The 48,592-nt window shown below is 45.5% G+C and carries 49 protein-coding genes and 1 pseudogene (1 of these 50 running past the window's edge); 26 read left to right on the top strand and 24 right to left on the bottom strand.

Annotated elements, in window-relative coordinates:
* Together DSM107010_RS13950 and DSM107010_RS42220 are read left to right on the top strand one after the other, a co-directional pair.
* The coding region (locus tag DSM107010_RS13950) for an aminotransferase class III-fold pyridoxal phosphate-dependent enzyme (protein WP_127023177.1) at nt 1-459 on the top strand (459 nt) is incomplete at its 5' end.
* A 199-nt stretch (nt 460-658) separates the two neighbouring features.
* Entirely contained in the window at nt 659-793 is a 135-nt protein-coding gene (locus tag DSM107010_RS42220) for a hypothetical protein (RefSeq protein WP_015156360.1), read from the top strand.
* Nucleotides 794-837: 44 nt separating this feature from the next.
* Here DSM107010_RS42220 and DSM107010_RS13945 read toward each other — a convergent pair whose 3' ends face one another.
* The 9 genes from DSM107010_RS13945 to DSM107010_RS13905 form a co-directional block, all read right to left on the bottom strand.
* Nucleotides 838-2,013: a HetZ-related protein 2 gene (locus tag DSM107010_RS13945; protein ID WP_106167461.1), complete on the bottom strand. Its 1,176-nt coding sequence runs from the start codon at nt 2,011-2,013 to the stop codon at nt 838-840.
* Nucleotides 2,014-2,225: 212 nt separating this feature from the next.
* Nucleotides 2,226-3,131: a coiled-coil domain-containing protein gene (locus DSM107010_RS13940; protein ID WP_106167462.1), complete on the bottom strand. Its 906-nt coding sequence runs from the start codon at nt 3,129-3,131 to the stop codon at nt 2,226-2,228.
* A 44-nt stretch (nt 3,132-3,175) separates the two neighbouring features.
* Entirely contained in the window at nt 3,176-4,114 is a 939-nt protein-coding gene (locus DSM107010_RS13935; RefSeq protein WP_106167463.1) for a coiled-coil domain-containing protein, read from the bottom strand.
* Nucleotides 4,115-4,163: 49 nt separating this feature from the next.
* A complete protein-coding gene (locus tag DSM107010_RS13930) occupies nt 4,164-5,159 on the bottom strand; it encodes a coiled-coil domain-containing protein (protein WP_106167464.1) in 996 nt (331 codons plus the stop codon).
* A 46-nt stretch (nt 5,160-5,205) separates the two neighbouring features.
* Nucleotides 5,206-6,099, bottom strand: coding sequence for a hypothetical protein (locus DSM107010_RS13925; protein ID WP_106167465.1), 894 nt, complete (start codon nt 6,097-6,099; stop codon nt 5,206-5,208).
* Nucleotides 6,083-6,346, bottom strand: coding sequence for a hypothetical protein (locus DSM107010_RS13920; protein WP_106167466.1), 264 nt, complete (start codon nt 6,344-6,346; stop codon nt 6,083-6,085). Before DSM107010_RS13920 ends, DSM107010_RS13925 begins: the two co-directional genes overlap by 17 nt.
* 348 nt (nt 6,347-6,694) lie before the next feature.
* Nucleotides 6,695-7,048 (bottom strand): DUF1257 domain-containing protein, encoded by a 354-nt coding sequence (locus tag DSM107010_RS13915; protein WP_015156354.1) that lies wholly within the window; start codon nt 7,046-7,048, stop codon nt 6,695-6,697.
* A 148-nt stretch (nt 7,049-7,196) separates the two neighbouring features.
* A complete protein-coding gene (ycf46, locus tag DSM107010_RS13910; protein WP_106167467.1) occupies nt 7,197-8,705 on the bottom strand; it encodes a stress-responsive protein Ycf46 in 1,509 nt (502 codons plus the stop codon).
* Between the two features lie 96 nt (nt 8,706-8,801).
* Nucleotides 8,802-9,137 (bottom strand): slr0373 family blue light stress response protein, encoded by a 336-nt coding sequence (locus tag DSM107010_RS13905; RefSeq protein ID WP_015156352.1) that lies wholly within the window; start codon nt 9,135-9,137, stop codon nt 8,802-8,804.
* A 264-nt stretch (nt 9,138-9,401) separates the two neighbouring features.
* Between DSM107010_RS13905 and DSM107010_RS13900 the strand changes: the two genes are divergently transcribed.
* The 3 genes from DSM107010_RS13900 to DSM107010_RS13890 all read left to right on the top strand — a co-directional run bounded on the left by DSM107010_RS13900 (nt 9,402) and on the right by DSM107010_RS13890 (nt 12,051).
* The gene (locus tag DSM107010_RS13900; RefSeq protein ID WP_015156351.1) at nt 9,402-10,553 is read left to right on the top strand and encodes a UDP-sulfoquinovose synthase; all 1,152 of its coding nucleotides are present in this window, start codon (nt 9,402-9,404) and stop codon (nt 10,551-10,553) included.
* Nucleotides 10,554-10,635: 82 nt separating this feature from the next.
* Nucleotides 10,636-10,827 (top strand): DUF4291 family protein, encoded by a 192-nt coding sequence (locus DSM107010_RS13895; protein ID WP_015156350.1) that lies wholly within the window; start codon nt 10,636-10,638, stop codon nt 10,825-10,827.
* 84 nt (nt 10,828-10,911) lie between these two features.
* A complete protein-coding gene (locus tag DSM107010_RS13890) occupies nt 10,912-12,051 on the top strand; it encodes a glycosyltransferase family 4 protein (protein WP_106167468.1) in 1,140 nt (379 codons plus the stop codon).
* Nucleotides 12,052-12,152: 101 nt separating this feature from the next.
* On the opposite strand, the gene DSM107010_RS13885 is transcribed toward DSM107010_RS13890, so the two are convergent.
* On the bottom strand, nt 12,153-12,416 hold the full coding sequence (locus DSM107010_RS13885) for a DUF7219 family protein (protein ID WP_015156348.1): 264 nt from the start codon (nt 12,414-12,416) through the stop codon (nt 12,153-12,155).
* A 146-nt stretch (nt 12,417-12,562) separates the two neighbouring features.
* Between DSM107010_RS13885 and DSM107010_RS38420 the strand changes: the two genes are divergently transcribed.
* On the top strand, nt 12,563-12,709 hold the full coding sequence (locus DSM107010_RS38420; RefSeq protein WP_158631783.1) for a hypothetical protein: 147 nt from the start codon (nt 12,563-12,565) through the stop codon (nt 12,707-12,709).
* Nucleotides 12,710-12,756: 47 nt separating this feature from the next.
* On the opposite strand, the gene radA is transcribed toward DSM107010_RS38420, so the two are convergent.
* A complete protein-coding gene (gene radA, locus DSM107010_RS13880; protein ID WP_015156347.1) occupies nt 12,757-14,277 on the bottom strand; it encodes a DNA repair protein RadA in 1,521 nt (506 codons plus the stop codon).
* Between the two features lie 186 nt (nt 14,278-14,463).
* Here radA and rpaB point away from each other — a divergent pair, with 186 nt between their 5' ends.
* From rpaB to DSM107010_RS13860, 4 genes are all read left to right on the top strand, one after another.
* Nucleotides 14,464-15,192, top strand: a complete 729-nt coding sequence (gene rpaB / locus DSM107010_RS13875) for a response regulator transcription factor RpaB (RefSeq protein WP_015156346.1) — start codon at nt 14,464-14,466, stop codon at nt 15,190-15,192.
* Between the two features lie 13 nt (nt 15,193-15,205).
* Complete coding sequence (locus DSM107010_RS39595; RefSeq protein ID WP_199755540.1) at nt 15,206-15,439, top strand: hypothetical protein; 234 nt, start codon at nt 15,206-15,208, stop codon at nt 15,437-15,439.
* Nucleotides 15,409-16,071 carry a cofactor assembly of complex C subunit B gene (locus DSM107010_RS13865; RefSeq protein ID WP_127023174.1) on the top strand — a complete coding sequence of 221 codons (663 nt, stop codon included), beginning with the start codon at nt 15,409-15,411 and terminating at the stop codon, nt 16,069-16,071. The genes DSM107010_RS39595 and DSM107010_RS13865 overlap by 31 nt, the downstream gene beginning before the upstream one ends.
* Before the next feature lie 87 nt (nt 16,072-16,158).
* Nucleotides 16,159-16,674 carry a DUF456 domain-containing protein gene (locus DSM107010_RS13860; protein ID WP_015156344.1) on the top strand — a complete coding sequence of 172 codons (516 nt, stop codon included), beginning with the start codon at nt 16,159-16,161 and terminating at the stop codon, nt 16,672-16,674.
* Between the two features lie 11 nt (nt 16,675-16,685).
* Here DSM107010_RS13860 and hypE read toward each other — a convergent pair whose 3' ends face one another.
* The 9 genes from hypE to DSM107010_RS13815 all read right to left on the bottom strand — a co-directional run bounded on the left by hypE (nt 16,686) and on the right by DSM107010_RS13815 (nt 29,097).
* Nucleotides 16,686-17,741: a hydrogenase expression/formation protein HypE gene (gene hypE, locus DSM107010_RS13855; protein WP_106168983.1), complete on the bottom strand. Its 1,056-nt coding sequence runs from the start codon at nt 17,739-17,741 to the stop codon at nt 16,686-16,688.
* Between the two features lie 34 nt (nt 17,742-17,775).
* Nucleotides 17,776-18,882, bottom strand: coding sequence for a hydrogenase formation protein HypD (gene hypD, locus DSM107010_RS13850; protein ID WP_106168982.1), 1,107 nt, complete (start codon nt 18,880-18,882; stop codon nt 17,776-17,778).
* 2 nt (nt 18,883-18,884) lie between these two features.
* The gene (locus DSM107010_RS13845) at nt 18,885-19,958 is read right to left on the bottom strand and encodes an ATP-dependent 6-phosphofructokinase (protein ID WP_106168981.1); all 1,074 of its coding nucleotides are present in this window, start codon (nt 19,956-19,958) and stop codon (nt 18,885-18,887) included.
* Between the two features lie 118 nt (nt 19,959-20,076).
* Nucleotides 20,077-21,108: a dihydroorotate dehydrogenase-like protein gene (locus tag DSM107010_RS13840; protein ID WP_015156340.1), complete on the bottom strand. Its 1,032-nt coding sequence runs from the start codon at nt 21,106-21,108 to the stop codon at nt 20,077-20,079.
* A 45-nt stretch (nt 21,109-21,153) separates the two neighbouring features.
* Nucleotides 21,154-24,897, bottom strand: coding sequence for a pyruvate:ferredoxin (flavodoxin) oxidoreductase (gene nifJ, locus DSM107010_RS13835; protein ID WP_127023171.1), 3,744 nt, complete (start codon nt 24,895-24,897; stop codon nt 21,154-21,156).
* A 118-nt stretch (nt 24,898-25,015) separates the two neighbouring features.
* On the bottom strand, nt 25,016-25,246 hold the full coding sequence (locus DSM107010_RS13830) for a HypC/HybG/HupF family hydrogenase formation chaperone (protein WP_106169433.1): 231 nt from the start codon (nt 25,244-25,246) through the stop codon (nt 25,016-25,018).
* Nucleotides 25,237-27,633 carry a carbamoyltransferase HypF gene (gene hypF / locus DSM107010_RS13825; RefSeq protein ID WP_127023168.1) on the bottom strand — a complete coding sequence of 799 codons (2,397 nt, stop codon included), beginning with the start codon at nt 27,631-27,633 and terminating at the stop codon, nt 25,237-25,239. The genes DSM107010_RS13830 and hypF overlap by 10 nt, the downstream gene beginning before the upstream one ends.
* 6 nt (nt 27,634-27,639) lie before the next feature.
* The gene (locus DSM107010_RS13820; RefSeq protein WP_127023166.1) at nt 27,640-28,671 is read right to left on the bottom strand and encodes an Acg family FMN-binding oxidoreductase; all 1,032 of its coding nucleotides are present in this window, start codon (nt 28,669-28,671) and stop codon (nt 27,640-27,642) included.
* 204 nt (nt 28,672-28,875) lie between these two features.
* A complete protein-coding gene (locus DSM107010_RS13815; RefSeq protein ID WP_015156335.1) occupies nt 28,876-29,097 on the bottom strand; it encodes a DUF4327 family protein in 222 nt (73 codons plus the stop codon).
* 328 nt (nt 29,098-29,425) lie between these two features.
* Here DSM107010_RS13815 and DSM107010_RS13810 point away from each other — a divergent pair, with 328 nt between their 5' ends.
* From DSM107010_RS13810 to DSM107010_RS13795, 4 genes are all read left to right on the top strand, one after another.
* Nucleotides 29,426-30,808 (top strand): GTP-binding protein, encoded by a 1,383-nt coding sequence (locus tag DSM107010_RS13810; RefSeq protein WP_127023163.1) that lies wholly within the window; start codon nt 29,426-29,428, stop codon nt 30,806-30,808.
* Nucleotides 30,809-31,000: 192 nt separating this feature from the next.
* A complete protein-coding gene (locus tag DSM107010_RS13805; RefSeq protein ID WP_106171551.1) occupies nt 31,001-31,573 on the top strand; it encodes a Uma2 family endonuclease in 573 nt (190 codons plus the stop codon).
* Between the two features lie 108 nt (nt 31,574-31,681).
* Nucleotides 31,682-33,238: a cysteine--tRNA ligase gene (gene cysS / locus DSM107010_RS13800; protein ID WP_127023160.1), complete on the top strand. Its 1,557-nt coding sequence runs from the start codon at nt 31,682-31,684 to the stop codon at nt 33,236-33,238.
* Nucleotides 33,223-34,296, top strand: a complete 1,074-nt coding sequence (locus DSM107010_RS13795; RefSeq protein WP_015156332.1) for an AI-2E family transporter — start codon at nt 33,223-33,225, stop codon at nt 34,294-34,296. Before cysS ends, DSM107010_RS13795 begins: the two co-directional genes overlap by 16 nt.
* Nucleotides 34,297-34,368: 72 nt before the next feature.
* Here DSM107010_RS13795 and DSM107010_RS13790 read toward each other — a convergent pair whose 3' ends face one another.
* On the bottom strand, nt 34,369-35,019 hold the full coding sequence (locus DSM107010_RS13790; RefSeq protein WP_127023157.1) for an ATP synthase subunit B family protein: 651 nt from the start codon (nt 35,017-35,019) through the stop codon (nt 34,369-34,371).
* A pseudogene (coaD, locus tag DSM107010_RS13785) lies at nt 34,992-35,479 on the bottom strand (pantetheine-phosphate adenylyltransferase). The gene DSM107010_RS13790 and the pseudogene coaD overlap by 28 nt, the downstream one beginning before the upstream one ends.
* On the opposite strand from coaD, the gene DSM107010_RS13780 reads away from it, so the two are divergent.
* From DSM107010_RS13780 to sir, 6 genes are all read left to right on the top strand, one after another.
* Entirely contained in the window at nt 35,469-35,663 is a 195-nt protein-coding gene (locus DSM107010_RS13780; protein WP_041462581.1) for a hypothetical protein, read from the top strand. The pseudogene coaD and the gene DSM107010_RS13780 overlap by 11 nt on opposite strands.
* Nucleotides 35,664-35,760: 97 nt before the next feature.
* Nucleotides 35,761-36,708 carry a helix-turn-helix domain-containing protein gene (locus DSM107010_RS13775; RefSeq protein ID WP_015156329.1) on the top strand — a complete coding sequence of 316 codons (948 nt, stop codon included), beginning with the start codon at nt 35,761-35,763 and terminating at the stop codon, nt 36,706-36,708.
* Between the two features lie 297 nt (nt 36,709-37,005).
* Nucleotides 37,006-37,716, top strand: coding sequence for an HhH-GPD family protein (locus tag DSM107010_RS13770; RefSeq protein WP_015156328.1), 711 nt, complete (start codon nt 37,006-37,008; stop codon nt 37,714-37,716).
* Nucleotides 37,709-38,029 carry a divalent-cation tolerance protein CutA gene (cutA, locus tag DSM107010_RS13765; RefSeq protein ID WP_015156327.1) on the top strand — a complete coding sequence of 107 codons (321 nt, stop codon included), beginning with the start codon at nt 37,709-37,711 and terminating at the stop codon, nt 38,027-38,029. Before DSM107010_RS13770 ends, cutA begins: the two co-directional genes overlap by 8 nt.
* A 454-nt stretch (nt 38,030-38,483) precedes the next feature.
* Nucleotides 38,484-39,032 (top strand): porin family protein, encoded by a 549-nt coding sequence (locus DSM107010_RS13760; RefSeq protein ID WP_106217323.1) that lies wholly within the window; start codon nt 38,484-38,486, stop codon nt 39,030-39,032.
* Between the two features lie 230 nt (nt 39,033-39,262).
* A complete protein-coding gene (sir, locus tag DSM107010_RS13755) occupies nt 39,263-41,242 on the top strand; it encodes a sulfite reductase, ferredoxin dependent (RefSeq protein WP_127023154.1) in 1,980 nt (659 codons plus the stop codon).
* A 50-nt stretch (nt 41,243-41,292) separates the two neighbouring features.
* Here sir and DSM107010_RS13750 read toward each other — a convergent pair whose 3' ends face one another.
* Together DSM107010_RS13750 and DSM107010_RS13745 are read right to left on the bottom strand one after the other, a co-directional pair.
* Complete coding sequence (locus DSM107010_RS13750; protein ID WP_041462580.1) at nt 41,293-41,730, bottom strand: DUF4079 domain-containing protein; 438 nt, start codon at nt 41,728-41,730, stop codon at nt 41,293-41,295.
* Nucleotides 41,731-41,914: 184 nt separating this feature from the next.
* Nucleotides 41,915-42,280 (bottom strand): DUF1830 domain-containing protein, encoded by a 366-nt coding sequence (locus DSM107010_RS13745; protein ID WP_051033365.1) that lies wholly within the window; start codon nt 42,278-42,280, stop codon nt 41,915-41,917.
* A gap of 585 nt (nt 42,281-42,865) precedes the next feature.
* Here DSM107010_RS13745 and DSM107010_RS13740 point away from each other — a divergent pair.
* The 6 genes from DSM107010_RS13740 to DSM107010_RS13720 form a co-directional block, all read left to right on the top strand.
* Nucleotides 42,866-44,437, top strand: a complete 1,572-nt coding sequence (locus tag DSM107010_RS13740) for a photosystem II high light acclimation radical SAM protein (RefSeq protein ID WP_015156322.1) — start codon at nt 42,866-42,868, stop codon at nt 44,435-44,437.
* Between the two features lie 96 nt (nt 44,438-44,533).
* On the top strand, nt 44,534-45,880 hold the full coding sequence (locus tag DSM107010_RS13735; protein ID WP_106166964.1) for a DICT sensory domain-containing protein: 1,347 nt from the start codon (nt 44,534-44,536) through the stop codon (nt 45,878-45,880).
* A gap of 93 nt (nt 45,881-45,973) precedes the next feature.
* Nucleotides 45,974-46,612, top strand: coding sequence for a pentapeptide repeat-containing protein (locus tag DSM107010_RS13730; RefSeq protein ID WP_127023151.1), 639 nt, complete (start codon nt 45,974-45,976; stop codon nt 46,610-46,612).
* Nucleotides 46,613-46,832: 220 nt separating this feature from the next.
* Entirely contained in the window at nt 46,833-46,955 is a 123-nt protein-coding gene (locus tag DSM107010_RS42215) for a hypothetical protein (protein WP_256498591.1), read from the top strand.
* 41 nt (nt 46,956-46,996) lie between these two features.
* Nucleotides 46,997-48,283: a DegT/DnrJ/EryC1/StrS family aminotransferase gene (locus DSM107010_RS13725; RefSeq protein WP_106168072.1), complete on the top strand. Its 1,287-nt coding sequence runs from the start codon at nt 46,997-46,999 to the stop codon at nt 48,281-48,283.
* Between the two features lie 45 nt (nt 48,284-48,328).
* Nucleotides 48,329-48,592 carry the beginning of a glycosyltransferase family 2 protein gene (locus tag DSM107010_RS13720; protein WP_106168071.1) on the top strand. The gene runs 774 nt beyond the window's last position, so only the first 264 of its 1,038 coding nucleotides appear in the window; it begins with the start codon at nt 48,329-48,331; its stop codon lies beyond the right edge, outside the window.

Here is a 48,592-nt window from a genome sequence, read left to right as displayed (position 1 = left end):
GCCAAGGGTTTAGGTGGTGGTATCCCCATCGGCGCGATGATGTGCAAGCAGCATTGCGATGTGTTTGCACCAGGAGATCACGCCAGTACGTTTGGGGGCAATCCATTTGCCTGTGCAGTCGCCTTGACGGTGTGCCAAACAATTGAACGGGAGAATTTGTTAGAAAACGTGCAAGCACGCGGCGAACAGCTCAGAACGGGCTTGCGGGCGCTGGCAGCCAAATATCCCGCCCTCATCACTGACGTGCGCGGTTGGGGTTTAATTCATGGGATGGAGTTAGCTGCCGACAGCGAAATTACCGCAGCGGATGTAGTTAAAGCGGCGATCGCCGAAGGTTTATTACTCGTGCCAGCCGGAGCAAAAGTGCTGCGCTTCGTACCACCCTTGATTGTGACAGCCGCAGAAGTGGACGCAGCCTTACAAATTGTCGAACGAGCGATCGCTACTGTAAACGTATAGCAGCGGTTGCCAGACAGCAAAAAAAAGCAAAATTTTTGCTTGACTACAACACAAAAGGGTGGTCTACTGTTTCGAGAGAGTAGGCGAAAAGAAGGCTAAGAAAGGAAAACAATTCGCACTGCGATGAATTTTGGATTTCTCCTGAAGCCCATCTGCTCCCTGCTCCCTGCTCCCTGCTCCCTCTCAGGAGACGATGACCATGACTGCCTTCATTCCTTTCGATAACACGGTTGAATTCCTCACTGCTATCTATTTTGGTTCTGTGTTTGCGATTATGGCTGTTTCTCAGTTTTGTTTAGCAGCGATTGAAACTGTTGAGGAATCGAGTAAGTAAAAAGTTATTGCCTCGAAAACTTGTTATCTAAAAAAATTAGTATTTTAGTTCATCCCACTTCGCACGACTTGGGCTACTAAGCAAAGTTTATTCCATTCGCTAGTAATTTGATTTAACTTGCGGTTGAGAGTGTAGGCGATCGCATCTAAATTTTTGCCAGACTTTCTTAACTCTACAACTTGGCGCTGCCTTGGGGTTAGTTGCTCCCAAAATTCCTGCCATTGCTTAGGTGTCAAGCCGAAACTGTGTTCTTCTAAACTCGTGCCCAGCCAATGACTCACTAGTTCTGGATGATGTTTTAATCCAAATACTTTCACGGCATGGTAGACAATTTTTTCTCGCAGTCGATAGACTTCTTTGACTGATAAATTTAACTGTTGGGCGATCGCTTCTTGAGACCTACCTTGTAAGTATAGTTCTAACCATTGCGCGGCAGTTTCTCCCAAATTGTTAGTTAAATAGTTGCTAAATTTCGATTGCACGAGATGTCTTGCTGCGTACTGGTCTGCTTGGGTTTGGCTGTCTTGATACACGCTGACCGATCGCACGTCGATCGCGCTCCAAGTGCGATCGCCATCATCAGAAAGGAATTCGTCAGACAATAGTTTGAGAATTCTGCGTTCTGGAACTTGTGTGACTCCTCCCATCTGCGTCCGGCGAAGAAAATTGACAAAGCGATGCACGATTAAAGGTCGATTGTGAATCGGGCGCAAACAATATTCTTCTACAGTAGTTAATAACAAGGCAGTTCGCAGCCTCATATCGTCAGTACACGCCGCAATCCAAGCTATTTGTTGTTGCAAATAGCGATCGCGTTGCAACAAATCTTGGATAATTTCTTGCAAAACGTCAACGACTGCCCGACGGCGATCGCCACCCAAAGCAACGAGGGCGTGAATTTTATTTCGCAGTAGTACTAAACTGCACAAACGTATTGTCAAGCGGTGATATGCCTGCTGAGGTGAAACCCCTAAATATCGCTGTTTGAGGATGCGAAAGCGGTATTCCATAGCTTGCTGTGCTATGGATAACTGAAGAGAATTGCACGTTTGATAGCGTTCTGTATCTTCGCCAATCAGCCAACGGACTATGCTTTCTCGGGCAGTATCGTTTTGCGCCGGACATTCTTGAGTGAGACGCAAACGCCATTCTTGGGAAATTTCCGTCGCTGTCGCTAGATGGCGATCGCGCTCCGCCACGTTTACTTGTATAGTTTGCATATCACCCTGCCGTGTGTTGAACTATCTTCTTAAATAGCGAGCGATTGGAAAATTTATGCAGGGGTTGGAGTCGTATACATGCGAACAAAACGTATTTTGCGAAATACTATCCTTGGCTTATCCAAAAGCGGCGTTTCTACTGCTCGTTTATTAGACAAAGAAAAATCTCACCTTAGCAGGGTTGACATTGCCCCCCTACACTTGGATTTTTTCTAAGGAATAAACTTCTTTAAGATCTCATAAGTATCTTCAATTATTCCCAGAGCTGCATTTAAACCTACATTAGTAGCTTCTACGCCCTCAGTCATGGTATCTTTAGCAGTCTCAGCTGTATCACCACTTTTATCAGCAAAGCCGCTCAGTTTATCCATCATTTTTTCGAGATCTTTTGCCGTATCCATCAGCCGATCGAAGACTTCTTCTTGAGTTTCTTTATATTTAGAGATGGCATCTTCAGTTGTATCTGATGTCGATTCTTGCAAATCTTTGGTTTTCTCAGTTAGTTGCTCTATTACATCCTCAACCTGAGTTGCAAATTCGCTAACTAATTCGGCAATTGCTGGAGCAGATTCATCTTTAATGTGCGATTCAAACTCTGAAGCTCGTTCTTCTAAATCGGATTGGTGACTCTCTAGCCGATCGGATACATCATTTTGGAGAAAATCTTCCTGCTCTGAAAACTGTTCCTCTAACTCTGTGGCAACTTCCTCTAGTTTTTCTTGAAGAGATTTAAAAACTTCTTCTACTGCCTCTAAAGTCGATTCTAGCTCGGATTTAGTCGAGTCTAAGTCTTCACCAAACGAACTGATTTCTGTTTTGGTAGCTTCGTTTTCTTCGTTAGTTTCATTCTGCCAAGTTTCTACATTTTCCTTGAGCTGAGTGACTTCTTGACTGAGCGATTCAGCTTCTTCACTCAAATCTTCCTTAGCGCTATTAATTCGTTCTAACAAAGATTGAGCGCGATCGCTTAATGTCTGCCAGTGACTATCCATTTGCTCGGAAACCTGAGCAATTTGTTCTCGCAAGCCTGTTAATTCTGACTGTGCTTGCTCGGCTTCACCTAATAATTCTGTCAGTTTAGTTACTGTTTCTGTTGCAGTTGTTTCAAAATCAGCCACGATTTACCTCGATTATAGTTCTAATATAGTTTCACTTAATTGCTTTAGCCAAAATCTATTCCCACGCTTTCGGCTACATCTTTCACAGCTTCAACTCCATCTTTAAGCGGATCGATAAATTCATCAAGCTGGTCGAATAATGGCTCTAATGCTTTACGAGCAATAGAAGCATCTTCGCTAGAACCCGAAATTTTCTGACTCATCTCTTCTACGGAATCTGTCACGTTTTTAACGGCTTCTGTAATTAATTCTTTCAGTTCTGCTTGAATTTTTTCTTGAGCTTGATTTAACAGCTCGTCCGTTCCGCCTTTGACGGTTTGCGTACTTAATTTATTTAAATTGGTAGTAAATTCTTGATGTAAGTCAAGAAAAGTATCTGCCATAGCTTGAATCTTTTCACCAATTTCTCCTTGTGACTTCTCCATATCTTCAGTAAATTGCTCGATCTGTTCGCTAAGAGCAGATTTTAATTCTTCTAGCTTTTCTTGGAAAGCTTCTACTTCTTTACTGGTTGCTTCTACAGCAGAAGTTAGTTTGTCTTGACCGGATTGAATTTTTTCTTGAGCTTGTGTTAGCGTATTTTGAGTTTCTTCACCCGTCCTTTCAGTTGTAGAACTACTTTCATCCAAATGTTCTTTGAGTTCTGAAATTTTGCCTTGAGTCGTTTCAATTTCGCTGCTGAGTTGTCCTTGAGCCTCAGAGATAAATTCTGTTAAAGATTCAACTCCACTTTCAAGTTCGGCAATTTCGCTTTCAAGTTGAGATTGATGCTCTGTAGCTTCCTCTTTTAATTCGGTTAGTGCAGTTTGAATTTGTTCGAGAATTTCCGCAATCTGCTCTTGCTTTTCTTCAATATTGCTAACCAGGCGATCGGCTTCTGCTTGAACTTCCGATGATAGTTGTACTAAACCATCTAGTTTTTCAGGAAATACACTCGCCATTTGGGATAAAGATGCCAGGGTTTGTCCTAATTGTTCGTTCATATTTTAGACTTTCAATAGTTGAGACGCGATCGATGAGTTGAAAACAGCGTTAGAATATATCGACACAATCCAAAACTGCTTTGATCGCTCCGGTAGCAACCTTGGCAGCAGCTAACGCTGGTAAAATAGGACTCAACGCACCTGTTACAGACGAACCTGTTGTCATCATCATGATGTTTTCCGCTACTTCTTCAATCATTCCTTCTACAACTTCCTGAATCGCATTCTCAAAGGATTCTTGTAGCTCGTTCTTGAGGTTATCTTCTACGTGTTCGCCAGTATTTTCTAGAATTTCGGTCAATCGTTCTTTGAGTTCGTCAGCAAATTCAGTAACTTGTTCGTTAAAATCTCCAAAAGATTCGCTAAAATTATTTTCTAATTGCTCAAAACCAGAGTTGATTGTGTCTAGCTGCTCTCCGGTAAGTTTATCGCTGTATTCGCTAAAAGCTTTTTCAAGATTAGCAGTTTGAGTATCGCTTATCTCATTTGCTACTTCTTCAAATTTTGATTCCAACTCACTTTGGAATGCTTCAATTTGTTCCTGAAGTTCTTCGATCGCCTCAGTTAAACTATCAATGTTTTCTTTAGCTTCTGTTTGACCTTCGCCCACAGAATCTTCAGTATTAGAAATTGTATCTTCTAAATTCTTAAACGCTTCTTTTAATTCTTCTAGACTTGATTCTAACTCTGATTTATTCTCGTTAATTTCTGATTCAAAATTAGCCTGAGCTTCTTCTACAGAGCGAGCAACTTCATCTAGTTTTCCTTCAATATCTGTCATTGCTTGTTGCAAAGCATCGAGTTCGGCTTTCGTTTCTTCTTCAGAATTACTAAAATCTTCTAAAGCTGTCTGCAAAGATTCTGCTAAAGTTTCAATATTTGTACTAACACTCTCGGCAGATTCATCTAAAGTTTCAGTTTCAGATTCTAGATCGGCACACACTTCTTCCATCTGCGTACAAGCAGTTTCGAGAATACCTAATAGTTCGTTCAGCTTCTCAGTAGCTTCATCAACATCACGCCCAAAATCTAGAACTTGTGCCATGCTGTATTATCCTTGTTTTGAATTTAGCAAAATTAAAAGTTATCGATTAGCCTAAGATTTTATCAACCATATCTAGAACTGGTTCGATTTTTTCCACAATGTCAGTAACTTCACCAACCTTGTCCAAAATCTCACCTATCTTGCCGTCTAATGCATCGTTTACCTCATCTCCTGCATGTTGCAAATGCGATGTGGCTTCGGTAATTTTTTCGGCTGAACTCGTTAGTTCACCCATAACTTCTTCGACAAACTTTTGCGTCAGTGCTGATAATACGTCCTGAGAAGTTGAATCTAAGCTACTCTCAACTGCACTGATTTTGTCTTTTTTCTCGTTAGCTACGTCGGAGAAGTCACTTGTTAGTGATTCGAGCTGATTTTGTAGTTCTTCTGTTAAAGTTGCAAAGTCTTCTAAAACAGAGGATTTGCGATCGCCAAAACGACTTTCTGCGTCCTCAACTTTGCCGTGAAACTGCTCGATCTGCTCTTTTGCTGTTTCTAAATGCTTCTCTGCTTCTTGCTCGACTTCCTCCACGAGCTTCGATAGCTCCTCAAAACCCGATTTGGTTGTTTCGGTTTCCTGCTCCACTTCCGAAAGCATTTCTTCTTTCCGATTCTTTAACTCTTCTAGTTGTTCGCCAATCTGCTCGATCTTTATTTCTGTTTGAGATTGCAGTTCGCCTACCTTTTGCTGTAAATCGCTGAACCCCTGCTTCGCAGCTTCCATTTCGCTCTCTAAGTTTTGTTCGGCAGCTTCTAGTTCGTCACTGAGAGCATCAAACTTAGTAAATGCTTCCTCAGCGATGGAAGCGAGATTAGCCCTTAAATTGGTGGCAAATTCTAAAATTTGAGTGACTTGCTCGTTAGCTTGTTCTGCCGATTGAGTCAGCACTTGCGATCTTTGCTCGCACCGATCTAGTAAGTCGTTAATGTTGTCTGCCATTTTTGCTCAAGCCTTGAGTTGACGTAAATTTTTGATAGAGCGATTTGTTTATGTAATTTTCAACACTAAAATTTAACAGCGATCGCGATCGCTGTTTGCCAGTAGCAAATGTTGATAGGTGTGTCAGTAATAACGCTTTATAGCGATCCACTTCTGTTACAGCAGATTCCGTAATTAAGCAAAAAAACTCGTTGAGAGTTGCTGCACCTTGAGTGAAATCCAGATACCCATACAAAAACTGTCGCATGAGTCTAAAAATTTTCTCTCAATGCGATCGCTCATTGCCTTACTGATTTATTCGGTTGTATCGGTTGTATTTGATTGTATTCAGTTATGATGTATACGATTTTCCTAACATTTATAAAACTCAGTAGATATACTGAAATTTAAGCTTCAAAACACTATTAAAATACGAAAATATTATAGTTAGTACAGCTAGCAACAATAATTTAAGATTTGATGTCAGCCTAGCTCTAGCATCGATTACCCGTGTAGAGACGTTACATGTAACATCTCTACACGGAAATTGACAAAAAAAAGGGGTTAACCCCTTCTAAATCTGGTTAACCCGCAAGCTTGGGAACGCGCAGAGAACTTATTTTTGCACGACCAATTTGACATTGGCATTTTGCAGACCGCGCTGCTTGACTTCTGCCAAGGTCTTATTTACTGCATACTTTTGGTTGATGGAGTTGATTAACTCGGTTTGGTTGTGCTTCTTAGCAACACCCCACAGGTCAGCGATTAGATCGAAAGAACCATCGCTGTTGCGAGACCAACCCAGATCGTATTCGCCTTCTAGAACTGCTACGATGTCAGAGCGAACGCGCTGACCGTTGTAACCACGGACATCAGCTTCGGTCTTAACATTAATTCCTAAGTCGCGCAGAGAAGTCTTGAGGATTTCTGCATCGGTGATTTTTGTACGCAGAGTGCTAAAGTGAGACATTTGGGATTCCTCCTAAAGGATAGTAACGATAAACGACAACGGTTTAGCTTAGTTAATGTCGCCGCAGTCTTGGGATGGGATATGCGGCTTAGGTAATCTGCTAGCTGGGCGGCTAGCCTTTCCCCCTGTGAACGTAGGAGAAAGCTTTTTAAAACTCCATGCGCTGATACTCAGCTACGGAGGATGCTGCGGGTCTAGCACGCTGTCTTGCCCAATCTCTCAGAGCCGTTACTTGCTCGGTCATTGTCCGAGAGAGTGGTAGCGTTGCTTTAATTGCAGCAATAATATCTAGTTGAGTAAACTCTCGATCTTGAGCAAAAGCATCGTACATCGCAGCGATTAACGCTTGCTCGATCTCTGCACCAGAGAAACCGTCAGCAATTTTTGCTAGCTGATCGAGGTCGAAACGGGATAGATCCCGTTTGCGCTTGAGCAGGTGAATGCTAAATATATCTTTGCGCTCCTCTGGATTTGGCAGATCGACAAAGAATATTTCGTCAAATCTTCCCTTACGTAAGAACTCTCCAGGCAACCTTTCTACACGGTTGGCTGTTGCCATCACGAATACGGGAGAAGTTTTCTCTTGCATCCAGGTCAGGAAAGATCCGAAGATGCGGCTAGATGTACCACCATCAGAATCGGCTGAACCTGCTGTACCTGCAAAGGCTTTATCTAACTCATCAATAAATAAAATTGTGGGCGAAATTGATTCGGCGGTTTTGAGGGCGTTGCGTAGGTTAGCCTCAGAACGACCTACCATCGAGCCGTCATAAACTCGCCCCATATCTAATCTCAACAGGGGCAGACCCCACAAGCGAGATGTCGTTTTAGCGATCAAAGATTTACCACACCCAGGAACCCCTAAAATTAGCATTCCCTTCGGCTGAGGCAGACCGTATTCTCTCGCTCTTTCAGTAAAAGCATTAGAACGTTGTTTGAGCCAGCGTTTCAGCTCTTCTAAACCACCAACGGCATCGATTGTGGCATCCTCTTCAATGTATTCTAAGATGCCGTTGCGCCGGATTAATTGCTTTTTCTCGGATAAGACGACTTCTACTTCATTTTCTGATAGCTGTCCCGCTGTTACCTGAGCCTTGCGGTAGACTTTTTCTGACTCATCTCGCGTTAAGCCCAAAGCTGCTTTTAATAATTTCTCTCTAGCATCTGTTGTCAGCCGTCGTCCGCGATTTTGCTCTAACTGCCGCTCTAATACTTGGTTCAATTCTGCCAAATCGGGTAGCGGGAAGTCTAGTACGACAACTTCTTTCTCTAACTCGATTGGAACCTGCTGCATCGGAGACATCAGAACAATCGTTTTCTGCGTGCCTTTAAAGCTGGCGATCGCATCTCGCAGCCATCTCGTCGTTACTGGTGCGTCAATAAAGGGGTGTAAATCCTTAAATATGAATATGCTCGGCTCTCGTTGGCGGATCACCCACTCGATCGCTGCTTCTGGAGATACGGTATTATGCTGCGTGACGTGGCGTGGCTGACCGTGTTCTACGATTCCGTGCGTCACCGTCCAGATGAATATTCGGCGCTGCGGTCTTAACTGGGCGATCGTTGCTATTGCTTGTTCAGCCCGCTCTTCCTCAGAGGTCACAAGGTATATCAGCGGGTATTGAGCTTGTATGAGAATATTTAGCTCTTCTTTCATTGCCTTTGACCTTACTTTTGACCCTAAAGATAGTACGGACAGCGCTTCGGATTCAGCTTTGATGAATCAGCTTCAATGAAATTAGTTTCAATGAAATTAGTGGCTGGCGAGGGCTAGTTGCCCTTCTTGTATTGCTGCTTCAGCCGCAACTCTTGCCGGCTTGGACTGCTCTATTACCCCCGGCTGATCCTTGAGGGATACTAGTTCGCCTTCGTTCAATGCCACCGTTGTTGCACATTCAGGACATGCATAAACTCTGTGCGTGTTGCCGTATGACTCTGCTTCGTCTATTAACTCTTGGTGAGATAAATAAAAAGCGAGCGCGCGGGCAGCGAGTTCTGACATTGGTTCCGAGTCGATCGCGGCTCTGATTTTGAGCCGCCGATGCAGTTCAGGCGTTAAATACAGCGTAACTTTTTGCTTAGCTTGCATATTTTTTTCAATCGTCTTACCCGGGTATGTATATCACGTTATCGGCTTACTCGCATAGTGTCAAGACAGCGTAGCGTTTTGACGGCATAAATGTAACATTTTTTAACAAAAATCCGAAAATTCAAATAGGAGGTAAGAGGCAAGAGGCAAGAGGCTTTGATTGGTTAGGCAATTGTACAGAAAATATACTCCTAATTTAGGACGCAAAAGGGGGACATAAACCTGGTAGATTTAGCGAATATCAGCGAGTAACACGCACAGACGATGAAAGTATTGGTTATTGGTGGCGATGGCTATTGCGGTTGGGCAACCGCGCTCTACTTATCCAATCGAGGTTACGAGGTTGGGATTCTAGACAGCATGGTACGGAGGCACTGGGATCTCGAACTTGGAGTAGATACCCTGACACCGATCGCAACGATTCAGCATCGGATTCAAAGGTGGCAAGACCTCACAGGCAAAAAGATCGATTTGTTTGTCGGCGATATTACCAACTACGAGTTTTTGAGCAAAACGCTGCACCAATTTGAACCGGAAGCGATCGTCCACTTTGGCGAACAGCGTTCCGCACCTTTTTCCATGATCGATCGCGAACACGCCGTACTGACGCAGGTGAATAATGTCGTTGGAACGCTGAATATTCTCTATGCCATGCGCGATAGTTTCCCCGACTGTCACTTGGTCAAGCTGGGGACAATGGGCGAATACGGCACGCCTAATATTGATATTGAAGAAGGGTACATTACAATCGAACACAACGGGCGCAAGGATACCTTACCCTATCCAAAGCAGCCAGGTAGTATGTACCACCTGAGCAAAGTCCACGACAGCCACAACATTCACTTTGCTTGTAAGATTTGGGGCTTACGCGCTACAGATTTGAACCAGGGTGTGGTTTATGGAGTCCTAACAGAAGAGACGGGCATGGACGAGATGTTGATCAATCGCCTCGACTACGATGGGGTGTTTGGTACGGCGCTGAACCGTTTCTGTATTCAAGCAGCGATCGGACATCCGCTGACAGTATATGGTAAGGGCGGGCAGACCCGCGGCTTTTTAGATATTCGGGATACGGTGCGCTGTGTCGAACTAGCGATCGCAAATCCTGCTAATCCTGGTGAATTCCGCGTCTTTAACCAATTTACCGAACTATTTAGCGTCGGCGACTTGGCTGTCATGGTGCAAAAAGCTGGCAACGCGCTGGGACTGAAAGTCGAAGTCAACAATCTCGATAATCCCAGAATTGAGCGGGAAGAACACTATTTCAATGCCAAAAATACGAGTTTACTGAGTCTCGGATTGCAACCGCATTTCCTCTCAGAAGCATTGCTTGATTCTCTGCTTAATTTTGCAGTCAAGTACCAAGATCGCGTCGATAAAAAACACATTCTACCCAAAGTGACTTGGAGAAGATAGTTACTGGTAGTTGGTAGTTGGTAGTTGGTTGGAGAATCCGCTTGTCCCTCATAATACGTAGTTGAGGGAGAGGGTCGTTGTAATGTCACTGGTGACGAAACTTTACCGATTGCAGATCGACCGATTGCCTAAGTCGGGAAATCATATTGTGGCGCAATATGATGACCGCTCCATTATGGTATACCAAGCTTATCGCTCAGCGATCGGTCGTTTTGCTGCCGAAGATGGCTATTTTGGCGGAGAATTTAAATTCGAGCAACTGTCTATCCCGTGAGAGATCCCAATATTGCGAAGAAGTTGGGATTATCGGAAAATACTTGCTGGTAACTTTCCCCAGCCTCAGCGCCCCTCAATAAGTATGAAAATTGCCTTATTTACAGAAACCTTCCTACCCAAGGTTGACGGTATTGTCACGCGGTTGCGTCACACGGTCGAACATTTACAACGTAACGGCGATCGCGTTTTAGTTGTTGCACCCGAAGGGGGGATTACAGAGTATCAAGGGGCGAAAGTTTACGGTGTTTCGGGTTTCCCTTTACCAATGTATCCAGAGTTAAAAATGGCATTACCACGCCCCGCGATCGGTCACGAACTGGAGAGATTCCAACCCGATATCGTCCATGTAGTCAACCCCGCAGTGTTAGGACTATCGGGGTTATTTTATGCGAAAGTGTTAAAAATTCCCTTAGTTGCCTCGTATCACACTCACTTACCGCAGTATTTACAGCATTACGGACTAGGAATGTTGGAAGGCTTGCTGTGGGAATTGCTCAAAACTGCTCACAATCAAGCAGAATTAAATTTGTGTACTTCAACGGCAATGGTAGAAGAGCTATCTAGCCACGGAATCCAACGAGTAGACTTGTGGCAGCGGGGAGTTGATACGGAGTTGTTTCATCCCGATTTAACTTGCGAACAAATGCGATCGCGGCTATCTCAAGGTCATTCCGATAGTCCCTTGTTACTCTACGTCGGTCGTCTGTCAGCGGAAAAAGAAATCGAACGGATTAAACCCGTATTAGAGGCAATTCCAGAGGCGCGCTTAGCTTTGGTAGGAGATGGACCTCATCGTTTAGCTTTAGAGAAACATTTTGCGGGAACGAATACTCACTTTGTCGGCTATCTCACGGGTAGAGACCTTGGTGCAGCGTTTGCTTCTGCTGATGCGTTTCTGTTTCCTTCGCGGACTGAGACGCTGGGACTAGTTTTACTTGAGGCAATGGCGGCTGGCTGTCCTGTAGTTGCAGCAAATTCAGGCGGAATTGTCGATATTGTCACATCTGGAGTCAATGGTTATTTATTCGATCCTAAAGACGAACAAGGAGCGATCGCTGCAACTTTACATCTGTTAGAGCAAAAACAGGAGCGAGAAACCATTCGTCAAAATGCCCGTTTGGAGGCAGAACGCTGGGGATGGGCGGCGGCTACTCGTCAGTTACAGGGATATTATCAGATGGTAGAGTCAAAGCGTTTGGCAGAGAATGTTTTGGTAGGTTAATAAAAAATGTAGAGACAAAATGTAGAGACGTTACATGTAACGTCTCTACAAAAGAGAAATTTTTAACGCAGATGTAAACATCGTGCTATGACAATAGAACGTTAGCTATCTTTTTGCTCGTCGTCATTCTGAAATGGGTTTTCACCGATTCCCAACTCTTTTTTCGAGCGTTTGAGTTGTTTCCACAAGTCGCGAATTTTTTTGTATGCTTCATCTGGAGAAATTTTTCCGGCAGTTTCTAAGTTACAGATGTAACTGACATGCTGGGCGAATTCTTGGAGATTGGCGTTAAAGACTAAATTTTCAGGCTGTACTTTGCCATAGTAACGACTGCGAGGATGCAGAAAGTCAGAACTATTTACCATAATGACAAGAACTCTCCATAGAAATTTACATAACTCATTCTGTGTATCACGAAAACCGAGCGTCAACTACAGCAATATTACGGAAACTTGGTTTGCGGTTCTATTAATCTCTGGAGTTTTGACCGAATTAAGTTAAGGATTTAGTTGTGTGGCGATCGCTCGATCGAGCGCTGATTTATATTTTTTCACATTCAACCCGACTTTGCGATCTACCACAAGTTCAACGTTGGATCGCGATCGGCAATACTAGCGGGAGTGAAGCATTTGAAGTTTCAGATTTCGATCCCCCCTAACCCCCCTTAAAAAGAGGGGAACGAATGCCCTACTGCTAACCCAAATACTATTCCTCTTCTAAATCTAAATCTGGGAACGATTGTGGGGGGATTGCAGCGATAATCGCATCGAGTACTTTGGCGACAGGAATAATTTCCAAATCTACGTCAGGATAGGGTTGCCCTTTGGGTACAATTGCCCGCTTAAATCCTAGTTTAGCAGCTTCTTTCAGACGCAGTTCCATTTGAGAGACGGGGCGTACTTGTCCGCCTAACCCGACTTCTCCAATTAAAACAGTGCGCTGATCGACAATGCGATCGCGGAAAGAAGCGACTACGGCGATCGCGACTCCCAGATCTACAGCTGGTTCTTCCACGCTTAAGCCACCAGCAGAGGCGACATAGGCATCCAGTTTAGACAAAGGAATGCCAACTCGTTTTTCTAACACTGCCAAAATTTGCAGTAAACGGCTGTAGTCTATCCCCGTGGTAGAACGACGGGGTGAAGCATAGCTGGTGGGACTAACCAAGGCTTGTAACTCTACCACAATCGGGCGCGTGCCTTCGCAAGCAACCACTATCGCCGTTCCTGGTGAAGGATCGTCGCGGCTACCGAGAAATAATTCTGAAGGGTTGGCGACTTCCCGCAACCCGCGATCGATCATTTCAAAGATGCCAATTTCATGAGTAGCGCCAAAGCGATTCTTGACTGTGCGTAACAACCGATGGGAGGCGAAGCGATCGCCTTCAAAATAAAGTACTGTATCTACCAAATGTTCTAAAACTTTGGGACCCGCAATCGCACCTTCTTTGGTAACGTGTCCCACAATTAACATCGTAATATCTTCCCGTTTTGCGACTTGCATCAGGGCTGAGGTACATTCTCGCACCTGTGCTACCGAACCAGGGGCGGAAGTTAAGGCGGGAAAATAGACGGTTTGGATACTATCGATGACAGCTACATTGGGTTTGAGCGAATCGACTTCCCTCAGTATTTCTTCGAGATCTGTTTCTGGCAAAACGTATAAATCGGCTCTTGCACTACCATTGTTAACTAAATGACCGTTAGGCGATTGGTTTTGAAGCTGGGGATCTGATTCCTCTATAGGGTTTTGAAATTTAGATACACCCAAACGAGAAGCGCGTAACTTCACTTGCTGTCCCGACTCTTCACCGCAAACGTAGAGAATGCGATAGTTTTGGGCGAGTTGGTTAGAAACCTGTAGTAACAAAGTCGATTTGCCAATCCCCGGATCGCCGCCGATCAAAACCATAGAACCTGGTACAATACCACCACCGAGTACCCGGTCGAGTTCGTCATAGCCAGAACACCAGCGGCTCACTTGGCGATCGCTAATTTGGTCGAAGGTTAGAGAAGCGCGGGGTTTTGCGGCTTTAGCGATCGACTTACCATTGCTTTGCGGCGTTTGCTGCCAGCTAACCCCACGAGTTGGTAGCGTCCCGAGAGTTGTACTCGTAATTTGTTCTTCTAAGGAATTGTAAGTCCCGCAGGCAGGACACTTACCAAACCACTGAGGCGACTCTGCGCCACATTCATTGCAAACGAAATAGGTACGGGGTTTGGGCATTCGTTTAGTGCTTTTGTTGCGTTAAGTTAAATTTTGTTGGTAAAACCGCAAATATTAAAAAACCTTGAAAGTAAGTGAGTGCGAGAATTTCGGCTAATTTACATGGATTGAATGGGATAAGATCTTCATGTAATAGTACTAAAAATTAAAATTCAAAAATGTTGGTTTTAAGGAGCGTTGGTCAATTTGGAAAGTCATAAAGAAAAAATCCTAGTCGTGGACGACGAAGCCAGCATTCGGCGGATCTTAGAAACGCGGCTGTCGATGATTGGTTACGATGTCGTGACAGCAGCAGACGGCGAGGAAGCTTTGGATACATTTCGCAAAGCCGATCCAGATTTGGTTGTCTTGGACGTGATGATGCCGAAGTTAGATGGCTACGGCGTGTGTCAAGAGCTACGCAAGGAATCAGATGTACCAATTATTATGCTAACAGCCCTGGGCGATGTCGCCGATCGGATCACCGGACTGGAATTAGGTGCGGATGATTACGTAGTCAAGCCATTTTCCCCGAAAGAACTGGAAGCACGCATTCGCTCTGTATTGCGACGGGTAGATAAAACAGGTGCTTCGGGAATTCCTAGCTCTGGCGTGATCCAAGTAGGAAGTATCAAAATTGACACGAATAAGCGACAGGTTTACAAAGGAGACGAGCGGATTCGATTAACTGGAATGGAATTTAGCTTGCTAGAGCTGTTAGTCAGCCGTTCGGGGGAAGCCTTTTCGCGATCGGAAATCTTGCAGGAAGTTTGGGGCTATACGCCCGAACGACATGTAGACACTCGCGTAGTAGACGTGCATATCTCGCGACTGCGGGCGAAGTTAGAAGACGACCCTAGTAACCCAGAATTAATCCTTACCGCTAGAGGCACGGGTTATCTATTCCAACGGATTATCGAACCGGGAGAGGAGTGAATACTGGTGGATAGTGGCTAATTTGGGAAAAGAGACGGACAAGGGGGACAAGGGGGACAAGGGGGAACTCGGGGACCCCACGACCGAAGGGAGTGGGGACAAGGGGGACAAGGGGGACAAGGGGGACAAGGGAGAGATCGAAATTTCGCTACACCCTACACTCTACATCCTTCTTTGTTCACTACTCACTGCTCGTTACTCACTACTCACTCCAACATGGCTAAACCAGATCCAAATCGAGTTGTAAGGCTAATACCTCTAGTGGTAGGGGGGGTAGCTGCTGTGTTGCTGTTGGTCAATCGGTTGCTGACACCGGAACTGACAGTGACTCAGGCACGGTCGGATGTTTTGGGGGCAATTGTCAGTGCGGTGCTAATTTTGACTGGCTTGCTTTGGCAGCAAGTCGCACCGCGCCTGCCGGATGCAGTAGAACTCGTGGGCGAGCAAAGGTTCGAGTTGGCTCCAGACTTGCCCGAAACAGTTAGGACAGAACTAGCATGGGCATCTTATTTGTTGTTGACAAATACCGTCACGCGATCGCTGATCGTGTTTTATCAGGGAAAAGTTTTGCTGCGGCGCGGCATCTTACCAGAGAAAACCGAAGTGACTCCAGGGGCGATCGTCCAACGGGTGCTGGAAAAACATAAACCAGTTTACTTAGTGGCTTTGAGCGTTTACCCAGGACGATTTGAATTTGACTACTTGCCAGAAAACACCCAAGGAGTTATTTGTCAGCCCATCGGTCAGCAAGGCGTAATGATTTTGGGTGCAAATGCTCCCCGCAGCTATACCAAGCAAGACGAAACCTGGATCGCTGGTATTGCTGACAAGTTAGACGTTACCCTTTTTAGGGAGCAGGGAGCAGGGAGCAGGGAGTAGGGAAAAAGTCAAAAGTCAAAAGTTAAAAGTCAAAATTAACGATTCACTAATGACAAATGACGAACGACAAATGACAAATGAAAAATTATGCTAACTCTCTATTGGTTATTAGTTGCCCTCATGGTTGTCGGTGTGATTGGGGCAGTGGTTCCAGGGATTCCTGGGACGAGTTTGATTTTAGTCGCGATCGCAATTTGGGGTGTGGTGCAAGGTTCTTTTGGTAGCATTGCCGTACCTCTAATTGTGACGGTGGTGGTGTTGGCGCTTAGCGTCGGCATCGATCTGCTGGCTACCTTCTGGGGAGCGAAACGCGCTGGAGCCAGTAAATGGGGACAGATTGGTGCGGTTGTTGGTTTGCTATTGGGTATTTTTGGTTTATTGCCTGCTTTGCCGTTTGGTGGTCCCTTGTTAGGAATTTTGCTCGGACCTTTGTTAGGCGCAATTATCGGCGAGTATATTTATCAACGCGATCTTAAACGAGCCTTGAAAGCTGGAATCGGAATTGTAGTCGGTTCTCTGGTGGGAAATTTGATTCAGGGGTTATTGGCAATCGTGGCAGTCGGCTTTTTTCTCTATGCCACGCTACCACAAGTGATGGGATGAGCAAATTCGGATTAGCAGATTCGCGGTAGTTGTTCTCCGCTTAACATATCGACAATGCGTTGAGCGCCAATTTTACTCTTCATCGTGACAAAACCAGATGTTTTGCGTTCGGTGACACTGCCAATAATTTGAGCAGATTTTCCTAAATTATGCGATCGCATAATTTTTATTGCTGTTTGGGCAAATTCTGGTGGCACAAAAGCGACGAATCTGCCTTCATTAGCGACATAAAGCGGATCGAAACCGAGGATTTCACACGCTCCTTGCACTTCTTCACTTATGGGGATGGCACTTTCATCAATTTCAATTTTGACGCAGGCAGCTTGGGCAATTTCATTTAGAGCGCTCGATAAACCGCCACGAGTCAAATCGCGCAAACAGTGAATTTCAATTTCAGCCGTAAGCAGTTCTAGAATCAGACTCGCTAACGGTGCAGCGTCGCTCTCTATGGTAGTTTCAAAGGCTAAACCCTCCCTCTCGGTCATAATAGCAATGCCGTGACGACCGAGATCGCCATTGAGGAGCAACACATCCCCAGGCTGAATTGATTGGGGGGCGATCGCCTGGTCATGCTCGATAATTCCAACACCAGCAGTATTGATAAAAATGCCGTCTCCCTTCCCTTTATCCACAACCTTTGTATCGCCAGTCACGATCTGCACGTTGGCTGTTTGAGCTGCTTGTTGCATCGATCGCACCACCCGCCAGAGCGTTTCCATCGGTAGCCCTTCTTCCAAAATAAACCCAGCACTTAAATACAGCGGACGCGCTCCGCTCATCGCCAGATCGTTGACAGTGCCGTTAACTGCCAGTATTCCGATATCGCCGCCTGGAAAAAACAGGGGTTGAACTACATAAGAATCAGTGGTAAAAGCAATTCTGCCGCTTTTGAGGTGAATTTCGGCAGCGTCATGTGGCGCGCGATCGCTATGGCTAAATGTCGCCAAAAACATTTGTGAAATCAACTGATGCATTAACCTTCCACCACCCCCATGCGCCAGTAGAACGCGGGGATACTTGTCAATTGGGATGGGACAAGACAGGATAAAGTCTTCGGGTTCGCTCACTGACAACTCCTCTGCTCCTCTGCCTCTTGCCTTCTTACACCCGATGCCGATAACGATAATATGCCGCACAAGCCCCTTCTGAGGAAACCATCGGCGCACCCAGGGGATGTTCTGGCGTACAGCGATCGCCAAAGACAGGACATTCGTGAGGTTTTTTGATGCCTTGTAAGATCTGTCCGCTCAGACATTCGGTAGATTCTGCAATTGCGTAGTTAAAAATATCAAAGCGCTTTTGAGCATCAAATTCAGCATATCGATCGCGTAAGCCCAACCCACTTTGAGGAATACGACCAATTCCGCGCCATTGCCTCGGTACGACCTCAAATACTTCACGCATTAATCGTTGAGCGGTTTCATTTCCACTGCGCCGCACCGAACGAGCGTATTGATTTTCTAGTTGCGATCGCCCCGATTCCAATTGCTGAATGCACATATACACCCCTTGGAGGATGTCTAGCGGTTCAAACCCCGTGACGACAATCGGAATGCGATATTTCTGTACGAGCGGTTCGTACTGGGTGTATCCCATTACCGTGCAGACATGACCGGCTGCTAAAAATCCCTGAACTCGATTATGAGGTGAGGCAAGAATCGCCTCCATTGCTGGCGGAACTAATACGTGAGAAACCAGTAAGGAGAAATTTTTAACTTCCTGTCGCGCAGCTTGGTAAACCGCCATCGCTGTAGCGGGTGCAGTCGTTTCAAACCCCACAGCAAAGAAAACAACTTGTTTGTGAGGATGAGCTTGAGCGATTTTGAGCGCATCAAGCGGAGAATAGACAATGCGAATATCTCCCCCCATTGCCTTAACCGCCAGCAAATCTTTCTCCCTCTCCTCTACTCCCCTGCTCCCTGGAACACGCAACATATCTCCAAACGAACAGAAAATAACTTCGGGTTGCGTTGCGATCGCGATCGCCCGATCGATTAATTCCACAGGCGTGACGCAGACGGGACAACCAGGTCCGTGAATTAAGGTAATTTCTGGGGGTAAAAGTTCATCTATGCCAAATTTGACAATAGAATGGGTCTGACCGCCGCAGATTTCCATAATTGTCCAAGCTTGGGTAGTAATGGCAGCGATCGCCCGCGCGTATTGTCCAGCAGCATCAGCATCTCGGTATTCGTCAACGAACTTCATTGTTATCCATCCCCCACGTAAATCCCCATACAGCGAGCGGTTTGGACGAGATAGTTATCAGGTGCTACAGGCAAAGGACTTCGAGCGACAACATCGACGATCGGCACATCTACAACTCGTCCATTTTGCCAAGCCACCATTTGACCGTATTGTTCCCGCGCGATTAAATCTACTGCTGCCTTACCAAAAGCTGTTGCACTCAAGCGGTCTAAAGCCGATGGTATACCACCGCGCTGAATATGCCCTAAGATCGAAACCCGAACGTCAAGGCGATCGGTAAGGATGTTGTGGGATTTGATTTGATTGGCAATGTACTGTCCCATGCCGCACTCTAGAGAGGCAAAATTTTGTGTTTCGGCAATAGAACTATCGTTAGCAGTTTTAGCACCTTCAGCAACAACAACGATCGCAAATTTTCGTCCCCAGCGATCGCGCAGTTCGCTAATTTGATGGCAAACTCCGTCAATCGAGTAAGGAATTTCAGGAATGAGAATACAATCTGCTCCGCCTGCAATTCCAGCATGGAGTGCTAGATGCCCTGCTGTGCGTCCCATAACTTCCACAACCATGACGCGATCGTGACTGGCAGCTGTAAAAGTCAGACGATTCAAAGCATCAACAATCGTATTGACAGCCGTATCAAACCCAATTGCTCGTTCCGTAAGTGCTACATCGTTATCGATTGTCTTGGGAATCGCGATGAGATTCCAGTTTCCTTGACAAGCTAGTTGGTGGAGAATGGCAAGACTACCATCGCCACCGATCGCAATTAAGGCATCTAACGCCAACGCCCGATAACTAGCAATAATTTCACTCGCATGAGCTAGCGTGTCTCCTTTATTAATCGATCCTAAAATCGTGCCACCCATACTGAGTAAAGGATCGATACCGCGTAAATCTAAGCCATGCAAATTGAGTAACGTCGTCTTGCGCTCTAATAACCCTTGGGTAGCGTAAGGAATCCCTAGCACTTCCCAATCGTGTTGTAGCTTGGCATGGCTAACAACAGCCCGAATCGCACAATTCAACCCGGGGCAGTCACCGCCACTGGTCAAAATACCAATTCGTTTTTGCATAGGGTTTTGGTAGTTGGTAATTGGTAGTTGGTAATTGGTAGTTGGTCGTCATTTGTCATTTGTCATTTGTAGTAATTGATGGATAGTTGTTATTAGTTTTGACTTTTGACTTTTGACTTTATCCAAAATAATGAGATGTATCGAAAACTCGCTCCCATTCTGGTTTGTAGGTTTGGAGCGATCGCATGTATTGGGCGCGTTCAAAGGCACTCTTGTCGGGGCAATTTTTCTGACTCATGCTTCCTTGTAGTTGCCGCACGGATTCATACTCGTGTTCTACCATCCATTCACGCATTTCCTGCTCGATCGCGCGGATCTGGTCGATACCGTGCCGTAGCAACACCGAACAAAGCATCGTGATGTTAGCCCCTGCCATCAACAACTTGATGGCATCCTGCCCTTTGTGGATGCCGCTCGTTGCAGCCAAACTAGCATTGATGCGATCGTAGAGAATTGCAATCCAACGCATCGGTAAACGCATGGACTGCGGAGTACTTAAAAGCACGTTTGGTTCAACCTCTAGGGTTTTGAGGTTGATGTCTGGCTGGTAGAAGCGATTGAACAAAACGAGAGCATTTGCCCCTGCGTTGTCCAAACGTCGAGCCATATTTGCCATGTTGGTAAAATAGGGGCTGAGTTTGATCGCTACAGGAATTGTCACGGCGGCTTTGACCGATTGCAAAATCTCAATATAGGTTTGCTCGATCTGTTCGCCTGTCAAGTCCATGTCTGTAGGGACGTAGTATACATTCAATTCCAGCCCATCTGCGCCTGCTTGTTGGAGTTGTCTGGCATAGTTAGTCCAACCGCCAACAGATGAACCGTTAAGGCTAGCAATGAGAGGAATATTGATTTTCTCCTTTGCCCTTTGGATGTGATTTAGATATTCTTCCGCTCCGACTCGAAAGCTGTGCGGTTCTGGAAAATAGGTCAGGGCTTCGGGATAGCTTTCCGTTCCGTGCGTCAGGTGATGGTGCAGTTCGTAGCGCTCTTGGCGTAATTGTTCTTCAAATAGGGAATGCATCACAACAGCCGCTGCCCCCGCATCTTCCATTCGCTTGATATTATCGATGTCTTCGGAAAGGGGTGAGGCTGAAGGTACTAGGGGCGATCGCAATTGTAACCCCATGTAAGTTGTAGTTAAGTCCATTTGTCTCCCTCCTAAAACCTTGAAGTTAGGAAAAGAACTTGAGATCTAATGAATAGTTTCAGGCGATCGCGCAGCTAGATATTCATACAAGCGCCAACGAGCCTTGACATCTTGCTGTGCCTCTGCTAATAACTGCTTAGCTGCTTCTGGCTTGCTCTTGGTCAACATCTTGAAGCGGTTTTCCAGATACATATATTGCTCTACTGGGAGTTTCGGAGCGTGGGAATCAAGTTGGAGCGGGTTTTCTCCCTGCTGAATCCGGTCAGGGTTAAAACGATACAACAGCCAGCGCCCTGAATCTACCGCAGCCTTTTGATTTTGCATCGCTGTTGCCATATTGATGCCGTGGGCGATGCAATGGCTGTAGGCAATAATCAACGATGGACCTTCGTAAGCTTCAGCTTCTAAAAAGGCTCTAAGTGTATGCTCGTCTCTTGCGCCCATTGCTACACTTGCCACGTAGACATTTCCGTAAGTCATGGCAATTAAACCCAAGTCTTTTTTGGGTGCGGGTTTACCACCAGCAGCAAATTTAGCTACTGCTCCCTTGGGGGTAGCTTTAGACATTTGCCCGCCAGTGTTGGAATAAACCTCTGTATCGAGAACGAGGATATTCACATTACGTCCGCTTGCCAGGACGTGATCGAGTCCACCAAAGCCAATATCATAAGCCCAACCATCACCGCCAATAATCCAGACGCTCTTTTTCACTAAGTAGTCAGCCAGTGATTTTAGATTTTGGATTTTAGATTGGTAATTAGTAGTTGGTAATTGGTAATTGGTATTTTCTCCCCCATCCTCCTCAGTTCCCTGGGCTCCCTGGGCTCCCTGACTATTTGATAATTCGTCCAATTTTTGTTTGAGTAATTCAACTCTTTGGTGCTGTTCGTAGATATCTGCTTCATCCTGTTGTTCGGCAGTGAGGATGCTTGTTGCTAGTTCTTCACCTACTGCTGGTGCTAGCAGGCGCAGTAATTCGCTAGCAATTTCTGTGTGGTTGTCGATCGCAACGCGAAAACCCAAGCCAAATTCGGCATTATCCTCAAATAAGGAATTAGACCAAGCAGGACCCCGCCCCTCTGCGTTGTGCGTCCAAGGTGTAGTGGGTAAGTTACCACCGTAGATCGAAGAACAACCAGTGGCGTTGGCAATGACGGCGCGATCGCCAAATAATTGACTAACTAGTTTTAGATAGGGTGTTTCTCCACAACCCGCACAAGCACCAGAAAATTCAAATAACGGCTCTTGCATTTGCTGCTGATTAATCTTATGCAGTTTCAATTGAGTGCGATCGGGACTGGGAAGATTTAAAAAGAAATTCCAGTTTTCCCTTTCCTTTTCCCGCAATGGCTGCTGCGGCTGCATATTAATTGCTTTCAGTTTTGGTTGTGACTTGTTTTTGGCTGGGCAAACATCGACGCAGATGCCACAGCCCGTACAGTCTTCCGGTGCAACTTGGATGGTAAATTTCAAACCTTGCCAATCATGCTCTCTAGCATTGCTACTCTTAAAAGTGGCTGGAGCAGTTTCTAGTTGCTGCGGTTCGTAAACTTTACTGCGAATCACGCTGTGGGGACACACCATGACGCACTTACCACACTGGACGCATACATCTGAATCCCAAACTGGGATTTCCTGGGCAATATTGCGTTTTTCCCACTTCGATGTTCCACTGGGATAAGTTCCGTCTGCGGGCATGGCACTCACTGGTAGCTCATCACCCTCCCGCGCCATCATTTTTCCTAAAACATCTCGGACAAAAGCTGGGGCTGAATTGGGAATTGGTAGTTGGTAGTTGGTAGTTGGCAGTTGGTTTTCTTGACTGCTTCTTACCATCGCTCCATAATCAACTTCATAGAGATGTGCTAGGGTTTCATCCACTGCATGGATATTCATCTGGACAATTTCATCACCTTTCTTGCCGTAGGTTTTGCGGATGGATTGCTTAATTTGGGCGATCGCTTCATCTTTTGGTAGCACGCCAGAAAGAGCAAAGAAGCAAACTTGCATAACGGTGTTAATTCTGCCACCCATCCCTGCGTTGCGGGCAACTTGGTAGCCATTAATGACATAAAATTTCAGATGTTTTTGAATAATTTGAGCTTGGAGCGATCGCGGTAAATAATTCCAAACTTCATCTGCGGAGTAGGGACTGTTGAGCAAGAAAGTACCACCAGGGACGATCTCTTTGAGTAATGGAAATTTCTCGATAAACTCCCACTGATGACAGGCAACAAAGTTAGCCCGATTGACTAAATACGTGGAGCGAATCGGCTGCGGTCCAAATCGTAAATGAGAAACTGTCACAGAACCCGATTTTTTGGAATCGTAGACAAAATAGCCTTGAGCGTAGTTTTCTGTCTGTTCGCCAATAATTTTGATGGAATTCTTATTGGCTCCTACAGTTCCATCCGCACCCAATCCATAAAAGATGGCTCGCACTACATGCTCTGACTCAATCGAAAACTCAGGATCGTATGGCAAACTAGTGTGAGTCACATCATCGTTGATGCCCACGGTAAAGTGATTTTTAGGTCGATCTAGCGCGAGGTTATCGAAAACTGCTTTAACCATCGCTGGGGTAAATTCTTTGGATGATAAGCCGTAGCGTCCACCGATAATCTGGGGAGTCGGGGAAGTGGCTAGTGGCTGGTGACTAGTGGCTAGAATTGCTTCCTTGTCTCCCTTGTCTCCCTTGTCTCCCTTGTCTGCTCCTAGTCTCCTTTGCTCTGCATATTCGCACACAGCGGTAACAACATCCTGATACAACGGCTCACCTGCTGCGCCTGGTTCTTTGGTGCGATCTAAAACTGCGATCGCTTTGACTGTTGCAGGTAACGCTTCTACAAATCTTTTGGCATCAAAGGGGCGATAGAGTCGGACTTTGACGACTCCTACTTTTTCGTCACTAGCATTGAGGTAATCTACAGTTTCGTGGACGGCTTCGCAACCTGAACCCATTAAGACAATGACTCTCTCTGCTGCTGGATCGCCGTGGTATTCAAATAATTGATATTGTCTGCCCGTCATTTGAGCAAACTCGTCCATCACCTTTTGGGTAATGTCTGGGCAAGCTAGATAGTAAGGATTGACAGTTTCCCTAGCTTGAAAGTAAACGTCGGGATTTTGGGCTGTACCCCGAATCACTGGGCGATCGGGAGTTAAAGCGCGATCGCGATGGGCAAAGACTAGCTCGTCGGGGATGAGCGATCGCATGTTATCTTCTGGCAACAGTTCCACTTTGGCAATTTCGTGGGAGGTGCGGAAGCCATCGAAGAAATGCAAGAAAGGAATTCGCGATTCTAATGTTGCTCTTGTGGCGATAAGGGCAAAATCGTGAGCTTCTTGGACTGATGCGGCACATAACATCGCAAAACCTGTTGTCCGTGCTGCCATCACATCACTATGATCGCCGAAGATGGAGAGGGCTTGAGCAGCAAGCGATCGCGCTGCTACGTGAAAGACTGTCGGTGTCAGTTCTCCGGCAATTTTGTACATATTTGGCAGCATCAACAATAATCCCTGCGATGCTGTGAAAGTCGTCGTCAGCGAACCTGTCTGTAAAGCACCGTGAAGCGCCCCTGCAACGCCTCCTTCACTCTGCATTTGGACTACGGCAGGAACGTTACCCCAAATATTTGCCCTGCTTTCTGCTGTCCAAGCATCAGCCCATTCAGCCATTGGCGAGGAGGGAGTGATAGGGTAAATGGCAATGACTTCATTCAAGCGATAGGCAACTTGAGCAACTGCCTCATTACCATCTAGGGTTGCAAATGTTTTTGTTTTCATTTTTTCAACCTTTGCAAGCTTCTAAAGTATTACCATGTGACTGTTTTGGCTCTACCTTGAAGTTAGAAGGAAAATTTGAGGAACCTGTGAGGAGAATAGAAGGGGAACCAACGATCGCTCAATTTTGCATTTCTTGTAAATAATTCAACGTACTTTCTGCTTCCTGCGAATCGAGAATGCTCAGAGCAAAACCTACATGAACGATTACATAGTCATCTACTTTTGCGTCAGGAACATAGGCAAGACTGACTTCTTTAATTACTCCACCAAAGCTAACTTTTCCAGTTTGCATCAATGGTTCTTGTTCGTTATTAATACTGATAATTTTTCCTGGAACTGCTAAACACATGGCTGGTGCTTCCTGTTGCTTAAGTGAAAAGTTGCTGCCACAATTTGTCCTAGCGCGATTCCCCCATCATTAGGTGGAATGCGTTGATGCCAGTAAGGGTAAAAATTTTCTGCTTGCAATCTTTTAATAGCTCTTTCAGTTAAATACTTATTTTGAAAACAACCGCCTGTAAGTATAATTTTCCCTTCACCCACAGATTTTGCTACGGCAACTACGATCTCAACGAGCGTATTGTGAAACTTAGCTGATATTTTTCCAAGTGGTAAACCACATTTTATATCTACTAAAATTCCTCGCACCATCGGTAGCCAGTCAACGATCGCAGGCGATGACGTTGCCAAAATCTCAAAGCTATAGCACTCGTCAAGATCAAATCCGGCGATCGCAAACTCTAGTTCCATTGCTGCTTGTCCTTCAAACTGGTTTTGTTGACGCAATCCTACAATTGAGGCGATCGCATCAAATAGCCGTCCCATACTAGAAGTTACTGGCGTATTGAAATTTCTTTGCAGCATTGTCTGCAAAATTCCCAACTCGCGATCGCAAAAAGCTTGTACTGGTACTAGGTGCTTCATCTCAAACACCTCGTCTCCAAAAATCTCATAGAGCAAACCAATTGCGACTCGTCTCGGCTCTTTAATCGCCTTTTCTCCCCCAGGCAGCCGAAAAGTGTGCAGATGGGCGACTCGCTCAAATGATGTTTTTGTAACGAGCAAAAATTCTCCGCCCCAAATTGTACCGTCTAGTCCATAACCAGAGCCATCCCAAGCAACACCTAAGACAGGTTGAGAGTCATGCATTCCAATTAAATCGTTTTCAGCCATGCATGAGAGAACGTGAGCGTAGTGGTGTTGTACTGGAATCGCAGGCATCCCAGAATTACGCGCAAATTGAGTAGAGAGGTAATCGGGATGAAGATCGCAGGCGATCGCCACTGGTTGTGTCTGATAAAGTAGTTGAAAATCCGCGCTCGCCCGTTCAAAAGCATTCACTGCTGGTACTGTTTCTAAATCTCCGATATGCTGACTGACAAAAACTTGCTCTTTGACACAAAGCGCGATCGTATTTTTGAGATGCGCCCCTACTGCGAGAAGGGAGTCGCTAGGGGCGCACTGCTGTGCGCCCGTAAGGAGTTGGGAGTCGGGTGTGGTAGTTGGTAGTTGCTCCTCTGCTCCCAGCTCCCAGCTCCCAGTTCCCTGAATCGACAAAGGTGCATAGCCACGGGCGCGACGTAAAACCATTTCTCTTCCCATCATCACGCGCACGACAGAATCATCTACAGGACGGGCGATCGGTCGGTTATGGACGAGGAAAACTTCAGCAATGCTACTCAGGCGTTGCAGTGCTTCTTTTTCATCAATACAAATAGGTTCATCTGTTAAATTGCCACTGGTAGCAACTATCGGAAAACCCAACTCAGCCATGAGTAGGTGATGTAGAGGAGTGTAAGGCAACATCACGCCCAAGTAGGGATTGCCAGGAGCAACTGAGGGGGCGATCGCATGAGATGCTAGCTTCCGTTGCAGCAGGACAATTGGAGCTTGAGGCGATCGCAATAGGCTTGCTTCCAATTCTGAAACTTGACAGTGTACTTGAATCGATTCCAGCGATGGATACATCAGGGCTAGGGGTTTTGCCTCTCGCTGCTTGCAACGGCGCAGTTTTTGCACGGCTGCTTCGTTACGTGCGTCTACTACCAGATGAAACCCGCCCAAACCCTTGATAGCAACGATCTTTCCTTGACAAATCGATGCAGCAGCTTGAATCAATGCTTGATGATGTAATGCTAGAACATTGCCATCTCGCTCCCATAACTCCAGCTGGGGTCCGCATTCAGGACAGGCGTTAGGTTGGGCGTGAAAGCGACGATCTAATGGATTTTCATACTCAGACTGACAATGAATGCACATCTGAAACTGTTTCATTGTCGTATTGGCGCGATCGTAGGGCAAAGCCTCAATAATGCTAAAGCGGGGACCGCAGTTAGTACAGTTGGTGAAAGGATAACCGTAACGGCGATCGCTTTTGTTGAAAATTTCGCGCAGACAATCCGAGCAAGTGGCAAGGTCGGGTAATATTGTTGCTGATTTCTCACCACCCGTACTGGTGCGAATCTCAAACTGCTGGTAGCCTATGGGAGCGAGAAATTTCGATTCTAAGCTTTGAATTATCGAACGAGGTGGCTTTTGTTGCTCGATGCGTAGTAATAAAAAATTCTGCAATTGCGCTTGAGTGCCTTCTACGTCAACCAAAACCCCTTGGGCAGAATTATTCACCCATCCTACAAGTCCTAATTCCGTTGCCAGTCGGTAGATAAACGGACGAAAGCCTACCCCCTGTACAGCACCGCGAATAGTTACGTGTAAACGTTGTTTTAGGATTGACATTTTGTCTTATAGCAAAACTTCATCAACTCTTCGCCTTGCTGTTGGTTTTACCTCAGAACCAAAACCCAGACGCAACAGAATTTGTGGATAGCCCGATGCGTAGATTAATTTGCTCAGTTGCGATCGCAAAGTTGGCACTTCAATCGGCTGATTTAAAAAGGATGCTGATAATCCTACTGCTTGACTTCGCAGCAATACCCGCTCTAGTGCTTGCCCCGCTGCCAGCCAATCTCTCGGAGTATCTTGCTCTGTACCCAGCACTAAAATTGCCGGAGACTGGATTGTGAGTTGGCGGTTATGATGAGCCATTGCATCTCCGAGATCGAGGGTACGCATTGCCCAAGCAAAAATAGGTGTAGCAAAATCTAAGTACTGATTCACTCCATATGCATATCCAGGTATACCATCATGGCTGGAGCTGCTACCTGGATGAATCCAAGCTGCTAATTCGCGGCGAAAGTTAGGATCTGCCATTTGCCAGCGATCGCCTCGTACCACTAATTCGGCGATCGCCTGACGGGTTAGATCTCCCTTCACAACGTGCAACCACGCACCTTCGCTAGCGGCATCTACTTGTAACCATGTCAGCATCGATTTGGGGACATCCCGGTTTTCATAATCTCTTCGATTCGTGTGTCTTTGGGGAATTGCCTCAAACAGCATTTGCTCGTCAGCGCTAGCCTGTGTGGGTTTGCCTAACTGAATCGTCGCTAACAAGTCTGGGTGACTGGGTTCTGGAAAAGTTGAGATTTTGCCCGTATAACCTAAGTGACGTAGAGCAATCCGAAGATTAAATAATGCCGTACCGCAGCTGATAATTAATTCCCGGTCTTGAGGATCGACAACAGGCAAAGCGCGAGTCCGGTCAGCATAGAGCGCGATCGCTTCATCTTGAATTTTAAAATTCCAAGGTTGAGTATTATGCCCAGAAGGAGCTAGCAATGCATAGTTTAAAAGAAACTTGAGCTGCTCTGTAGGTGTACCAGTTTGGGGAAATTCAGCTGCTTCAATGTTCCAGAAATTGGATATTGTAGACATGGCGATCGCCTCGCAGCATTCATGATTTTGCTCGGTAATCTTAACTATTTTTTAGCAATATAAATTATTGCGGTTTACAACGTCGATTTTATATTCGACTCGTCTCTAAACTATCTCAAAAAACTATTCAAACTCTTTTCAAACTAATACTAAAAGTATTAATCGAACCGAGTTTTAACTTTTAACTTTTGACTTTTGACTTTTCTAGTCTTCTTGCCAATCTTCACGACCTAATAAATCGATGATTCGATCCCTAAGCAAAAAATCATTTTCCTCTAGCTCAATTTCTACGCAAACCCACTCACGACCTGGAATATATTTGCACAAAGCATAAATTGGCTGGTGACGGTCAACAAGTCCTTTATCAACGAGTTGACGCGCTTCGTCTTTGATAGCATTGATGTCGTACTTAACTGAGGTTTTCATACAAATTACCTTCTACCTAGTAGGAGTTAACGGTTAATGATTAACAGTTAACACTCAGCAATCAACAGTCAACAGCTAACACCCAAGATGTAAGAACCCTTGGGAATTGCTATAGCATCAGGTTGGTTTAAACCATATCTTGTTTGGTTATAGGTTTAACTTAGCAAGCAAATTTGAGGAAATTGTGAGTAACTCAACGTTCTCCCAGACCGTTTGAGGATTCATGCAGAACCAAACAGAGAAAATCCGCCTTGTGTAACCGTTCGATTTGCCATTCCAACTGCGATCGCACTAGAGTAAATCTGTACCCTGCCGCAGTCTCTCAACCTTGACTCAATCTCAAGCCAAGCGAATCGATCTCCAAGAATCTCACCTCAACCGCGCTCGTGCAAGTATCCGCCAAGCGCTATCTTGGTACGGACATCTGCGTAAACCCAATCCACAGCCTGCAAAGCTTGAATTAGCGGGGTTGGTTAAACCAGACTTGGAAGTCCTAACTTCCACGCTGAATAAATTAGAAACGAATGTCATTTGTATCGCTGCTTTTGGATTGGTGAGTCGAGGTAAATCAGCGGTTCTCAATGCCTTAGTCGGGCAGAAAATTTTACCCACGGGTCCCCTACACGGTGTGACTCAATATCCCCGTTCCGTGCGATGGAATCCAGGCGGAAAAGTACAGATTGAATTAATCGATACACCAGGATTGGATGAAATTGAAGGTCAAGCTAGGGCGCAAATGGCAAAGGATGTAGCGCGACAAGCTGACTTAATTTTATTTGTCGTCGCTGGCGATATTACCCGTACTGAATATCAAGCACTTTGCGAACTACGGCAAGCACAAAAACCGCTAATTTTAGTCTTCAATAAAATTGATTTATATCCTGAAACAGACAGGGAAGCAATCTATAAAAATCTCCAACAATTAGGGGCTGGTAGTCCGACAGCAAGACGCTTACAGCAACTTTTGTCTAGCGATGAAATTGTCATGGTGGCGGCGGAACCAGCAGCCGAAGAAGTGCGGGTAGAATACCCTGACGGACAAGTTGTTTACGAGTGGGAAACACCACCACCTCAAATTGCAGAGTTACAGCAAAAGATTTTACACGTACTCAATCGCGAAGGGCGATCGCTACTGGCTTTAAATGCTTTACTACAAGTCAAAGATGCAGAAGCTGCGATCGCAGGTAAAACTCTAGATCGTCTTCATGAAGCGGCGGAAGATTTAATTTGGCAATATACCAAATACAAAGCTTTAGCTGTCGGACTCAACCCCATCGCTGTACTTGACGTTTTAGGCGGATTTGTTGCCGATCTCGCCCTAATTCGTGCTTTGGCTAAGTTATATAATTTGCCAATGACAGGGTTTGAAGCTACGAAATTGTTGAGGACAATTTTGTTTAGTTCCGGTGGTTTATTGTTGAGCGAATTAGGTAGCGGAATGCTGATGGGATTGGGTAAAAGTGCGACTGCGATCGCCTCTGGGGATAATCCGTTCAATATTACCGCATTTGCGGGGACTGCGATCGCTCAAGGGGGAATTGCTGGTTATGGTACGTATGCTGTGGGAAAAGCTGCCCAAGTGTATTTAGAAAAAGGCTGTAGTTGGGGACAATTTGGTGCAAGTACCGTAATTCAAGAAATCTTATCTCAAGTCGAGCCAAATACAATTTTGTATCGTTTGCGGTTAGAGTTGGGGCAGCATTTGAGTTAAACAAGTCAAAAGTTAAAAGTCAAAAATGTATAACAGTTTAATACATGCAGATGAACGCAGATAAATGTATCGTAGGGGTGGGTTTTATCTGAAATCTTTGTCGGAGTCAAAAACGATTAACAAACCCGCCCCCAGATCTATGCGATCGCAATTTAGAATTTTGCAATAGATTATTGTTTCGAGATTGTGTATATGAATACCATCGCCCTAGACTTACATTCAGTAATCGACTTGACCGACGAGCAATTTTTTCAGCTTTGTCAACAAAACCGAGATCTCAAGTTTGAACGCACTGCAACAGGAAAGATAATTATTATGCCACCTACGGGCTGGGGAACTGGAAACCGTAATATTAAACTATCAACAAGACTAGAACTCTGGGCAAAACGTGACAATATAAGCATTGCCTTTGACTCATCTACAGGTTTTATCTTACCTAATAAAGCGATCCGTTCTCCTGACGCTGCATGGGTGAGACGAGATCGAATTGAAGCAATAAATCCAAATCCAGACAAGTTTTTACCTCTAGCCCCCGATTTTGTTGTCGAACTGATGTCAGCTAGCGATCTGCTCGAAGACCTACAGGCAAAGATGCGAGAGTATATAGAAAATGGGGTGCGCTTAGGTTGGCTGATTGACCCCAAACAGCAATATGTGGAGATTTATCGTCAAGGACGAGAAGTAGAAGCGCTATTATCTCCCACCACCTTATCAGGAGAAGATATACTACCTGCGTTCGTTTTGGATTTACAAGGTATTTTGTAAATGCATGGGATACATAAACCAGAAGATGAATGACTCTTGAGGGTTTAACATGAGATTTAGTGACCATCACGCAGAAAGCGCGATCGCTAAAAACATAGTTGCCCTGTTATGACCCTGACAATCTACAACACTCTCACTCGTCATCAAGAACCATTTGAGACTGTCGAACCAGGCAAAGTCAAAATGTACTACTGTGGCGTAACAGTATACGACTATTGCCATTTGGGTCATGCACGCGCTTGTATTATCTGGGATGTCGTGCGGCGCTACCTGCAATTTCTCGGATACGAAGTTACGTACATTCATAATTTTACTGATATTGACGATAAAATTCTCAACCGCGCCCGTCAAGAAAATTCCTCAATGGAAGCCGTAGCCGAACGCTATATCCAAGCATATTTTGAGGATATGACGCGGCTGAATGTCAAAGAAGCAGATGCCTATCCCCGCGCCACGCACACGATGAACGGCATTCAACGGCTAATTTTTGAATTAGAACAAAAAGGCTATGCCTATCCCGCAGATGGTGATGTTTACTACGCTGTCAAACAGTTTCCCGAATATGGGAAGTTGTCGGGACGCAAATTAGAAGATTTGCAAGCAGGCGCTAGCGGGCGCGTAGACGCAGAAGACCCAGAAGGAAGAAAAAAGCAAGAACCATTTGATTTTGCTCTGTGGAAAGCCGCTAAACCAGGGGAACCAGCATGGGAATCACCTTGGGGTGCAGGTCGCCCTGGATGGCACATTGAATGTTCGGCAATGGTGCGCGATCGCCTGGGTGATACGATCGACATTCATGCAGGGGGCGCAGATTTAATTTTCCCCCACCACGAAAATGAAATCGCCCAAAGCGAAGCCGTTACGGGCAAATCCCTCTCTCACTACTGGATGCACAACGGGATGGTGAAGGTTAACGGGGAAAAAATGTCTAAATCCCTGGGCAACTTTATCACGATTCGCGAGTTACTCGATCGCCCCACCGATCCGATGGCAGTTAGGTTATTCGTCCTGCAAGCACATTACCGCAAACCAATCGATTTTACCGACGAAGCGATCGCGGCGGCTACCAATGGTTGGCACACCCTCAGAGAGGGATTGTTGTTCGGACATCAATATGGCGAGCAACTGGGATGGAACGAGGAGATAGGGGGACAAGGGGGACAAGGGGGACAAGGGGGACAAGGGGGACAAAGAAGCAATTCTAGCCACCAGCCACTAGCCACTCACCCGACTCTCAACTCCCGACTCCCGACTCCCGACTCCCTCATTCCTGAAGTAGTACAGAGATTTAAACAGGCAGTCAATGACGATTTCAACTTCCCGAATGGATTGGCTGTGCTGCAACCTTTAGCTAAAGAATTGGCGCGAGAAGGCAATCTATTGGTACATCAGGGCAAGACAGAAACTCCACCGGAGGAATTACAACGCCAGTGGCATACTTTGGTAACTTTAGCTGAGGTTTTAGGATTTACCGTCACAATAGAAGCTGAGACTACGACTCATGACGGTTTAAGCGATCCAGAAATTGAAGCTATGCTCGAACAAAGGCAAGCTGCTAGAAAAGCAAAAAATTTTGCCGAATCAGACCGCATCCGTGACGAACTACAGGCTCGCGGAATCACTGTAATTGATAGTCGTGATGGTACGCGATGGCATCGCAACTAAATCGTCCTTTGTTGTCTGTATCTAACTTGCTGCTCCTCGTTGCCACTATCTTTTTGGCAATTTTGTTGTGGCAACTCCGAGGCTTATTAGTAACTTTAATGATTGCTGTTGTTTTAGCAGCTGCGATCGCGCCTATTGTCAACATAGCAGAAAGATTGCGGTTTCCTCGTTGGCTGGCAGTCATTGGCGTGTATCTCACTTTAGTGGCTGGCTTAACTGGAGTCGGTTTACTTGTCGGTCCTACCCTGATCGCTCAGATTGAAACCTTGGTGAGAATACTGCCGCTTTATATCGACAATCTTGTCGGACTGGTAGAACAATTCGCGCTCAAATTGGGAATTACTGAATCAGAAATCGAGCAGTTTTTTGACCTGCAAGCATTAACGGGGTGGATAATTCGCTCCGGTCAACAATTATTAGTCAGTTCCTACGACATCACCACCGGAATTTTAGGCGGAATATTTAACTTAATTCTGGCGTTCTTGCTTTCAGGCTATATGGTTGCTGGTAGGGAAAATTTAATTTCCGGTTTAGTCAATTTATTTCCCCAACCGTGGAACGATCGCCTTGCCGAGCAAGTCGAACCAATCGCCCGTCGTATGGGAGGATACATTCAAGGTCGAGTCTTGGTTTCAGCAATTTTATCCGTTGCCATTACAATCGGTTTGGGTATTTTAGGTTTATCAGAATTTGCCCTAGCTTTAGGAGCGATCGCTGGATTCACCAACTTAATTCCTTTTCTCGGACCCATCTTAGGTGTAATTCCGGCTTTAGTTGTCGCCATTTCCCAAGGTGGCTGGACGTTTTTGTGGGTATTGTTGTTGTTTATCGTCGTCCAGAACCTAGAAACCTACGTCCTAGATCCTCTACTTGTTGGTTCCTCCGTCCAAGTCCATCCGCTCTATCAACTACTAGCGGTTTTAGGGGGAACTCAAGTTCTTGGTATTCTAGGAGCCGTGATCGTGCCACCCTGGATTGCCGGAGCATCAGTACTATTAGAAAACCTATATTTACGACCGAAATTATTAGCTGAAGGCAAAGCAATAGGTAAGTCGTAAGTCGTAAGTCGTAAGTCATAAGTCAGAATTAATTGCTCCCTGATAACTGATAACTGATAACTGATAACTGATTCAAGCGGATTTTCGCTGCTGTGTTTCATCTGGTTGCAACTGCCGTCGTCCGTTGTAGATGATGCGGAGTGCTTCTGTAAGCTGCTGCTCCAAGCTATTAAGGACAGCATCGGCATAATCATCCGCACCGCGTAGAATATCCTCTGCCTCCATAATTGCCTCTTGCCGCATCCGCTCAATTTGCCGTTCTGCTTCTTGACGCAGGCGATCGATTTGTTGCAGATTTTCTTCTTGCGCTAATAAGCACTCTTGTTGAACTTGCTGCTGGAGTTGCCTAGCTGAGAGGTCAGCTTGTTGTACGATAGTCGTCCGCTCGACAATCTGGGCTGCTTGTGTCTGTGCCGTCTGAATAATTTCATTGGCTTCTTGTTCTGCCTGCAAGAGAATGTTTTGTCTTTGCGCGACGATCGCTTGTGCTTGTTGTAACACAGTTGGTAGGAGCGATCGAATCAGATCGATTCGATCTAGCAACTGCTCCTCATCTACTAGTGTTCTGCGCGTCAGAGGAATATGGGGACTAGAAAGAATTATTTCTTCTAGCCGAGCCAATTCCTGCTGAATTTCTCCGCTACCTAGATCGGCAGCATCTGCTAGCGGCGGAAAGCCTCTATTCTCTTCAGGCTCTAGATTGGGTGAGGTTTGGCTTGGCATCGGTAAACATCCCGAGCAATGTGCGGTGGGACTAGATGGTCGATGGGACCGCCAAATTTAGCGATCTCTTTCACCACACTACTACTTAAAAAACTGTACTCATTTGATGTCGCCAAAAAAAAGTTTCAATTTCAGATGATAGCGTTTTATTGATGTGAGCCATCTGTAATTCAGCTTCAAAGTCTGAAATTGCTCGTAAACCACGGATGAGAGCTTTAGCTTGTCGCATTTGGGCGTAATTGACGGTTAAACCATCAAAACTATCGACTTCCAGATTAGGTAAATGACGAGTGGTGAGGCGAATTTGTTCTAGCCGTTCTTGCACGGTGAACATAGGTGTTTTATTCGGATTGCGCAACACGGCAACGACTAAGCGATCGAATAGCTCACAACCGCGTTCGATAATGTCGAGATGTCCCAAGGTAATTGGATCGAAGCTACCAGGATAAATGGCTAGCACTAGTCAACAGCCTCAGAGTTACTGGAAAATTATAAATCAGTTATCAGTTATCAGTTATCAGGGAATAGGGAGCAGGGGAGCAACTACCAATTACCAATTACCAATGACAAACAAAGTACCGCTAAAATTGAATGCAGCAGTGTTCTGGCTGGAATTGGTGGGCGCTCGATCGGGCTTAACCTAAAACCACTTTTGCCATTGGTGCTGTAGAGACGAGAGTGAATATCGAGCCGCAATCGCCAATTCTGGCGTTGAGAAGCGGGCTGAGGGGAAACTGGAGTATGACGGTCAAAAAATTAACGGAAGCTGACAGAACAGAAATTTTGGATTTGTATCGCAATACAGGAGAGACAACATCAACGCTAGCAGATCGCTATGGAGTGAGCAACTCTACGATTAGTCGCTTCTTAAAAGTGACTTTGCCAGAAGATGAGTATGAAACGCTCATTGCAGCTAAACGGGCGGCTCGGACCCCTGGGGGAGCAGAGAGAGAAGAGGTAGCAGCGATCGCTTCCCCTGTGGTAGAAGTACCCTCACCCACCCTAGAAGCACCCATACTAAAAACAATATCTGAACCCGAACCAGTTGTTGAAGCCCCTACCCCCAAACCTGTGAAAAAACGGCGTTCGACAGCGAAGACTGGAGCAGAAATTGAACCGCTAGCAGAACAATTAGAGTTACTCAGTAACCCTTCCCTACCGGTAGAAGAAGAAGTGCGCGAGGAGGTAAGCGCAGAGGCTAGCCAGATTGCAGCAATTATGGTAGGAGAAGAATTGCTCGATGAAGATGAAGACGAAGATGATGAGGATGACGATCTAGAAGATTTAGAAGATTTAGAAGATCTAGACGAAGACGACGATTTCGAGGAAGAGACAACACCAGTTATTAGAAGGCGATTGCCCGTCGAAAGCTTCGTCAGGGTGTTACCGTTGTCAGAAGCAATGCTGCCGAGAACATGTTATATCGTGATCGATCGCATGGCAGAATTAATTACGCGACCGCTGAGGGATTTTGGCGATTTGGGACAAATTCCCGTGCAAGAAGTCCAACAAAAAACTCTACCGATATTTGACAACCATCGGGTAGCGCGGCGATTTTCCAGCAAACGCGATCGCGTGATTAAAGTTCCTGACAGTCGCATGTTGCAAAAAACTCGTTCTCAACTTCAATCTAAAGGCATCACACGTCTACTATTTGATGGACGAGTCTATTCTTTATCGTCTAGTTAGATTTTTGTAGAGGCGCGCTGTGTCGTGTCTCTATTTACAGGGTGAGTTATTATGTCGCGCAAAGGCGAGCCAGTGCGTTGCGGAGCCAGCGCCGTGCGGGGGGTTCCCCCGAGTCCCGCGACTGGCGTGAGGTTCCCTCCGTTGTAGCAACTGGCGTGCAAAGGCGCAAAGTGTAGTTTTGGATTTTCGCATCCTAATTTAACTTTGAGTAAGCTGCTTGTTGCGCAAAATTGTTTCTCAATTGGAACGATGGCAAAAGTTTAAGTGTCTTGTCTTGAAAGAGAGGAATCTGGTGTTGTGACAAGCGCGATCGCTCAATCTCAAGAAAATTTTACATTGCTTCTGGCTGCAAACAAAATTAAGTGGTTTCGTCGTCAGTTAACTAGTTGGGCTACTCTCAATCTGCGAGAATTTCCTTGGCGCACTACAACAGATGCTTATGCTATTTTCATCGCTGAGTTTTTGCTGCAAAAAACTAGTGCTAATACAGTTGCTCCAATTTACGCAGATTTTTTGACTCGATATCCTACCCTCGAAGATTTGGCAACGGCATCAGTAGCAGAAATTGCGATTTTACTAAAGCCTTTAGGTTTGCATTTCCGTGCCGATCGCCTTTATCAATCTGTACGAGTAATTATCGAACAATATGATGGTAAAATTCCAGCCTCAGAGGCTCAGTTGCTTTCTTTACCTGGAATTGGATTATATACGGCACGCTCTATCTGTGCCAATGCTTTTGCGCAGCCGCTAGCAATATTAGATACTAATGTGGCACGAATTTTAGAGCGATTCTTTGGTTTGCAGGGGAATCGTGTCAAGTCTCGTTGCAAGCTGTTGTGGAGTGCGGCTGAATATGTCGCTCCGAAAACAAGTGTGAGTCGGTGGAATTTAACATTATTAGATTTTGGTGCGGGAGTTTGTACGGCTAGAAATCCCAGTTGTGGAATTTGTCCGTTGCGATCGCAATGTAATTACGCCAAAATTAATCTTGATATGAATCATGAATAAAGCAAATTACGGTTTAGTTTTGGTCACAGCCGGATCGCCACAAGAAGCAGAGGCGATTGCCACTTCTTTAGTAGAATCTCAGCTAGCTGCTTGCGTGAATATTCTCCCTATCCAATCGGTTTACACGTGGCAGGGAGAAATTAATAAAGAACAAGAGTGGCAATTATTAATTAAAACAGATTTAGCTCAATTTTCTCACTTAGAAGCTAAAATCCGCGAGTTACACTCTTACGAAGTCCCTGAAATTATTGCCATTCCGATATTAGCAGGTTCTCAATCTTATCTAGACTGGATTTCTGCTTCTGTTAAATAATGTAGCGTTGCCCATACGTCTGCAATATGTTTGTAGGGGCGCACAGATGTGCGCCCCTTACGAATATGGCTATTTCAACATACTCAAATTAATTATTCCTGGAGACGATCTTTAGGATTTATATATAGGGTGCGTTATTTAACGCACTCTACCAGAGGCGAAAGCTTTGACAAAAAGTTCCCATGTCTATACTTATTTGACTATATTATAGCGTGAAAAATTTATTTTGAACAATTGTTATAAAAACAATATGACAGTTTATTAACAGTCTACATCTGCTGCAAGCTGTGATTGGCGATCGCTACCTTAGTTGTAGTGAAGGTGATACGGCAAAGGTTTCGGGCAAGCCAATAACTCAGTAATAAATGGTAAATAAGTTATTTGATTGTCTGATACATAAACGCCATCTTTACGACACACAATACACAAGTTTTTGTTGGCTCAAGAGTTACTTATGAAACGCTCAATTAAGTCTATCCTCGCTCTTTCTGCTGTGTCTGCATTGGCTATCATTCCTACATTTCTTCCTGTAGGAAAAGCCTCAGCTCAAACTTTTACCACAAATGGTACGGATGCGAACTATCTCGGTGGTGGTATTTCCGTAGGCGTTACCGATGGTGATAGCCCCATATACGATGATGATTCTAAAGTTGGTGGCAACGTTCAAGGACGATTCGCGATTCCAAACGCGCCTATTTCTGCCAGAGGTGCAATCTTATTTGGTGGCGATTCAACCGCATTGATGCCGTTGGTAACATATGATGTTCCAGTTGCTCCTAACACCAACCTTTACCTTGGTGGCGGTTACTCCTTCAATACCGAAGAAGGTCAATCTTCACCTCTAGGTAACAAAGATGCTATCGTGCTAACTGCTGGTGCTGAATCTGAAGTTGGTAGCAACGTGGTTGTTTACGGTGATGCCAAGTGGGGGATTGATTCCTACAGAGACAGCGATTCCGATGCTGTCAGCATTCAAGCTGGTGCGGCTTACCGCTTTAACTAATAAGTTGAGGTAGGGGCGCACAGTGGTGCGCCCCTACAAAGTCAAAGCTGGGATTGTTTACTCTTATAAATGGAGTCAGCCCCAGCTTTTCGATCGTGATAGGATCTATAGAGTTAATCTATTCATCACAAAATCGACGGAATTACCGGAGATTAAACAGCCGTAGGGGTGTTATCAAAATTTACCGGAGCGGCGGTGAAATATTTTTGTGAACTCAGCATCCAACTCTAATGGTTAAATCTTCTACTCCTCTCACCCCCGTAACTCGCAAGCCTTCCAAAGTTGAAGGGATTAAGGAACGCAGCAATTTTTTGCGGGAACCAGTCGCGACCGAAATTCTGCAAGATACAACTCATTTTACCGAAGAAGCGATCCAGATTCTTAAGTTTCACGGTTCTTATCAGCAAGATAACCGCGACAACCGGATTAAAGGTCAGGAGAAAGACTACCAATTTATGGTACGGACAAAAAACCCAGGTGGGTTCGTACCAGCTCAATTGTATTTGACTCTGGACAAGCTGGCTGAAGAATACGGCAATCAAACTTTGCGCGTCACCACGCGGCAAGGCTTTCAGATGCATGGCATTTTGAAGCGAAATCTCAAAAGCGCGATCGCAGCCATAATTAAAAGTATGGGTTCGACGCTGGGAGCCTGTGGTGACATTAATCGTAACGTCATGGCTCCTCCGGCTCCGTTTAAAAATAAGCCAGAATACCAACATGCTTGGCAATATTCCGAGTATGTCGCTCAGTTGCTCTCACCACAAACTGGGGCATACTATGAAATCTGGCTAGATGGAGAAAAAGCCATTAGTGCGGAAGAAAACCCTGAAGTTGTAGCTGCACGGCAGAAAAATGGTACGGGAACGGTGTTTCACGATAGCGAAGAACCACTCTACGGCACGCACTATATGCCCCGTAAGTTTAAGTGCAGCGTCACCGTACCTGGTGATAACTCCGTAGATTTGTTTTCTCAAGATTTAACTTTGGTAGTCATAACCAATGACAAGCAAGAAGTAGAAGGATTTAACATCTATGCTGGTGGTGGCTTAGGACGGACGCACGGTAAGGAAGAAACTTTTGCCCGACTAGCCGACCCAATTGGTTATATAGCCAAAGCCGATGTATACGATGCTATCAAAGCAATTGTAGCTACTCAGCGCGATTACGGCGATCGCACCGACCGCCGCCACGCCCGCTTAAAATATTTAATCAATGACTGGGGCGTAGATAAATTCCGGTCGATGGTAGAAAAGTATTTGGGCAAGCCTTTGGAAGCTTCCAAGCCTCTACCAGAATGGAAATATGAAGATTTCCTCGGCTGGCACGAACAGGGTGATGGGAAGTTATTTTTGGGGATTTCGGTCGAAAACGGTCGAATCAAGGATGAAGGATCGTTTCGGTTAAGGACTGCTTTACGGGAAATCGTGCAGCAGTACAACTTATCAATGCGACTGACACCCCACCATAATGTTATTTTGTGCGATATCGCCCCAGATCAAAAGCAGGCGATCGCAAATCTACTCGTAACTCACGGTGTAGAACCTGACCCCAACGCCATCAGCCAGTTAGTTAGATACTCTATGGCTTGTCCGGCTTTGCCTACATGTGGCTTGGCAACAACGGAATCGGAACGGGTCATGCCAAGCGTCCTCCAGCGAATTGAAGTGTTATTAAATCGCTTGGGCTTGAGTCAAGAACATTTCGTCGTGCGGATGACGGGTTGTCCTAACGGTTGTGCTAGACCCTACATGGCAGAACTAGGGTTTGTCGGCAATGGTCCTAGCACGTATCAACTATGGTTGGGTGCAGATGCTAACCAAACGAGGCTGGCGCAAGTGTATATAGAGAAGTTGCCTCTCGATAACCTGGAGGCAGAATTAGAACCATTGCTGGTTTACTTCAAACAATCGCGGCAACCTAATGAAAGCTTTGGCGATTTTTGCGATCGCATTGGCTTTGACTCTTTACGAGAGTTTACCTCCAAATACGAGTTTCAAGGCGCACTGGAACCAGAAATCGCCCTACAAGATGATGGCAATGGCGAACAGGAAGCAGCTGCTAATGCAGCAACTGCGGCAAAAGCCCGTCGTCGTATCACTTTACGCGAACCAGTCTACGCAAAGCTAAAAGCTACTGCTGAGAGTCAAGGTAAACCGATGACTCAACTTGTGAATGAGGCGATAGAAGCTTTCTTACAAGGGCAATAATCGTATCTACATTTTGTGTAGAGACGTTACATGTAACGTCTCTACAATTTCTATGGCAAATACTTCTGTACCACCACCCAACCCGTGAGGGACACCCAGAGAAAACCAAGGAATAAAACTGCATTTGCGCCTACGTGGAGCGATCTCGCCCATTGACGCTTAGGACTGATTAAAGTTGCACTAACTGCCGATATTAGGGTTAATGCTACCACGATTAGTCCTGCCGTCAAGTGTTGGGAATGACCGAGAGAACCAAAATGACCCAGCGTACCGACAACACCAATTGCTAATAGCAGCAGCACTAGCAAAACCATGCTGCCACCAATACTATAGTGCAGCAAATGCAGCCAACTAGGTCTGGGATGAAAATTTGTTCTTGCCTGGAACATCTGCCAGCCTGTTACGGTCAACAGCAGATAAGCTAGTAGCGACAGACCCATCGACCAGGCTGCTATTTTCCACAACCACAAAAAAGAAGGTAAATCCAATTTATTTTAGACCCAATACAATAGCAGCAATTCTATTTCTAGTAATAGCTTACTAAATGTAGCGATCGCGCGGTTTACTTTCTTCCTTCCGGTAGAATTTGTTTATTTTTCAATTCACTATTTTTTCATTTATTAAAATAGAGCCGCTAAAGTTAGCGACTCCAATGTTAGTTAAACCGATGATCTAATCAATAGTCGTTAAAAGAGGGGATTTAAAATTTCTTTGACTTAGTTTATCTTTTTGTTCTACCGATCGCGCTGCTGGACGATCCATTTGTGCTTCTGCTTTGCTTTCTTCTAACAAGCACAAGCGTTCGCAAGGAATATTATCTGACAAAATAGCACTCGCCATCATGCCCGTGTGAATTTCTAGTGTTGCTTTAGGTGGCGCTTCAAATACAAGGCGTTGACCTGGAAACACAACTCGTTCAAAATACCAGTTAGGGATATTTGATATTCGAGCAATTTGAATCTTGCTAGTTGCGTTTACATAGCAGCAAAGAAGTCGGTCGGACTGTTCGGGTGGTAGGGAATCTAATATTTGAGCCATAACAGCTAAGGGCATGAAAGCCACTTTTATTTGATTACACATATAAGCTAACACTTAGCGATCCCCGAGTGTTGTAACTCCTACTACCAACTGATAACTTAGCTCGAATTTGTTGTCGCCTCTATCTATAGATATAAATTGATAGAAGTTAAACTTATCGGCTTTCCGATTTAGCAACCAATTGTCTGATAAATTTTTGATTTGATTTTTGCATTTAACCGCACAAAATTGGTTGACTGTAAATGATTTATGCGTTAAGGCAAAATACCAACTTATTCACGAGCGGCAATTGAGGGATCGTGCCGAGGTGACGCAAATCCAGCGATCCTAGAGGCGATCGCGTCATATCGAGCAGCGATCGCCTCTAGCTACGACAACTCATTATCTCCGATCGACCTACCACTAAGACAAGCTCGATGTTATCGTAAAGTTATATGAAAATTATTTTCAGAAATCTCTTTAATAGGGGCGCTTAGGCTCGTGAGTGAGGGCGAACTTGGAAGCTATCTAGACATGAGTTGGCTCAGCTTCACTCAGCAGCGCTGCTACTCGAACCTTGGTAAACTCTAACCTCAAACGATCGAGATGGAAAACCGTATTCTCTACGTTCGCCTTCCGTGCAACCCTATATTTCCGATTGGGGTTGTTTACTTGGCAGATCACGTTCACAAGCTTTTTCCCGAAATCGAACAGCGAATTTTTGACTTAGGGACAGTCCCACCACTCGACTTTAATTCCGCCTTAGATACTTGTATCGACGAATTTCAGCCGACGCTTTTAGTATTCTCTTGGCGAGATATTCAGATTTATGCCCCAGTAGGTGGTAGGGGTGGTAATCCCTTGCAACATTCCTTTGAGTTTTTCTACGCCTTCAATCCGTTAGTCAAATTTCGCGGTGCAACCGGATTGCTGCGATTGGCAGTTTCCTATTACAAGGAACTCTGGCGCAATCAAGGACTGATTAAACGCGGGCTAAAACGCGCTCAGAAACACCAACCAAATGCCCGTGCCGTAGTCGGTGGGGGTGCAGTTAGTGTATTTTACGAGCAGTTGCAGCATAATTTGCCCCAGGGAACGGTTGTTTCTGTCGGAGAAGGAGAAACGCTGCTAGAAAAATTGTTGCGAGGCGAAGATTTTAGTAACGAACGCTGCTACGTTGTTGGCGAAACTCAACCACGCGATCGCCTAATCCACGAAGCGCCAACACCGCTAGAAAAATCTGCTTGTAACTACGACTATATTGAAAAGATTTGGGCGGAATTCTCCTATTACCTGCAATCTTCCGACTTTTATATCGGCGTGCAAACAAAGCGTGGCTGTCCTCACAATTGCTGCTACTGCATTTACACCGTAGTAGAAGGCAAACAGGTACGGATCAACCCCGCCGATGAAGTCGTAGCCGAAATGCGACAACTATACGATCGCGGCATTCGGAATTTCTGGTTTACCGATGCCCAGTTTATCCCAGCACGGAGATTCATCGATGATGCGATCGAACTGCTGCAAAAGATCGTCGATTCAGGCATGACTGATATCCACTGGGCAGCATACATCCGCGCCGACAACCTCACCCCCGAACTATGCGATTTAATGGTAAAAACGGGGATGAATTACTTCGAGATCGGCATCACCAGCGGTTCTCAGGAACTCGTGCGGAAAATGCGGATGGGCTACAACCTGCGCACGGTGTTGGAAAACTGCCGTGACTTAAAAGCAGCAGGTTTTAACGATCTCGTCTCCGTCAATTACTCTTTCAACGTCATTGACGAACGCCCCGAAACCATTCGCCAAACGATCGCCTACCACCGCGAACTCGAACGGATCTTCGGCGCTGACAAAGTGGAACCAGCCATTTTCTTCATCGGACTCCAACCCCATACCCACTTAGAAGAATACGCCTTTAAAAATGGCATACTCAAACCAGACTACGATCCGATGAATCTCAAACCTTGGACGGTACAAAAATTATTATGGAACCCCGAACCCCTCGGTTCCTTCTTTGGTGAAGTTTGCCTACAAGCATGGCGACAAAATCCCAACGACTTCGGACGGGAAGTGATGAAAATCTTAGAAGAACGCCTCGGCTGCGCCCCCCTCGAAGAAGCCCTTTCCGCCCCTATTCCTACCACTGACAAAAAGCAACTTGTAACAGCGTAAAAAGTCAAAAGTCAAAAGTTATAAGTCAAAATTACCTTTTACCAATGACAAATGACCGATGACCAATGACCAATGACCAATGACCAATGACCAATCATGCTAGAAGGCTCCATCTTACAACAGCTCAAATCAGCACTCGAAAACACGAATCGACCCCTTAACCTGGGTGTCTACTATAAAAACACCTTGGTCGCCCTGTGTCATGCCCTAGAAGACTGCATTTTGGTTTCTGGTAGCCAACCGCTAGTCATTACGGCTTTTCAACGGGGTAAATGGTATCTGCAAGAAGCAGAACGCTACCACGATTTAGCCCAAAAATCCCGCCATGTGGCGATTATGGCAGCTCCAGATACGGGTTTTGCCGACCATCCTACTAGCAAATTACCAAATGTAGACTTAGTAGCGTTGAATCCTGAAGACCCAGTGGCGCAAGAATGGCATTTGATAATTCTTGCGCCTAGCTACACGGCAATGGTACTTTGTCAAGAGTTGTCTGAGGCGGATTACGGAGTCGGAGGTAGACCGACAATTGATTTAGAGCGTAAATTTTACGGTTTTTGGACGTTTGAGCCAGCCAGGGTAGAGAAAACAATCGACCTAGCGATCGCCCACATTAACAGTTACAACCCCGAACTCGCGCAACAGCTCAAATCTCACGTCCAGGCGATCGCCCAAGAGTCTGCCCAAGTAGAACCGGACGATTTGAATACAATCGTTTCTCGCGTGGTCGATTACCTCCAAACCAGCGAATATAGCATCAAGCAGATAGAACATCACCAGATATTAGATAGCAATTTAGTTTCCAACGAATTACAAGCCTTCCTCCGCTTGGGACAACTGATCGACCTTGCCGATACGGGTAACCCCCTCGCAGCCGCAGAAGTCGCCGCGATCGCCGAAATTATGGGGCAATTACTCAATCTCCCTGCTTGGCAGGTCAAACGCCTACGCCTAGCCAGTCTACTCCATCGCATCGCCCCCCATTCGGTCAACGTGCAGTATGGCGAAGCCCCCAGTTGTCCCCTCATCCCAGCCGCCCAAGTTTTGCGTACCATGCCTCGCCTGAGCGCGATCGCCCAAATTATCAACCATTTCTCAGAACATTGGGATGGTAGCGGAGAGCCAGCTGGTTTGATGGGGGAGACAATCCCGTTAGAATCGCGAATTTTAGGCTTGGTGGCAGACTTTCAGCAGCGTTTTACCCATCTATCCCAGTCTCATACAAGAGAGGAAGCCTTATCAACTGCGTTGGCTCAATGTCAGCAAGAACAGGGCAAAGCTTGGGAACCAAAACTTGTAGACACCCTAGAATTACTCGTGCGCGGGATGCAACAGGGTTTAACCTTACCCGTCTCCCCCACAAAAATTAGTAGCAGCATGTGGCTGATCGATGAGGAGCGAGCAGAATTCGGAATTCGGAATTCGGGAGTGGCTAGTGGCTAGTGGATAATAGCCATTGCGACTTAAATTGTCCCCTTTATCCTCTCTCTGCTCCCTGTTCCCTGACAACTGATAACTGATAACTGATAACTGAATATGACTGATTCGATTGCAGCAATTAGAGAAGGAAAAGTTAAGCAATTACCAGGAGCCAATTTAGAGGATGAAGATCTGGCAGGGTTAGATCTGGCGGAAATGAATTTGGCGGGAGCTAACTTAGTCGGAACCGATTTTTCTGGCTCCAAGTTAGAACGATCGCGTCTGGAAGGCGCTAACCTTCTCGGTAGCAAGCTGTACGGTGCAGATTTACGCGCTAACTTTTTGGGAGCCAATTTGATGCAGGCTGACATGACAAGTGCCGATCTGCGAGGCAGTAACCTCCGAGGCGCAAATTTGATGGGCGCGAAATTATCCCAAAGCGCGATCGCCGGAGCATTTTTGAGTGGGGCAAACCTGATGAGTGCTAACTTACAAGGCGCAGATCTCAGGGGTGCAGACTTACGGGGTGTCAATCTTTCTAATGCAAATTTACAAGGAGCCAATCTCACTCAGGCAGATTTACAGGGCGCTTTGTTAAATGAAGCTAATTTAGAAGAAGCGGACTTGCGGGGAGCAAATTTAGCGGGTGCTAACCTTTCAGGCGCTAATCTTCTGTGTGCGGAGTTGGAAGGAACTAATCTTGTAGGAGTTAATTTGGCTGGTACTTGCTTGTTAGGAACCGTGGTGAAACAGTAACCAGTTATCAGTAATCAGTGACCAGCGATCGATGACTAGCTAATAGTAACCGATACCTAACTATTACTATACCTAACTATTACTATTTACCAATTAAGCATTGACTTTTTCAGTGTTAGTACTGTAGCCTTGGCATGGCTGCTAGTATAGATTTATATTTTTAAAAAATAAATAGAAATGGCGAGCAGCCGTTTTCGGATGAGCGATCGCCCGACTGGATTTGATTCAATTCAGAATTGCAGTATTTCCCGAACAAGTTCCCGAACTAAACGACCCCTATTTAGTAGGAGTCGATACAGAAAGCGATCGCCAATGCGTGCAGGATTTATTCGTTTGTTTGTAGGAATCAGTAACATATTTCATCTGGGAAATGGAAGAAATTGAATGACAAACAGTCCTATTCGTTCTCAAGAAGAGTTTCTGGTATTTGGCGCGCCTGTTATTGAAGCAGCAGAAATAGAAGAAGCGATCGCAACGCTCAAAAGTGGCTGGTTGGGAACAGGACCTAAGGTAGCTCAGTTTGAGCGAGATTTTGGGGTATATAAAGGAGCAGATAATGCGATCGCTGTGAATTCCTGTGGTGCAGCACTACACTTGAGCCTACTCGCGGCTTCCTTACAACCAGGAGACGAAGTCATTACCAGTCCCCTGACGTTTTGCGCCACGGTCAATGCCATTACTCATGTGGGCGCGACACCCGTGCTAGCAGATGTCGATCCCGTCACGATGAATATCGATCCTGTCCAAGTTCAAGCAAAAATTACCCCTAGAACAAAGGCGATCCTACCCGTTCACTTTGCAGGTAGACCCTGTGATATGGATGCTTTATGTAATCTTGCTTTGCGCTACGGTTTGAAGATAATTGAGGATTGCGCCCACGCGATTGAAACAGAATATAAAGGTAAAAAAACAGGCACTTTTGGCGATTTTGGCTGTTTTAGTTTTTATGCCACCAAAAATATTTGTACGGGCGAAGGCGGCATGATTTTAGCGCGTAACTCCGAAGATGCCACCCGAATCAGAGCGCTGAGCTTGCATGGCATTAGTAAAGATGCTTGGAAGCGGTTTAGTGAAGAAGGATACAAACACTATCAAGTTTTGGAAAGCGGATTTAAATACAACATGATGGATCTACAAGCTGCCCTTGGCATCCATCAACTGAAGCAAGTAGAATCTCGCTGGCAGCGCCGTCAAGAGATTTGGCAGCACTACAATTGCGCTTTTGCCGATCTCCCCTTGGTACTTCCAGCAAAACCAGAACCCCATACTCGCCATGCCTATCACCTTTATCCGGTACTTATTGACGAGCAGAAAGCTGGATGCGATCGCGACACTTTTCTCAATGCGATGACAGCCGAAAACATTGGCGTGGGCGTACACTATCTCAGTATTCCAGAATACGATTACTATCAGCAAAGATTTGGTTGGCAACCAGAAGATTATCCTCAAGCAATGCGAATTGGGCGGCAGACAGTAAGTCTGCCGCTTTCTGCAAAGTTGACTCGCCAAGATGAATTAGATGTCATTCAAGCAGTGAGAAAAGTTCTAGCATCAAGTCAGACTCATGACACTATGAGGGGTGAGAAGAGAGGCACAAGCGAGGGACAAGGAAGACACATAGTAGCGTTCAACCAACAACTGTCAACTGTTAACCATCTTCGCGCAGTGTAGCGGAGCGTTTGCTGTCAACCAACCCAATCTAGGATTGCTGGATGAATGAAACTAGTTTCAGTCATTGTTTTAATTTACGATAGCGAAAAATATATTGCTGCGACACTAGAATCCGTGTTGACTCAGACATATAAATATATTGAAGTGTTGCTTGTTGACGATGGTTCTCCAGATAAGAGTATAGAAATTTGTCAGCAATTTAACGACCCAAGAATTAGAATTATTCGCCAACAAAATCGCGGCTTGCCAGGAGCGAGAAACGCAGGTATTCGGCAAGCAAAAGGAGATTATTTAGCATTTATTGATGGT

This window comes from Chroococcidiopsis cubana SAG 39.79 (assembly GCF_003991895.1).
GTDB classification, from domain to species: domain Bacteria; phylum Cyanobacteriota; class Cyanobacteriia; order Cyanobacteriales; family Chroococcidiopsidaceae; genus Chroococcidiopsis; species Chroococcidiopsis thermalis.
Note: the sequence above shows the minus strand (reverse complement) of the source record. Positions and strands in the feature narration are given on the sequence as shown.

Bases quoted from the DNA above. Each gene is read 5' to 3' on its own strand.
- DSM107010_RS42220 (WP_015156360.1), top strand. From the start codon at position 659: ATGACTGCCTTCATTCCTTTCGATAACACGGTTGAATTCCTCACTGCT.
- DSM107010_RS13945 (WP_106167461.1), bottom strand. From the start codon at position 2,013: ATGCAAACTATACAAGTAAACGTGGCGGAGCGCGATCGCCATCTAGCG.
- DSM107010_RS13935 (WP_106167463.1), bottom strand. From the start codon at position 4,114: ATGAACGAACAATTAGGACAAACCCTGGCATCTTTATCCCAAATGGCG.
- DSM107010_RS13930 (WP_106167464.1), bottom strand. From the start codon at position 5,159: ATGGCACAAGTTCTAGATTTTGGGCGTGATGTTGATGAAGCTACTGAG.
- DSM107010_RS13925 (WP_106167465.1), bottom strand. From the start codon at position 6,099: ATGGCAGACAACATTAACGACTTACTAGATCGGTGCGAGCAAAGATCG.
- DSM107010_RS13920 (WP_106167466.1), bottom strand. From the start codon at position 6,346: ATGCGACAGTTTTTGTATGGGTATCTGGATTTCACTCAAGGTGCAGCA.
- DSM107010_RS13915 (WP_015156354.1), bottom strand. From the start codon at position 7,048: ATGTCTCACTTTAGCACTCTGCGTACAAAAATCACCGATGCAGAAATC.
- ycf46 (WP_106167467.1), bottom strand. From the start codon at position 8,705: ATGAAAGAAGAGCTAAATATTCTCATACAAGCTCAATACCCGCTGATA.
- DSM107010_RS13905 (WP_015156352.1), bottom strand. From the start codon at position 9,137: ATGCAAGCTAAGCAAAAAGTTACGCTGTATTTAACGCCTGAACTGCAT.
- DSM107010_RS13900 (WP_015156351.1), top strand. From the start codon at position 9,402: ATGAAAGTATTGGTTATTGGTGGCGATGGCTATTGCGGTTGGGCAACC.
- DSM107010_RS13895 (WP_015156350.1), top strand. From the start codon at position 10,636: ATGTCACTGGTGACGAAACTTTACCGATTGCAGATCGACCGATTGCCT.
- DSM107010_RS13890 (WP_106167468.1), top strand. From the start codon at position 10,912: ATGAAAATTGCCTTATTTACAGAAACCTTCCTACCCAAGGTTGACGGT.
- DSM107010_RS13885 (WP_015156348.1), bottom strand. From the start codon at position 12,416: ATGGTAAATAGTTCTGACTTTCTGCATCCTCGCAGTCGTTACTATGGC.
- radA (WP_015156347.1), bottom strand. From the start codon at position 14,277: ATGCCCAAACCCCGTACCTATTTCGTTTGCAATGAATGTGGCGCAGAG.
- DSM107010_RS13865 (WP_127023174.1), top strand. From the start codon at position 15,409: ATGGCTAAACCAGATCCAAATCGAGTTGTAAGGCTAATACCTCTAGTG.
- DSM107010_RS13860 (WP_015156344.1), top strand. From the start codon at position 16,159: ATGCTAACTCTCTATTGGTTATTAGTTGCCCTCATGGTTGTCGGTGTG.
- hypD (WP_106168982.1), bottom strand. From the start codon at position 18,882: ATGAAGTTCGTTGACGAATACCGAGATGCTGATGCTGCTGGACAATAC.
- DSM107010_RS13845 (WP_106168981.1), bottom strand. From the start codon at position 19,958: ATGCAAAAACGAATTGGTATTTTGACCAGTGGCGGTGACTGCCCCGGG.
- DSM107010_RS13840 (WP_015156340.1), bottom strand. From the start codon at position 21,108: ATGGACTTAACTACAACTTACATGGGGTTACAATTGCGATCGCCCCTA.
- nifJ (WP_127023171.1), bottom strand. From the start codon at position 24,897: ATGAAAACAAAAACATTTGCAACCCTAGATGGTAATGAGGCAGTTGCT.
- DSM107010_RS13830 (WP_106169433.1), bottom strand. From the start codon at position 25,246: ATGTGTTTAGCAGTTCCAGGAAAAATTATCAGTATTAATAACGAACAA.
- hypF (WP_127023168.1), bottom strand. From the start codon at position 27,633: ATGTCAATCCTAAAACAACGTTTACACGTAACTATTCGCGGTGCTGTA.
- DSM107010_RS13820 (WP_127023166.1), bottom strand. From the start codon at position 28,671: ATGTCTACAATATCCAATTTCTGGAACATTGAAGCAGCTGAATTTCCC.
- DSM107010_RS13815 (WP_015156335.1), bottom strand. From the start codon at position 29,097: ATGAAAACCTCAGTTAAGTACGACATCAATGCTATCAAAGACGAAGCG.
- DSM107010_RS13805 (WP_106171551.1), top strand. From the start codon at position 31,001: ATGAATACCATCGCCCTAGACTTACATTCAGTAATCGACTTGACCGAC.
- cysS (WP_127023160.1), top strand. From the start codon at position 31,682: ATGACCCTGACAATCTACAACACTCTCACTCGTCATCAAGAACCATTT.
- DSM107010_RS13795 (WP_015156332.1), top strand. From the start codon at position 33,223: ATGGCATCGCAACTAAATCGTCCTTTGTTGTCTGTATCTAACTTGCTG.
- DSM107010_RS13790 (WP_127023157.1), bottom strand. From the start codon at position 35,019: ATGCCAAGCCAAACCTCACCCAATCTAGAGCCTGAAGAGAATAGAGGC.
- DSM107010_RS13780 (WP_041462581.1), top strand. From the start codon at position 35,469: ATGGCTAGCACTAGTCAACAGCCTCAGAGTTACTGGAAAATTATAAAT.
- DSM107010_RS13775 (WP_015156329.1), top strand. From the start codon at position 35,761: ATGACGGTCAAAAAATTAACGGAAGCTGACAGAACAGAAATTTTGGAT.
- cutA (WP_015156327.1), top strand. From the start codon at position 37,709: ATGAATAAAGCAAATTACGGTTTAGTTTTGGTCACAGCCGGATCGCCA.
- DSM107010_RS13760 (WP_106217323.1), top strand. From the start codon at position 38,484: ATGAAACGCTCAATTAAGTCTATCCTCGCTCTTTCTGCTGTGTCTGCA.
- sir (WP_127023154.1), top strand. From the start codon at position 39,263: ATGGTTAAATCTTCTACTCCTCTCACCCCCGTAACTCGCAAGCCTTCC.
- DSM107010_RS13745 (WP_051033365.1), bottom strand. From the start codon at position 42,280: ATGGCTCAAATATTAGATTCCCTACCACCCGAACAGTCCGACCGACTT.
- DSM107010_RS13740 (WP_015156322.1), top strand. From the start codon at position 42,866: ATGGAAAACCGTATTCTCTACGTTCGCCTTCCGTGCAACCCTATATTT.
- DSM107010_RS13735 (WP_106166964.1), top strand. From the start codon at position 44,534: ATGCTAGAAGGCTCCATCTTACAACAGCTCAAATCAGCACTCGAAAAC.
- DSM107010_RS13730 (WP_127023151.1), top strand. From the start codon at position 45,974: ATGACTGATTCGATTGCAGCAATTAGAGAAGGAAAAGTTAAGCAATTA.
- DSM107010_RS13725 (WP_106168072.1), top strand. From the start codon at position 46,997: ATGACAAACAGTCCTATTCGTTCTCAAGAAGAGTTTCTGGTATTTGGC.